Origin of the sequence: Neoalteromonas arenosi (genome assembly GCF_030362855.1) — a bacterium.
Taxonomy (GTDB): Bacteria; Pseudomonadota; Gammaproteobacteria; order Enterobacterales; family Alteromonadaceae; genus Alteromonas_E; species Alteromonas_E arenosi.
On record NZ_JAUCBP010000002.1, the window covers coordinates 1 to 57,671 of the forward strand.

Genomic DNA, 57,671 nt, shown 5'->3' on the forward strand with positions numbered 1-57,671 from the left:
ACAATAGCGACGTGGTACCACCTGACTCCATTCCGAACTCAGAAGTGAAACACGTTAGCGGCGATGGTAGTGTGGGGCTTCCCCATGTGAGAGTAGCACATCGCCAGACTCCCAATTCGAAGAAGGGCTATCCGTTTGGATAGCCCTTTTTTATTGTCTTGAAGAAAGTTCAACAGTTAGCAACTGAGCGTGTACTGCGTGTATTCCTTGCGCATACATGTGTCTGCACAACGACCTCTTAGTAAATGATCATTTCGATTTTTTCTAGTGTATAAACAATACTAGCTGCAATATAACAGCTTGTGATATTGCTTTTTACATCACCTTTTGGGGATTCAGTATGAATGCATCGAGTGATCCAAAGATTCATGGAGAATGGTCAATCCAAGCATTGCCTAGTTGCAATACCATACTGATCAAAGGACGCGGTGGTTGGAACGGCGAAGCAGCTATCGCATATTGTGAAGAATTTAAGGATAAAGTTATTCCGCTGTTTGGCGTGAAGTGGGCCTGTTTGGGCTATGGTATGGATTGGGAATTAGGCACGCCAGATATCGAAGTCGAGATCAGCCGGTTATACGAATGGATGGTAGAGAATGGTTGTGTTCTCCAAGTGACGGTGATGCGCAGCGCGATGTCTGAAGCACAAATATCACGGTTAATGAATGTTTCAGAACCCGGGTATCAAGTGTTTATTGTTGATTCAACAGAAGAGGCCTTACAAATACTGGAACGTAGAGGTTTTGCGGTTCCAGAAGCTCAATTGACTCGCTTTATTGAAGCGCCTTATTGACGAGAGTCACTAAGGCGCAAATAGCTAGCTACTGACCAGACAAACGTTTGCCAAATGAAATCGCATAAGCGGGCGAACGCATTCTCAATACTGGGTCATCACTGGCTTTAAAACCTGATGCCATAACATTGGGATCAAAATTGATCGGCGTACAAGCATCGCCACCAATTTCAGTCAACGTAATTTTGCCCATCTCAATTGTGTCTCGATCCGTTGGCCATGCTTGAGATGGATCGTTAGTCGTATCCCCCTCTTGGCCGATAGTGGCAGTTACGGTGAATGATATGCCGTCTTGATTAAATTGTTCCGTTGTATGGTTATTTAAGAACTCAGCAGGTAAAGCTGCCTTCTCTTCGTTAGTAATTAAACGCTCGCCTGCATCTGGCGTAATATGCCAACGAAACATTGTTTCTGTACCTTGCGCGTTGACAAAATAAAAAGTATGCAAACCGAAAAATTTAGAAGTACCAAAAGAATATGGCGGGTTAGTGGTTTGTTGCCATTGCGCTAACGGCTGGGTACTTGGGTGTGTAGCAATGTACTGACCGACCTTGGCGTAATCTACTTGACCATTCTCACCCGGTAGGAGTGTTTGTAATAAACCGAAGAACACATCGGGGTTTTTCGCGGCAAAAATTGGCGTGCTGTTACCCACAATATTGTGAAGTTCACCATTAGGTCCAGCTAATTGTATCGCCATTCCGCGAGCACCTGACGCGCGTTGATCGGCACTTGGATTACCGCTTCCCATTGAAAATCGAATAGTTGCCGGGACTGTTTCTTGGGTAAATATCGATGCGCTCGAATACTCACTCATCGCTGGATTAGGTACAAAGTTCGCGGTTGCACATAGTCCATTTGCGTGGGCTTTGCGTATACCGGGTTGTTTACCACTTAGCTTTTCGAACAGTTCAACCATTTCCATTGCCGTGGTATTCGACTGCGCTACACTGGGTAATGTCACCGCAGATAAGGCGCTTACAGCGACGCCAATCAGTAATCTTTTCATGTTAATTTTCTCAGTCAACTGGTGCTTAGTGGTCTAGACATTAGCCGTTCAGTTGGTCGACGGCAAGCTATTCTGACTAAATGACGTTCAATATATTTCTCGCCAATAAAGGTAAATAAGTTCTATCAATGGAAGTGCATCAAAGAGTATGAATTGTAGTGTATACATGTTCACGTTTAATCTTGTCACAGGTAAACAACGTACTTATAAGTGTTATGACAATTACTTACACTGAGTTAAAAATTCCCCAACCGGGCGATTGGCAGCAGATTGCCAGTGGGGTGTTTTGGGTACGTATGCCGCTACCGTTCGATCTTGATCATATCAATTTATACTTAATTGCCGATGGCGATAGTTACGTGATGGTCGATACTGGCTTGGGTAGCAAGACGACACAACAACACTGGCAAGCGTTGTTTGATCGATACAATATTCGCTTATCTAAAATCATTGTCACGCATATGCATCCTGACCACATTGGCAATGCGGGCTTTTTTACTGAACAATTCAAAGTGCCTTTATTGATCAGTCACGATGAATACTTTGTTGCGCGTTCAATCCGCGCCGGTTCCCAAGGCGCATCTCAATGGCAAGATCGCGAGTTCTTAAAACGCTGCGGCATGAGTGCTGAATATATTGAACAGGCGTTGAATAATCGCAATAAGATTCAACATGTAATAACACCCATTCCACTGAGTTTTAGTCGTTTAAGTGAAGGGCAACAACTACAGATCGGTGAGCATCAATGGCAAGTTTACATCGGACGGGGGCATTCACCTGAGCATGTCTGTTTGTATTGTGCCGCACTTAATGTATTGATCTCAGGCGACCACGTTTTGCCAATTATTTCGCCTAATATTGGTGTATACAGCACTGAGCCAGAAGCTAATTCTTTACAGCGCTATTTAAGCACTCTGCCGCAATTTTATGATTTGCCTGAACAAACCTTAGTGCTACCAGCGCATAAGTTACCGTTCGTCGGTTTACACTTCCGAGTTCAAGAGCTTATCGACCACCATCATACCCATTTAAACCATCTATTGGAGTTTTGCCGGGAGCCCCGCAAATTGGTCTCGTGTTTACCGGTATTGTTTAAACGTGAATTGTCAGCGCAAGCGATGTTTTTTGCAGTTGCTGAGTGCTTATCTCATTTAAATTACTTAGTTTTCGCTGAGGCATTAAGCCGCACGATTAACGCAGATGGTATATACATTTACCAAACTGTTGACTGTGCGCAGCGCTTTGATACGCATGCGTACTCACTAGATAATTCGATTGATCAACCACTGCAAACCTGAATTGGTAGTTCCGCTAAGTTTAGCTATGCTTTATGTGAACAAAGGATTTGCACAAGGCAGGGCTCATTATGAGCAAACTCATACTATCTCTGGACGGCGGTGGCATTCGTGGTGCCGCAACTACGCAATTTGTGGCGCGCGTTGAATCGACATTATTTGCTCAACACAAACTTACGGTAAGAGATTGTGTCGATTTTTATGCCGGTACAAGTACCGGTAGCATTATTGCTTTAGCATTAGCTACTACGCGATTGTCTATGAACGATATCAATGAGTTGTATAGTTTTGAGAATGCTAAAGCTATTTTTGCCGAGAACCGAGGATTGTTTGAGATTGATGGTTTAAACGCGCCAAAGTATGAAGCTTCAGGTAAGTTAAAAATACTCAATAGAAATTTTGGTGACGCGACCTTGGATAATGTGGGGCAAGACAAGCACGTATTAGCTGTGACCTATGGCATCGAGAAACGTCGTCCGTACGTACTCAAGTCAACCAAAGCCGTGCACCGCTCCTTACGTGCTGCTGATGTCGCTGATGCGTCTAGTGCAGCACCTACCTACTTTCCGACGAAGAGTCTTAAATTTGGTGAGCACTCTTTAGAACACTGGTTAATCGATGGTGGTGTTATTGCCAATAACCCGACACTTTGTGCGGTGGCTGAAGCGCGTCGTTGTTGGCAAGATCAAGCGTTTGATCAATTGCGTGTGATTTCCATTGGTACAGGCTTTCGTACACGTAAACTGAATGGTCCTGAGTCACAGCATTGGGGGGCGTTACAGTGGATGACCAAGGGGTCTATTATCGATATTTTGTCTGACGAATTGGTGGTCGGATACCAAGCGATCACGTTAGTGCCCAATGGCAATTATATTCGTGTAAACTCTAATTTAGAGAAACAGCCCGGTCTACCACTGCCACCTGATGATGCGATGGATGACATAAGTGAGTCAAACATCGATAAACTCAAAGCGCTGGGGGATTTTTGGTTTGAGCGATATGGTGAAGATGTAATTGCTCTGCTGTGCAATAAGTATCAAGGGCCATCATTAGATCGCATTGATCCCACAACTGGGGAGCCAATAAAGTTTGCGTAACCCTATTAGACCAGAACACGGTGACTATAAATCTGGCAGGAATGGACAGGTAATCCTATTTTCAGGTCGCGGGCCATGGAACGATCAGACAATGCGAATAGGTTCGCGGCAGATGAGTCAATTTATTGCTGAACTTGATTATACGCAGCCGTGGGCTCAAATCAGCTGTGTATTTGGCGAAAGCCTTATGCCACCGTCTACCTTTGACGCCTTTGTGAAACACACCAACATCCGCAAACAAATTGGGCTATCAGAATTAGCGATAGTGATCAAAGATACAGATATCCATTTGACGATCGAAGCTCAATTGTCACAAGCGTACACGCAATGTGAAGTTACGCATCGATTTTATGCAACAATCGAAGACGCGATTGACGCCATTCACCCGCATTACAAATGCGACGTAGAAGAGTTACATCAGTTTTTTCAAAACAACAATTTTGCTAGCCAACCAGATAGCTAATTTACTGCTAATCATTGCCATCTCTGTAAATCTCGTTAACGCACTATTCTTCAGTACAGTATTGGTATTGACACTGTTGCACTAGAATTTACTGCATTCGATTACATCCCTTTTGGGTTATGCGAGCTGGTCGTTAATGCAGTTATATTCAGTCAGTGATTCCGCTAGGCTTAACTTGCGCACAATTGCGCAAATGTCCATTTTATTTAAGGAGAAGAAGATGGAGAGATTAACTGTTGCGAAAATTGGGCTAGTGAGTGGTGCAGGGCCTATTTCTTTCATTTCGTCCGCGTTTGGGAGAAGCGGCGAAGTACTTGCGAGTGCAGTCAATGGCGCTGCACCTTCGCCGTTCCCCGGGGGGAGCTTTTTAACCGCTACTGCGAGTGGGCCTACGCCTAATAATGTTGGTGGGCGCTATCCCGTTAGCGCTTTGGGGCAATCGCCAAGTATTAGTAACGTTGGTGGTGGACAACTTGGGCGTTCTGTCGCCGCTGCACTCGTTGGGGATAACAATGAAGAGCAAGTTTTAGCACCCTCTACTGATGATGAGTAGTCATTAAAGCCGGCACATGCCGGCTTCTTAACGGAGTGTGAACATGCCAACTTTACATTTTAAGTTATATGCATTTCTGAGTTGTTGGGTGGGGTTGTTTGGTGGCATTTTTGCCTGTGGATGGCTTTTCTTAGATTCTATAGACGAAGGCGTCACAAATCTAATAGCAGCGGCAGTATTTGTATTGAGTATTGGCTCTCTACTGCTCGGCGTGCGTTTAATCATGCATGACGAGATTCGAGAACACGTAGTTGTGCAGTTCCAGGTGTGTGCAACGTGCGGTTTTCTGCTTTCAATCTTTTGGCTTTGGCTAGGCGGCGAATGGAGTTTTACGTTACTGGCATTTTCAGGGTACTCGGTATTTGTAATCACTAAGTCGCACGCTGACCAATGACTATTCCTTTGCGGAGGTGAAAAAATCAGCTATGTTCAATACGTCATAGTCAAAAAAAGCACTGACCGATGGAATCCAAAAGTAGTGTGTCAAAGCCTGAGTTTGATATTTTTATCAGCTATGCCAAGGCCGATGAGAAAAAAGCGTTAGAAATTTGTAATGCGTTAGAAGCTCAGAGCGTACTGTGTTGGGTTGCAGCACGTAATCTTTCACCTGATAGTAAGCAAAGCGACGAAATCACTCGTGCAATCGAAGACTCAGCGTGCCTAGTTATTATCCTGTCAGGCGCAGCCAATGAGTCACACTTGGTCGAAGCTGATGTCGAACAAGCGGTTAGCTATGGAAAGCCTGTTTTCTCATTTCGAATTGAAGACATCCTTCCGACAGAGAAATTGCAACTGTTTACGTCAAACGCCCATTGGATTGATGCATGGCACGGCAATCTTCGCGAACATATTGATAGAATTACGGACGCATTACAAAGTGTCAGTCAGACACTTAATCACCCAGATGCAAATGATAAACCCAAGCAAAAGCGGACTTGGTTTGGGTTAATGCGCAAACGTTGGTAAATTTTATGCAAACTGTGTGAGTAAGCTCGTGTTCAGTGCAGTTTTAAGTGCGAGTATCAACATCCCAAAACCTATACAGAGTGCAGCAACAAAGCGTTCAAAATTCTCTTCCGACGACAATACTCTTCTGCCAACGAATCCGGGTAAAACAAAAAAACTGAAAGCGACAAACAATCCAGCATAGCTGATTGCATGGACAAAGCCGTAAGGTAGAAAAAAACTTGCCAACGCTGGAGGCGCAAAACACATGAGAGCGGCAACCCCACGTTGTCGCAATGAGTGGCCAAGTGAAAACTTGTCCTGAATGAAGTGTAACAAACCAACGCCAACACTGAGAAAAGACGTTACTATGGCAAGGTGTGAAAAGAGGCTCAATCGAGACGTTATATCAGCGTCAGCGCCATTAGCCGTTAATGCCTCAACTAAATTCGTTAGTGTACTTCCTGAATTCGCAATAACATTAAATTCAGCGCGTGAAACTGTCCCCAACGTGACGACTAACCAATACAAGTAAATCACTAGAGTAATGACTGCTCCCCACAATAAGCTCTGCTTTACTTTGTTGGGCTCAGCTCTATAGTGCTGGACCAAACTGGGTACCAGTCCACCGCACGCAAAAGCTGTTACAAACACGGGGAGGGCTGCTAAGAGGTAAATAGGCTCACTATTGGTAGCGACTAAATCTACAGTCTTGATCTGGGGCAGTAAGCTACTTGTTGCGATAAAAAAGGTTAGACTCATAATCAGCAGTAACAGTAAGAGTAAACGACTTACTGTGCTGACACCAAACCATACCATACAGCCAATGACCAGCGCGAAAAACAGACTCAACCAAGGACGTAGTATTGATGTATTGTTGACGCTGAAAGTCTCGAGTGTATGAGTGAGAATATTACCGCCGGCAGTGATATAGGCATACATCAGAATCATCATTATAAAAGTGATACTGAAGTTGTTAATGAGTGCCCATCTAGGACCCAGAGTAACGGTTACAATAGCATTGAAATTACTTGAGTAATCAATCTGAACTGTACTGTCATGTATCAATTTCCAATGGGATTTGGCCACTGTCATAGCTGCCAAGTATGTCATTGTGCAAACTATCAACATCCCCAGCGCTGACCACCATATCCACGGGCCTGCAGACACCATTGGTAAGGCAAACATGCCGGCGCCGATTGCGCCGCCTATAACTAGAAGTATACCGTGACTAACGGGGCTCGATGACGAAGATGACAAGCTACGGGCTACCCTTGTCGATTTATTGTTTGTTCACCATTGTGAACTAAGCGGGTCGACCAAGGTATGGGGTTACGCAGCGCGTGATGAGCCATACAGGCACCTTCAGCCTCGTTGAGCAAGGCTTGGATTCGTTCAGTCGATTCTGGGCTTTCAATTAACACATGGGTTTCAACCATTTGGCATTCACCTTCAGTAGTGTGGCCCAGTTCACGCATGGTGCCTAAGTTAGTTTGGAATTTGATGCGCTGCTCTAGCTTTAGAGAATCCACTTGGATCTTCCGCGCGTTTAATATATCCGTGAGGTGAGTCATCAAGCAAAATCCAATACCTGCGGCAAAAAACGCGAGTGGTGGTGGGGCGGTATCATCACCCACTGGGGGTTGTTCGTCACAATAAAGCACAACCGGACTGAAACCAGGAATGTTGACCTGCACAGTCCCTGTTTTTTTCTGTTTAGTGCCGGCTTCAGCGATTAAGTTCACTTCAAAATTGAGTGGCTCTGGTGGTCTCGATTTCTTGAACGGAGCGGCTGTGAATTGGGTTGGTTCAGGGATCGTATCGCCCTGCTTGCCGACGTGGTAAGTATTGCTCATTGTTATTTTTCTTTTGATGTTGTTTTTACCACGCTAACACTGAATAAAAAATAGTCAAACCTTCTGAGCCACTAAAGCGCAGGTGCAAACTGTCACAAGTGCGCTCCATGGTCTAGGCTTGAACAGTAACCAAAGCGCGACACGAGAAGGATTACGTGAAGAAGAATGTTCGGATTTTTATTTCATCACCCAACGATGTAGAAATTGAGCGGCAAATAGCGCTGCAAGTTATTCAGCGTTTGGCTAGAAAGTACAACAACAGTATTAACCTCAAAGCCATTTTATGGGAACGCGAACCCCTGCTAGCCAGCGGACATTTCCAAGATGCGCTGGATCCCAGTACTGCCGATATCGCTATTTGTTTATTGTGGTCGCGGTTGGGCTCACCACTACCAGAGCAGTTCAAGTCGATGGATGGGCGAACTGGCATAACGGGCACTGAGTGGGAATTTGAACGAGCACTAGCTGCGTTTGAAGAGCACCAAAAGCCGGATCTGTTGGTCTATCGCAAAACCGCCAAAGTATCCACCGACATTGAAAACCTCGCGCAAGCTAAGAGTTTGTTGGAGCAAAAACAAAAAGTTGAGGATTTCTTTCAGCGTTATTTTCATTACCAAGACGAATTTAGTACTTTCCGACGCGCCTACTTCTCGTTCGATAACGCCGAGGACTTTGAGCTTTTGCTTGAGTCCCATTTGCAACCCTTGATAGAAAAGCACGTTATCGATGCATCTAACACCCAAAATGTCACTTGGTTTGAGGGCTCCCCCTTTGCCGGCTTAGCGGCTTATGAAGAGCATCAACACTCAGTTTTCTTTGGTCGCACTAAAGCCATTGGCGAAGTCATGAGTCGCTACAAGCGTCTAGTCGAACGCGGTAGCGGGTTCATTATGATTTCTGGCATGAGCGGTAGCGGCAAGTCGTCTTTAGTCAACGCTGGTTTACTCCCCCTCATCAGAACGCCGCGAGTCGTGAGTTTTGATGTTGCCTATATTGACGTAACGCGATTTTCACCGCGACAACTTGGGCACAGCAAAGGCCCCTTGTATGCGCTGTGTGAATTGTTTTTAGCCCAAAGCCAAGCAACTGTGTTTGATATTGATGCTGAAACCTTGTTTGAGCAACTCAAAGGCTCACCAAAGAGTTTGGCGTCTACGTTCATGCATGCGACCGATGTCCTTGCGCAGCAACAGACTTTACATCAGAACGTCGCCTGTCGCTTTCAGTTAATCATTGATCAAAGTGAAGAGATCTTTACGCTGGCTGGCGTGGGCAAAGAACAGTTAGTCGAGTTCTGGCAAGGTATAGCGGCACTTGTGAATACCGGATTTGTGTGGGTGTTGGGTTCTATTCGCAGTGATATGGTCGGGCAAGGCCAAAATACGCCACTGTTTGATTTAATGCAGGGCGAGGGCGACTATAAACTAGCCCCTCCCAGTGCCACTGAGATCCGCCAGATCATTGCTGAGCCTGCTGCGGCGGCAGGCGTTTCATTTGAAGTCGATAAAGATGGACGATCATTGGCTGATGTGATTTTTGAAGACAGTCAGGCGCAATTGGGCAGCTTGCCGTTAGTGGCATTTTGTCTAAATGAGTTATTTGAGCTGGCCAAAAATACTGAGAATGCGCCAAACCTATTATCATTTAATGCTTACTACAACAAACTCGGTGGGCTTGCTGGCGCCATCTCGAAGCGAGCAGAAAGCATTGTCCAACAGTTTCAAGCGCAGGGTTATAATCTCGATACTGAATTACCGTACTTTTTCAATGCATTTATTCGCGTATGTGATGTTACTGCCGATGGCAGCGTAACCGCGAGAGTTGTGCCGCCGGCGGCAATCACTCGGCCTGAGCAGCAAGCCTTGATTGAAGCTTTTGTTGATGCACGATTGATTGTGCACACCGAAAGTTATTATCGCTTTGCTCATGAAGCACTAATTTCCAAGTGGCACCGGATCCAAAAATGGATTGGTGAAGATCGCAGTTTCCAAGCATTTAAGGCCCAAATTGAAGAAGATGTAAGCATTTGGCAACGAGAAGGTCAACCGACTGCACGATTATTGAATCGCGGCAAAATGCTTGATGAAGCCGAAACTTGGATGGACCTGCGACGTGATGACTTTCTACCAACAACCATTGATTATTTACAACACAGTATCGATAAATGCAATTTCAGTAAGCGCCGGCGCATAGCCGCAGTCATTGCGGTATTTATAAGCCTTTGTGTATTGACGTTGTACTCTTGGCAACAGCAGCAAAAGGCGCAACAAAATTATGCTCAAGCGCTACAGAATCAGAGCTTGTATTTGGCCGAACAGGCCCGCGATCAATATGAACGCGGTCGCACGGATACTGCTATGTTACTTGCGCTTAATGCATTACCTGGCCTGTACGGTGGCGATCGCCCACACCAGGATCTGGCCGACGTGTGGTTGAGTTTAGCCACGTCAAATAACCGTGTGCTGGCAACTTTCACTCATGAGGGATGGGTGAATGACGTAGCTATCGTCAATGACGGTAAGTACGTTATCTCGGTTGGCGATGATGGTATTGCTTATGTGTGGGATATCGAGCAAAGCACAATAAAATACACCTGGGATCATGGTGTGTTACTCGAGCGCGTAGTAGTCAGTCCAAATCAGGAATGGGTAGTCACCGTAGGGTATGATCACGGCGTGCGTTTGTGGTCCATGCGCAATGGCCTGATGTTGAGTGAATTGATATTTGAGAACTTTGTTGACGACCTCAGCTTTACCGATCAGGCAAACCGTATGTTGGTTCAAACCAGTGCGGGGGAGCTCAGTGTTATCGCGATTGACGCTGATGGTACTATGGCTATTCAACGCTCCATGTTAAACATTTCCGCTCATGCTTCATCTCAGACTGATGGCAAATTTGCGGCACTGCAGGATGATGGGGGAGTCATAATTTCTGCGCTCGAGGCTAGTGGTGGTAATAGGCTTATCAATGTGAACGGCGATGTACACCTGGTCGCTATTGATGCGCAAGCGGCCAAGCTGGCAATAGGTACAGCCGATGGCCAGGTAACTATTTGGACGATTGCGCAAGGTCAACAGCTGCACAGTTTTAGTCACGAATTTGGTCTTGAAACGATAACGTTTTCACCCAACTCGCAAATTCTCTTTACCAGTGATCTGCAAGGCACTGGATTTCTATGGGACCTGTCTTCAGGCAAACTACTAACGACCCTTGGCCATACACGCCAGCTAAATAGTGCGGCATTTAACCGCGATGGGACTCAACTGGTAACTGGATCTCGCGGAAACTCGGTGTCTTTATGGGACGTTGCAACCGGGGAATTGTTACAACGCGGTTGGCACAACAAAGACATTTTTCGTGTTCATTTTGCTGATAATGATCAGCGTTTGGTTTCCGCCTCAGGTGATGGCACTGCAATTTTGTGGCAAATAATTCCAGCTCCTATTAACTTTATGACTCATCAAGACGCGCTCATGGGGGCTGTTATATCCCCTCTAAATCGGTATTTAGGCACCGCATCGGATGATAAGACAGGTGTTCTTTGGGACATCGCCACAGGCCAATCGAAATTTGTTATGCAGCATTCCGACTCGGTTTACATGCTCAGTTTCAGTGCTGATGAAAAACGCGTAGCGTCTTCATCATTGGATGGTTTAGTACGCATTTGGTCGACTGAAACGGGTGAGCTATTAGCTCAAGTTGAATATGCGGGCGGTGTTTGGGAGTCTCATTTTAGCGCTGACGGTAACAGACTTTATGCATTAATTGAGAACAATGTGGCTGAAGTTACAGATATTGCCACTAATGAGACTTTAATTAGCGTAGCTTCGGATATCCCTGTGCACTATATCGCGCTTAACTCGGCGGGTAACTTGCTCGCCATAGGTAACGAAGATGGGGTGATTGAGCTTTGGTCGCTACCTAGCCAAGAAAAAGTGCACCAGTTTAGTCATGAACGGGAGATTTGGAATCTCGCTTTTAGTCCGCGAGATGATGAGCTTGCTAGTGTTGGCGCTGACCATAAACTGATCGTTTGGGATCTTAATACCGGACAAAAGCGTTTTGAGTACTCGCATCGCGATACCATTTGGGACGTGAATTTCAGCCCAGATGGAAGCTTACTACTGACCGGGTCATGGGATAATACCGCCAGCGTGATCGACCGTTTCACCGGCGAAGAGCGCCATGTGTTGCGCCATGCGGATGATGTCAATTGGACGCGCTTTACTCAAGATGGAGAGCACATCGTAACTTATTCCAATGATGGAACGGCAGCTCTTTGGGAGACTGATAGTGGAGAAAGAGTCGGTGTTATCACATACTCAGGTGCACCACAAATGGAAGCCATTGCTTCGGATGGCGAAAAGGTGATCACTATCGCACCCAGTGGGGTTGCAACTGTTCATACATTCTCTGATGTATTTTCTGTTTCTCAAGCAGTTGGGCAGTTACCGATCAATCGAAGGTGTTTATCTGCCGCAGAACGCGAAGATTTCTTCCTACTGCCGCTGACTGCACAAGAACGTGCAGCGCGAAGATGTGAGCCAAACGTCGACTAAAACTACAGGCAGCGTATGATAAGAGAGTGGGCTTTGGGGCTGAATGACTCCATAACAATTTAATTGACATTCAAGGACGTAATTGATGAAAGATATAAACCGCGTGTTCTCAACATACGCTTTTCTAAGCGGCTTTTTACGGCGTGTTTTAATGGCCAGTACCTGTGTTTGCCTGTGTAGCATTTCATTGGCGTCTCCTACTGCGCAGCAATCACTGTCTGATGCCGAATCGGATCCGCGAAAACTTGAACTTATGCAGGGATTTCCACCGCCTGTGGATAAACGAATTACATTGCCTGACTCTGTTTTCTTCAGCTTCCCTAACTTGCGTTGGTCGGTGTGTCATATGCGGGAACTGTTGCCAACGGCCAATATTGAGCGCCACCCAGATGCCTATAATCTGCTTCCGGTAGATTTGGACGATGCTATTGACGATATTGCCTTTACACCTATCGACGCTGAATCATCGATGACTTGGCGAGAATCTTTAGCGCATAATTACACCGATGGCATCCTTATTTTACATCGAGGTAGGATAGTCTATGAACGCTATCGCGGATGTCTAACACCAGATACTCGTCATGCTGCCATGTCTATGACTAAATCATTAACGGGTTTATTGGCAGAAATTTTGATTGCTCAGGATCTGCTAGATGAGAACGCGAAGGTTAGTGCGATCATTCCCGAACTGACTGAATCCGCATTTGGTTCAGCGACTGTGCGGCAAGTCATGAATATGACAACGGCCATACAGTACAGTGAAAACTATGCCGACCCTAATGCGGATATTTGGCAATATGCGTATGCTGCGAACCCTTTGCCTAAGCCAGATGATTACGCTGGTCCAGTGGGATATTTTGAGTACTTACAAACAGTGCAGCAACAAGGTGAGCATGGTCAAGTCTTTGGCTATAAGACGGTAAATAGTGACGTGCTCGGTTGGATCTTGGCGCGCACTTCTGGCAAGTCATACAATCATTTAGCCAGTGAACTGGTATGGGAAAAGATTGGGGCAAAATACAGTGCTGATATCACCGTTGATGGGCTTGGAACACCATTTGCTGGTGGTGGGCTTAGTGCAACCTTACAGGACTTAGCGCGTTTGGGATTCGTGGTACTGAACCGAGGATACAGTAACGGCGTTGAGGTAATACCCTCTGATGCCATCAACAGCATCATGGCTGGTGGCGATAAATCTGCATTCGACAAAGCTGGGTTCAGCACGATGCCGGGCGGCAGCTATCAAAGTATGTGGTGGCACTTTCACAATGCGAATGGCGCTTTTGCCGCAAGAGGAGTACATGGGCAAACCATTTACATTGCTCCTACAGCAGATATGGTGATTGTTAGGCTGGCGTCACATCCGAGTGCAGCAAACTCTGTCATCGATCCAACCTCGCTACCGGCCTATGAGGCTGTGGCGCAGTACTTAATGGCGCTAAATTAGATTGGTTTACGCACTATGCACTGGCGAGCACTTGAGTCGCAGGCATCACCTTATTACGGCCAGAGTTTTTAACCGTGTATAGTGCCTTATCAGCCGCATCGATCATACGGTCTAAATCGTCGGCATCCAGTGGATGACCAAAAAATTGCCCGTCGATAGTACCGCATACGCCGAAACTAGCGGTAAATTCTATTTTATCTTCATCAATATCTATGCGCGCTTGAGCTACTAAGGCGCGCAAATTTTCAGCATGTTTGATCGCTTGTTGCTCATTAGTGTCGGGTAACAGAAGTAAGAATTCTTCACCGCCCCAACGCGCCATAACATCACTGCGTCGCGCACCATGTTGCAGCAACGCTGCAATGCTCTTTAAGACTTCGTCGCCTTGAACATGACCGTATTGGTCGTTAATTTGTTTGAATAAGTCGATATCGAGTATTACCACGGATATATCACGGCCACTGCGCAGTTGCTGGTACCAAACGGGTGTTGCAGCATGTTCAAAACCACGGCGATTGTTTAGGCCAGTCAATGAATCAATACGGGCACTGCGCAATGCCAATTGTTTTTCAACTTCGGCAGTGCGGAAACGTTGTGCCAGCAAAAAGGCTAAACAGATAGCCTCAAATGACATACCCACTTCGATAAGCTTAAATGTCATGTCGTTGTAAGGTAGTAAGCCAGCAACCGCCGCAGTCGATATACAGATACAAACCGCAGCAGTGAGTGAGCACACTAAAAACAACTTCGCCGCAGCAACACCGTTGCGCAATGCGGTATGGCCCAGCGCAATAAATAGCACTGCAAAGCTGGTATTCAGTAAAAACGCTAGTACGAGGGACAATGTCAGGTTGTTAAGTAGCGCACCAATGACCATACCTGCGGGAATAAAAACAGTGACCCCTACCGTAACTTTGTCTAACCAAGGGGCGTGACTCTTGGTATTAAGCAACACTCGGGCAAAGTGTAACCCTGCAATCGAGTAGGTGATCATCAAGAAGATGTTAAGCCAATCTTGAAAGTAGGGGCCCCAATCTGGAGTAAACCAAGTATGTAGTTGACCGGTATAAGACAAGCTATTAATCACAAAGCCGACGAGGTAAACGGCGTACAAAGCGTATTCGCGTTTGCGGATGCTGATATAGATAATCAAGTTGTACATCGCCAACGCCAGCATAATTCCATACAGCAATCCGTATTGATAACCGCTAGAAATGTCTCTCTGCACTGCTAGCCCAGATTCGGCAATCCGCAGCGGAATAGCCATTGGACCGACTGTTTCGACGCGCATATATAACTGAGTAGCACCAGGTGGTAGCTCCGTTTCAAATGCGAAGTAGCGGTATTGCATTGGGCGTTGTTCATAAGGAGTGGCATCACCACCACTTTCAACATGGATGACTTTGCCGTTGTGAATCAGCCAGGCGTCGATAACGTCGAGCCACGGTGTTTCAGTGCTAAAGCGAAACACCGTGGCTTCCGTCGCATCGTTTTGCAGCTCGGTTTTAAGCCACACTGGCGCAACGCTTATACCAATTGAAATTGATTCGCTTATGCCGGTTGGATGGCTTTTAGCCGCAAACTGCTCTATGGCTTCAGACACCTCAAGCCGGCGACCTGATTCTTGAAAGTAACGTGTATACTCGCCCGCGGTTACTGCTGGATTTTGAGAAACATTAAGGATCGGCTCGGCGTGCACAAGGCTGTGTAAACAAGAAAGTGTTATTAATAACCACCACCGCAGTGTGGACGGACTTATATGCATATAAAATTCTCACGCACGCAACCATCCACTGTATTGTGCTTTTTGCTACCTGCAGAAAACACGCTAACTCTCGCAACAAATGCTGCCCTAGCGCTATGCTTAATTGTAACTGAGATTTAATTAAACTCACGCTAAAATTTCTACTTACATCTCAATAGAGTAGTTATGAGACATCTCCGATATTTGGCTTTGGCAGTCATCACTCATAAAATTCTACACAGCGGCTAGAGGTAAAACCCTCTAATTATCAACCACATAAATAGAGTCCGTAAATTTTATTGCAACATGCTGTTTACATTTTGCGCAACCGTTGTTAACGTTTACTTAAACGATTAAGAAGATTTTAGAACAAATACTAACTATAGTCCTAACGTTTCGTGTATTCGGTTGAAACGTATGGATAAGACTCAAGCGTGGAGAAAACTATGTTGGACACTTATAAGATGAAAACCCTCGCAATTGCCGTTGCCTGTGGTCTTGGCACTGCTGCGGTTGCACAAGAGGAAGCTGCTGTTGAAAAACCGGTATATGAACAAATTGTTGTAACTGCATCACCTTCAGGTGCGACAGCTCAAGAGGCGAGTGTATCGGTAAGCTCGCTCGATAACATTGCGATTGAAAAGCTCGCGCCGCGCTCCACTGCTGAAGTCTTTAGATCGTTACCGGGTATTCGCGCAGAATCATCCGGTGGTGGTGGTAACGCCAATATCACTATTCGCGGTATTCCACTTGCGACTGGTGGTTCGAAGTTTATGCAGATTCACGAAGATGGTTTACCCGTATTGGAGTACGGTGATATCAACTTTGGTAATGCGGATAACTTTCTGCGTTATGACTGGTCTGTCGGCACGGTTGAGGCGGTGCGCGGTGGCTCAGCTTCAACCTTTGCCAGTAACTCACCAGGCGGTGTTATCAACTTGATCAGTAACACCGGTGAATACGGTGGTGGGGCAATCGGTACGTCTTTTGGATTGGATTACGATGAATTCCGCTTAGACTTCTCCTATGGCGGTGAAATTAACGATGATTTGTATTTCCACATCGGTGGTTTCGCTCGCGGTGGTGAAGGTACACGTGATACTGGATTCAACGGCGACCAAGGTGGCCAAGTTAAATTCAATATGACGCAGTTGCTCGACAACGGTCATGTGCGTTTCTATTTCAAACATTTAGACGATCGCGTGACAACTTACTTGCCTGCACCTGTTTTAGTTAACAGCAATGGTGACTATGGTCCGGTGCCAAACTTTGATGCCAGCAGCGAGACATTACACTCTGCCTATACCACCAATATCTCTACGTTTGACTCATTTGGGAATCCGCGCAACCGCGACTTGACGGATGGGATTGAGTCACAAGTCACTTCGTTCGGTTTTGAGGTAGATCTTGAAGTTGCGCCGGATACCGTACTACTCAACAAATTTAGAATTTCCGATGTATCGGGCGGCTTTATCTCGCCATTTACCGATACCTTTGGCGCTTACGGTCCACAGAGCGCACAACAAATGGCTGGTGCGATTTGTGATTCAGCACTCGACGGCGATGGCAACCCATTTAACTGCGCCAGCACCTCAGTCACTTTGGCCAATGGTCCCAATGCCGGCAGCGAGTACACAGGCCTAGCCTTCCTAAATCTGTTATTCGATACGTCAATTAACGATTTGGGCAACATGATTAATGACTTAAACGTGCGCAAAGAGTTCGACAATGGCATGTCACTTACGGTTGGTTACTATTACTCAAAGCAAGATATTGCGACTAGCTGGAACAGCTGGAATACCTTCATTCAAACCGTAGACGGTACCGATTCTCAATACTTACACATCACTGATGCTGACGGTAATGCATTAGTTAACAACGGCTTATGGGCACCGAGTTTCTTGTCGTGGGAGTGGGATCTAAACTACACCACTACAGCGCCATATATTAACTTTGGCTTTGAAGTGGGGGATGATTGGTTATTCGATATCAGTGCGCGCCGCGATAGCGTAGATGCTAATGGCGAGCTCATCAGCGCTTGTTGTGGTGGAAATACTGACTTTGACTTAAATGGCAATGGCGTTATTGACGGCAACTCTGAAGATGCGTCGGCATCAAATGGCTTCGGCTTCGGCGGCGGTGTGATCAATCTCAATCGCGCAGGCGCTGGCAGCCAAATCATCAACTACGATGCGAGTAACACCTCTTTCTCCTTGGGTGGCTCGTATCTCTACAGCGATGATATGACATTCTTTGCCCGTTACAGTGAAGGTGGCCGTGCAATTGCTGATCGCTTATTACAAATCGCGGGAACATTAAATGGCGATGGCAGTTTAACCAGTACAACATCAGGTTTTGATGAAACTGACCAATTTGAATTGGGCTTAAAGTACGGTACGCCGGATTTACAGTTCAATGCGACATTCTTCAATACTGTTACTCAAGATACCCAAGCGGAATTAACCAGCGGATTAACCTTTATTCGCGAGTATGAAGCAACTGGTATTGAGCTGGAAGGGCGGTATGACATTGGCAGCGGTTTCTCTGTTACAGGTAACGCAACTTGGACCGATGCAGAGATTAGTGAAGACCGCTTCAACCCAGCCTTGGTAGGTAATACACCACGTCGCCAAGCTGACTTGATCTACACCATCGTACCGCAATTTGATACCGACAACTTCACAGTAGGTGCGGCGTTACAAGGCTCAACTGATTACTACGTGCAAGATAGTAACGAGTTGAAGCAGGATGCCTACATGTTAGTTAATCTATTTGCCACCTATTACATTTCTGATGACTTCTCAGTCAGTCTGAATATCAATAATGCGACTGATGAGTTTGTTATTACCGAATCTGAAGAAGGCAATGCGATGGCGGGCGATATTATCCGCGCCAGACCTTTGAACGGACGCACTAGCTCAATCTCAGTGAAGTACTCGTTCTAATCTCGGCATGGGCAGAGGGGAACCTCTGCCTACATTCTTCAGGTTTAGTTTTTTATGACAACTGCAACTAATACGCAAAATCTGGCGCTGATCCGCTGGTTGACCTATCTGATGTTTATGATGTTTGCGATGACATCAGATTCGGTTGGCGAGATCATCAAAGAAGTCAGAATCGAATTTGGCGTAAACAATACCCAGGCCAGTCTGATGCACTCATTATTCATGGTGGGCATCGCATTTTCAGGCTTGTTCCTAGGCTTTCTAGCCGATCGTTTTGGGCGTAAACCGTCGCTAATTTTGGGGCTTGGCCTATTTGCCGCTTCTTGCTATTTATTTTTAGTCGGCGAAACCTTTGAGTTTATTTTGGGCTTGATCACACTGTCTGGTTTAGCTGTCGGTATCTTTAAAACCGCAGCGCTTGCGCTCATTGGTGATATATCAACTTCGACTAAGCAGCACACCGGGACCATGAATGGTGCCGAGGCATTCTTCGGAGTTGGTGCCATTATTGGGCCGCTACTGGTTGCCTATCTAATTCGCTCTGGTGTGCATTGGATGTGGTTATACGTAATTGCTGGTGGTCTGTGTACGATTTTGATCGTCATGGCACTGTTAGTGAAGTACCCCGAGTATCAAAAGCCTAAAGCGCGTGGGTCGGCCAGCTTGCACGAAAGCTTGAAACTTCTCAAAGATCCTTACGCGATGGGGTTTTCAATCGGTGCGTTCTTGTACGTAGCAGCTGAAAGTGCGATTTATGTATGGATGCCGAGCTATTTAATTTGCAATGCAGGCACACTTGAAGACGTTTTTGCTTGTTATAGCAATGACACCAATAAAGTGCTCGCCATGTATGCGGTGTCGATTTTCTTCTCACTGCGTGCGCTAGGTCGTTTTGTCGGAATCTGGATGATGCAGCGATTTGAGTGGAGTACGGTGCTCGTATTGTTCAGCTTTTGCATTTTGGTCTGTTTTATTGGCGGTTTGTGGGGCGGTAAATCGGTAGCCCTGTATTTATTCCCGCTAAGTGGCATCTTTATGTCGGTGATTTATCCAACGTTCAACTCCAAAGGCATTAGCTGTTTTCCCAAGTATCAGCACGGCGCTGTGGCTGGCGTAATTTTATGCTTTACTGCGGCTGGGGCTGCTGTCGGGCCGCTGGTCATGGGTATTGTCAGTGATATGTACGGTGGCGATGCCAAGTATGGCTTTATCGTTGCCACTGGGTTCGCTGCATTGTTGTTCTTAGGTCTGGTATACAACTACCTAAGACGACCAACAGAAGCCCGTTTGGCACAGGTTGAACAGTCCGAATACAACGTCCCCGGAGAGCCAGCATGACCGAGTATTATGGCGCTATTGAAGCGGGTGGCACAAAGTTTAACTGTGCCATTTGCGATCCCTCGGGCGCAATTGTTGAGCAAACGCGCATTGCAACCACGATTCCCGATGAGACGCTTGAGAGCGTTGTCCAATGGTTTAGCCAGCAGCGTCGGGGCGGCGAACTGAGGGGAGTGGGTGTCGCAAGTTTTGGACCATTAGATCTCAATCCAGATTCTCCGCGATACGGCTGGATCACTAGTACACCTAAGCCCCATTGGTCTGATACACCTTTACTGCCGAGATTGGCATCGGCGTTAAATGTACCTGTGGTTATCGATACTGATGTTAACGGCGCGGCGCTTGCCGAAGCCACCTTGGGAGCTGGACAAGATCAACAAGTCGTTATTTACATTACTGTTGGGACTGGTGTCGGAGGGGGCGTAGTTATCAATGGTGTGCCAATCCACGGTACTGTGCATCCTGAAATTGGCCATATACTAGTGCCCGGCCATCAACAACTGAAAGGGCAATGCCCTTTTCACGCCAACTGTGTAGAAGGTTTTGCCTCGGGTACTGCGATGGGAAAAATTTGGGGACAACCTGCCGAGACTTTACCTGATGATCATATTGCCTGGGAGCTTGAAGCGTTAGTTCTGGCCCAGCTTTGCCACAACTTAATGCTGAGCTTTTCGCCCAATATCATTGTTATCGGAGGCGGGGTGATGGCAAAGCCAGGGTTGTTAGCAAATGTCATCGCTCAAACGCGCATTAGTCTTAATGATTATTTAGTACTACCGAGTAACAAGTCCTTTGAAGACATCATAGTGGCCCCACAATTGGGGCAAAACAGCGGACTACTCGGCGCATTCTTACTCGCTAAACAGAGCGATTGATCGCTCGGTGAGTAACTTAAATTTTTTGGAGAGCTATATGCCAATTAAAAATGGCGTTCAATTAATCACCTACGCAGACCGCTTAGGTAATGGTGCATTGAGTGATTTACAGTCACTGTTAGAGCACGAGCTTGCAGGCGTATTTACCGGTATTCATCTGTTGCCATTTTTCTACCCGTTTGACGGCGAAGACGCGGGCTTCGACCCGATCGATCATACTATCGTCGACCAGCGCTTGGGTAATTGGGATAGCATTAAAATGCTCGGTGAGAGCTTTGATATTATGGCTGACCTCATTGTCAATCACATGTCAGCGCAAAGCGTTGCTTTTAAAGATGTTTTGGAGCATGGCCAAGACTCTCAGTTTTGGCCGCTATTTCTGACGAAACAATCAGTATTTAGCGACGATGATGATGCTGGTATTGCTAAAGTTTTTCGGCCGCGACCAACGCCATTTTTTACCGAATACACCGTGGCCAATAACGGAACGGTGCCATTTTGGACGACCTTTACCGCCAATCAAATCGACATCGATGTGGAGTCCCAGCCCGGTCAGCATTATCTCACTTCGATACTGGATACCTTTGCCGATAACAAAGTTGACCTGATTCGACTTGATGCTGCTGGTTATGCAATCAAACGCGCCGGCACCAATTGTTTTATGCTAGAGGAAACCTTTGCCTTTATCGAGCAACTAAGCCAACGGGCACGCGATTTAAATATGCAGTGCCTGGTCGAAATTCACAGTCATTACCAAACCCAGATCGAGATCGCTAAGCGCTGCGATAGTGTGTATGACTTCGCATTGCCGCCTTTGGTTTTACACACGTTGTTTAGTCGCGATGCCACAGCATTAGCCGCATGGCTGGAGATATCGCCACGTAACTGTTTTACGGTGCTTGATACCCATGATGGTATCGGTATTGTCGATGTGGGTCCTTCGGGTGATAAACCGGGATTGTTGAACGCCACTGAAATAGACAGTTTGGTGGAGACCATTCACAACAATTCAAATGGCCAGTCTCGCCTCGCAACAGGAGCTGCAGCGAGCAACGTTGACCTCTATCAAATCAACTGTACCTTCTACAATGCACTGGGTGGAGATGATGAGGCATATTTGTTAGCTCGTGCGATACAATTTTTCTGTCCTGGGATCCCTCAGGTTTATTATGCGGGGTTACTCGCCGCTGAAAACGATATGGAGCTGTTAGCGCGCACCAACGTTGGGCGCGATATTAATCGTCCTTACTTAGATATTGCGGCAGTTAAAGAGCACCTACAAAAACCTGTGGTTCAAGGTCTGTTGAAGCTTATCGAGTTGCGCAATAACACGCCAGCGTTTAGCGGTGATTTTAGTGCCAGTTATCAGCAACACAGACTTGTATTGACCTGGCTAAATGAAGATTCAAGCGCAGAGTTAGTGATTGAACTGAACTCTTTGCAAGCGGTGATAAATGTTAACTCTGCTACGCAGAGCCAATCCTTTGCGATTAACAGCTTATTAGAATGATTGATATTTTTCCGCCATACGGTAGTGTGGCGGTATGAGCAATACCAAACTAACCATAAAAGAAGTTGCGCGTCGCTTGGATGTTTCTACGGCGACTATCTCCAACGCCTTTAATCGTCCGGATCAACTTTCCGCTAAGAAGCGCGCGGAAGTATTGGCCGCTTGTCAAGAAATGGGCTATGCCGGTCCGAATAAAGCCGCACGTTCATTGCGTCGCGGTAAAACCAATATTATTGGTCTAGTCTTGCCTGATAGCTTGGAATATATGGTGACTGATCCCGTAGCCAGTCAATTAATGCAGGGGGTGGCTAAAGTCACTAAGGACTCTGAGGCCAACTTACTGTTGTTCTCCGGCAGCAATGATTCGGTCAATGAAGTCGTCGACTTTGTCGATGGCTTTATTTGTTATGGTTCACCGCGTAACCAAGCGTTGTTAAAGCAATTAAGTCAAATCAATAAGCGTGTAGTAACGATTGATTTTGATATTGAGAACGTCCCTTCAGTTAACATTGATAATACCGAAGCGGCCTACCAATCGGCGCTATTAGCATTAGATGAAAAAGTTAAAAAACCAGCAATTTTGGGTTTGCGCTTGGTCGATGCTGAGCACACATGTGTGGTTGGCGATAACCCGCTGCTCGACAGTGAATATTCAATTTCACATCGGCGTTTGGACGGTTATTTACAAGCCATTGAGCAGGTGGGCCTAAGCATCAGTAATGAAGCTATTTGGCACATACCTGAAAGTACACATGAATGCGCGATAGTGGCGGTTCAGGAGGTGCTGAACGCTCCACAACGACCCGATGTTTTGCTTTGTATGAGTGACATTATTGCGCTTACCGCTATGCAAGAGGCACTGCGATTAGGCATGCGGATCCCTGAGGATATTCGGGTAGTTGGTTTTGATGGTATCGATATTGCCAAGCGGTATCACCCAACCCTTACAACAGTGCAACAGTTCAGCGCCAATAAAGGTGAAATTGCAACGCGTATGTTTCTCAATGGCGATACGCAAAGTCAAATACTCGACTTTGAGTTGGTGCCGGGCGGCAGCACCCTGTATTCGTAGCTGTACTGCCGTCCTGAATACTCAGCTGAGCAAATCAATGGCCACAGTGTCGGCTAACGCATTTGAATCTATCATCCTTTTAGCAGCTTCTATGTCTGGCGCAAAATAGCGATCTTTAGCGTAAAAACTGACTTTACTGCGCAGCAAACCTTTCACGTTCTCCAATTGTTCGCTAGAGGTTAACGGACAGCGGAAATCAAGGCCTTGTGCCGCAGCCAACCATTCAACGGCCAAAATACCAGAAACGTTATCAAAAATATCGCGCAAGCGGCGCCCGGCGAAAGTCGCCATCGACACATGATCCTCTTGGTTTGCCGAGGTTGGTAGTGAATCAATTGATGCAGGGTGGGCGAGCGTCTTGTTTTCACTGGCCAGTGCCGCACAGGTGACTTGGGCAATCATAAAGCCGGAGTTAACCCCGCCATTGTTAACCAAGAAGGGGGGGAGTCCACTCAAATTGGAGTCGATTAATAAGGCCATACGGCGCTCAGATAACGCGCCAATTTCAGCGAGTGCAATTGCCAGCATATCGGCTGCCATCGCGACTGTTTCGGCGTGGAAGTTACCGCCGGATAAGATATCCGCAGGCGCATCATCGCTGGTAAAAACCAACGGATTATCCGAAACACCGTTAGCTTCAGTGACTAGTATCTCACTGGCAAAACGCATTTGTTGCAGGCATGCACCCATGACTTGTGGTTGGCAGCGCAATGAATAGGGGTCTTGCACTTTTTCGCAGCTGCGATGGGAATCGCCGATTTGCGACTCGCCTAATAAGTCGCGAAAAGCCGCTGCGACATCGGCTTGGGCTTGATGACCACGCACAGCGTGAATACGCGCATCGAAGGGGGTACGCGACCCTAATGCTGCTTCGACGGAAAGCGCACCGATAGCGATACCTGAAGCGAGAGCATTTTCTGCGTAAAACAGACCTTGTAAGGCGAACGCCGTGGAAGCTTGGGTGCCGTTTAACAATGCCAAACCTTCTTTAGGTGCCAGTGTGATAGGTTCAAGTCCGGCGATTTTTAGCCCATCAGTGGCGGCCATGCGCTCGCCATTGTAGATGACTTCGCCTTCACCAAGTAACACCACACTCATGTGCGCGAGTGGCGCTAAATCACCCGATGCGCCTACCGAACCCTTCTCAGGAATAGCCGGGTACACTTGATGATTGTACAGGGTGACCAACGCCTCAATCACCGACATTCGAATACCACTGAAACCACGTGCCAGTGAATTGATTTTTAGTAGCATCAGCAAGCGCACAGTCTCTGGCTGCATAAAGTTACCGACGCCTGCAGCATGAGAAAGGACAATACTACGCTGCAGCGTTTCTAATTCGTCGGTTTCAATTTTGGTGTTGGCCAGCAAGCCAAACCCGGTATTGATACCGTATACGGTGCGACCTTGATTGATTACATCAAGTACCGCTTGCTCAGCGCGATTTACCGCTGCAGAACACTCGTCCGTTAGCCTAATAGGGACAAATTCGCGATGCACACGACGGAGATCGTGCAGGGTTAAATGGCCTGGATTAATAGTTAAAGCCGTCATTGTTTAGTCCTTATCTAGCATCGGTAAGTCAAGCTGGTGCTGCTCGGCGCACTGTTTCGCAATATCGTAGCCAGCATCGGCATGACGCATAACGCCTGTCGCAGGATCATTGTGTAGAACGCGAGCAATTCGCGCCGCGGCTTCATCGGTTCCATCACACAAAATAACAACACCCGAGTGCTGGCTGAAGCCCATGCCTACGCCGCCACCGTGATGCAGACTTACCCAAGTCGCACCGCCAGCCGTGTTTAGCATGGCGTTTAGTAATGGCCAATCAGACACGGCATCTGAGCCATCCTGCATGCTTTCAGTTTCCCGATTAGGTGATGCCACAGAGCCAGAGTCCAAGTGATCACGGCCGATAACCACCGGTGCTGAAAGCTCGCCACTGCGGACCATTTCATTAAAGGCCAATCCGAGTTTTTGTCGCTCACCCAAGCCTACCCAGCAAATACGCGCCGGTAATCCTTGAAATTGGATCCGCTCGCGCGCCATGTCTAGCCAGTTGTGTAAGTGCGGATTATCAGGAATGAGCTCCTTTACTTTGGCATCGGTTTTATAAATGTCTTCGGGATCGCCAGACAAAGCTGCCCATCGGAATGGTCCAATTCCTTGGCAGAATAGCGGACGAATATAGGCTGGCACAAACCCCGGAAAATCAAACGCATCGGTAACACCCTCTTCCAGTGCCATTTGGCGGATGTTGTTGCCGTAGTCGAGTGTCGCAGCGCCCTTTGCCTGTAACGCCAACATCGCGCTGACTTGCACTGCCATAGACTGCTTCGCAGCTTTTACCACGCCAGCTTCATCCACCAAGCGCATCTGTTTAGCCTTGGCCAGTGTCCACCCTTGTGGCAAGTAACCATTGAGCGGATCGTGAGCGCTGGTCTGATCCGTGACAACATCTGGTGTAATACCCATAGTCACGAGTTGCGGAAAAACATCAGCAGCATTGGCCAACAAACCAACCGATACCGGTTTGCCTGTGGCTTTGGCTAGCTCTATAAATTCTAGTGCTTGCTCAATGCTGGTGGCTTTTTTATCCAAGTAACCGGTTTGGATCCGAAAATCGATGCGTGACTCATCCACCTCAACGGCTACCATGCTAAATCCAGCCATAGTCGCGGCAAGCGGTTGTGCGCCACCCATCCCGCCTAAGCCGCCGGTCAAAATCCAGCGGCCTTCAGCAGCTCCGTCGAAGTGAGTTTTAGCTACACTGACAAAGGTTTCGTAGGTACCTTGGACGATCCCTTGTGAGCCTATATAGATCCACGAGCCTGCAGTCATTTGACCGTACATCATCAGGCCTTGTTTATCTAGTTCATTGAAATGCTCCCACGTGGCCCAGTTAGGTACCAGGTTAGAGTTAGCAATCAATACGCGTGGGGCATTCTCATGGGTAGGGAAAACGCCAACAGGCTTGCCACTTTGGACTAACAACGTCTGATCGTTGTCGAGGCGTTTTAACACCTCAACTATCTTGTCAAAGCAGTCCCAATCTCTGGCGGCACGGCCAATCCCACCGTATACCACCAAGTCTTGAGGGTGCTCAGCAACTTCGGGATCTAAATTGTTCATCAGCATGCGCAGTGGCGCTTCGGTTTGCCAGCTCTTTGCATTGAGTTGGGTACCCCGTGGTGCGCGGATCTCGCGCGATGGGTCATGACGGTTCATAGTGTTTCCTCAAAAATCCAGGTGACCACCCAGGCGATAGCGATCGCCCGGATGAATTAATTGGGCATAACTGACGATGCCTTTAGCCGAGTAGGTACGTCGCGTTACTTTTAAACAGGGTTGGGTTGTAGCTATGCTCAACAGATCGCAAACTTCTTGCGGTGCGATTATCGCCTCAACGATATGATCGGCTTCTGTCAGCGGGGCTACCTGAGATAAGTATTCGTTTGCCGTGGTTTGCTGAAAGTCTTGTTGTAAATAGTCTGGAACCTGCATTGGGTTTACCCAACGATTTTCGCATTGCACCGCAATATCATTTTCAAAGTGTACGATTTGACTGAAGTACACGGGTAGGAGGGGTTTTATGCCCAACCACAACGCGACTTGTTCAGTTGCCGTTTGCGTTTCAAGGGTTATTACTTGATTGCGATACTGATGGCCGCGTCGCTCAACTTCATCTTGAATACTACGGATGGCGAGCATTGAACTGGTCGGTCTGAGGTCGGAGACATAGGTGCCCAATCCCTGACTGCGGATCAGTACACCTTCGTCAACTAGCTCTGTTAGTGCACGTCGAGCGGTCATGCGACTGACGCCATGTTGTTCAGACAGCTGATTTTCCGAAGGAACCTTATCGCCCGCACAGATCACGCCATCTTCAATGGCATTGAGGAGCGCGGTTTTTATTTGTTGAAATCGAGGCTGCATGAGCAATTTCCGACTATGGTGTAGTTATCCTTTGTTTTGATATTACTTGTATATACAAGTTTATACAAGTAAGCTTCAGGCAATTAATCCAGTGAACGATGTTTATGACTCAGCACGCAGACACGCTACTTTTCAATGCACAGATAGCTACTGTGCAACCCGATACTAAAGGCTATGGCTTAATTGATAATGGTTGGCTAGCAGTTAACGCGGGTAAGATTGTTGCGCTAGGTCAGGGAAGTGTTACTGATATAAAGGCACAGACCAGCGTCGACCTTCGCGGTCAGCTGCTAACGCCCGGCCTCATAGACTGCCATACTCACCTAGTGTTTGGCGGCGATAGAGCGAATGAATTCGAACAACGCCTAGAAGGGCTGAGTTATGAAGCCATTGCCAAAGCTGGCGGCGGGATAAAATCAACCGTTAAAGCGACGCGAGAGGCAAGTTTTGAGCGTTTGCTACAATTGGCTCAGCTGCGCTTACAGCGCTTGATAAATGATGGTGTGACAAGTGTTGAAATTAAATCGGGCTATGGTCTAGATATAGCAACCGAGCGCAAGATCTTACAAGTCGCGGAGCACTTAAAATCAGACTACCCTGTAACCATTCAGCGAACCTATTTAGGCGCGCATGCACTCCCGCCTGAGTTTGCTAACAGCAGTGATGACTATATTGGTTTTGTGTGTGAGACCGCGATGCCACAGCTTGCCGGCGAAGGATTAATCGATGCCGTCGACGTATTTTGTGAAGGCATTGGCTTTTCACCACAGCAATGCGAGCAGGTATACCAAACGGCGCAGTCTTTGGGACTCCCCATAAAAGCCCATGCTGAGCAACTCTCAGATTTAGGCGGCGCGAAACTGGCAGCACAATATCAAGCATTATCAGTTGATCATCTTGAGTATTTAAACACCGATGATGTCGCGTCGTTAAAACACAGCGGTACGGTAGCCGTTTTACTTCCCGGAGCGTTCTACTTCTTGCGTGAACAGCAACTACCGCCTATTGATGCTTTACGTCAACATGGTGTACCTATGGCTATTGCCAGTGACTTGAACCCGGGGAGTTCGCCGATCAACTCCCTGTTGACTATTATGAATATGGCATGTGTATTATTTCGACTCACACCGGCCGAAGTACTTAGGGGTGTAACACAGCATGCAGCTATGGCTCTGGGGTTAGAGCACAAAGGAGTGATAGCAGTTGGCAAGGATGCGGATTTATGTGTGTGGGACGTTGAACATCCAGCGCAAATCATTGCGGGGATGAACCAACATTCACCCCAACAAGTGTGGATCAGAGGTGAACGTGTCATATCAAAATGATTTTCTCTGGCAAGGACGAGTCGATGCCGAAGACGGACCTAACGGTAAGCGTTGGCATCAAGTCATTAATGCATCAAAGGAATACTGTGACGCTGCGTTGTTGGGATTTGCTTGTGATATTGGCGTTGCTAATAATAAAGGTAGAATCGGTGCGGCAGCAGGGCCTGATACCATACGCCAAGCCTTGACCAACATGGCTTGGCATCATAGAGCACACATTAAAGACGCAGGAACAGTCGTTGCAGATTACGATTTGGTCGCCGCACAGCAAGCGTTCGCCGAGCGAGTTAGCAAACACTTAAGTTGTAATGAGTTTGTTATCGGCATAGGAGGTGGTCACGAAATAGGGTGGGCGAGTTACCTTGGGGTTCATCAGGCGCGTCCCGACAAGCGTATAGGCATTATTAATATCGATGCCCATTTTGATTTGCGACAACCGTCGCCAAATACCAGTTCTGGCACGCCATTTTGGCAAGTTGCGCAGCACTGCCAGCAGCAAAACCAAGGTTTTCACTACGCTTGCTTAGGGATAGCACCAACGGCTAATACGGTTGCCTTGTATAACCGAGCCGCAGAATTAGATGTTGTTCATGTCAGGGACTTAGATTGCAACATGACGAATGTTGTCCCAAGATTAACCGATTTTTTGGCTCAAATTGATGTGTTGTATCTGACTATTTGCTTAGATGCATTTCCAGCCAGCATGGCACCTGGCGTGAGTGCGCCAAGTGTTATCGGTGTTGAACTGAAATTCGTCTTGCAACTGCTCGTGTGGCTAGCTAAGCAGCAACATTATTTTGGCTATGATTGGGCGATTGCAGATATCGCTGAAATGAACCCTACCTATGACATCGACAATCGTACAGCTAAATTGGCCGCACGCTTAATCGATGAAATAATGACGGCTAAATTCAACCATTTTTAACGTTCGGCAAAACTCATTGGCATCGATGCCAAGCGCGACGCGTTGCCATTTATTGCAGTCGATTGCTCTGCAACTGACTGTGAGAGTCGCTGAGTTTCATCGGAGACGTTACTAATGGACTCGACATTCTTGGCAACTTCAGACGCCACCGCACCTTGTTCTTCCGCAGCGGTTGATATTTGGATTGTCAAATCGGCAATCAAAGATACATCAGCATAGATTTTTTCAATCATATGTAACGTGTGATCGGTTTCCTCGGTACACGTATCCGCGCTAGCTTTACTTTTCAGCATGGTTTCAGACCAAGTCACTAGAGTTGATTGAATATCCTTCATTGACGATTGAATTTGTTCAGTCGCCGCATGCGTCCGTGATGACAATGCTCGAACCTCATCTGCCACCACGGCAAAACCACGGCCGTGTTCGCCTGCGCGGCCGCCTCAATGGCTGCATTCAATGCGAGTAGATTTGTCTGATCAGCAATCCCTTGAATTTCTTCGGTGATATTACCGATTTGTTCGGCTTCAACCTTGAGCTCCTGAGCCGTTTTAGAAGCCAAACCCACTTCGTTAGCCAAATTAACGACTGCGCCTTTAGTTTTGTTCATAGACTCCGAGGTTTCTTTACAATCTTTATACACGTCATCTACTTTAGTCGACGCCTCGTTAGTACTTGCAGCTACTTCCTTGATAGTCACTGACATTTGCTCCATCGCGGTGGCTAACTGGTGTAACTCATCCGTTTGTGCTTTTACTCCCGCAAGCGATTTCTTCGATACTTCATCGAGCTCCTGTGCGTAGTTCAACAACGCTTTCGATCCATCGGCAACTCGGCCGAGAATGGTTTTGGCACGTCCCTGATGGATTGACTCGTGAAAATTTACAATGCTCAATGCATCTGACCCCATAAAGACCAGTCGCGACACACTGTCGTAGGTCTCGCGTTTAGTTGCGAATGCCTTGGGTATCGCAATGAGCTCGGCATAGAAAATAGCGACTGCGACAAGTGGAATCACAAAGGCTAAGACAGGTAAAGACAAGGCTGCAATTGCTAGTAGGTAAGAGACCGCTAGGTAACCAGCCCACTTCAAACTCGTTCTTTGCCAGAGTGGTTGTGGCGGTATACCACTTTGTCTAATCTGAGCATACAAATCTTCAGCACGCGTCTTAGTTTCTGGCGCTAAAACTGTGCGCACCGATTGATAACCCTGTAACTCACCCTTTTCAAACACAGGGGTAACAAAGGCATCAACCCAATAATAGCGACCATCTTTGCAGCGGTTTTTCACTGCTCCACGCCAAGATCGACCTGCTTGTAATTTAGACCACATATCGGCAAATGCCTGCTTAGGCATGTCGGGGTGACGAACAATATTGTGATTTTTGCCAATCAATTCTTCTGCCGTGAAACCCGCAACTCGACAAAACTCTGGGTTAGCATATTGAATAACACCGCGCTTGTCGGTTACAGAAACGAGCTCTTCATCGTCGCCGAATAATACTTCTTCATTAACAGTATCCTGGTTTCTTTTCATCCCTTACTCCGTGAAAGGTTGACAAATTACTTCCCATATAGTTGTAATTTTGTCGGGCACTTACGTCTTTCAGCTTAGTCTAATTTTTCTATTCTGCTAATCGATTCATCGCATTTCAACATACTGAAAAACAACATATTCTTGTTAGCCTTGCCAATGAGTCCGGCTGTCTTGAGGTTAGTTGTTTTTTGCCGAAGAGTTAAGGTAAGTTGTACGTTCTCGCAATAAGGATCCAATGAGATGATAAGCACCATCATTAGCACAATGCGGCCAAACTTCTTAATCCTGGCGCCGCTATGTGTGTCGGTAGCTTGGGCTTATGCATTCTCGATAGGGATGGCAGCGCATTGGCTTGATGTTGCGCTTTGTTATGCAGCAGCATTAATGGCACATGCCAGTGTTAATATGCTTAACGAGTATAGCGATCATCACTCTGGACTCGATCATAACACGCAGCGAACTCCCTTCAGTGGTGGAAGTGGAGCATTACAAGTACAGCCAGAAGCCAGTAGTTGGGTTAAATTAATTGCACTTGTGTTACTGGTTGTCGTGGCGTGTATCGGGCTTTATTTTTTTTGGCTCGTAGGGTTAGAGTTAATGGCCATTGGCCTCTTGGCGATAGCTTGTGTAATGTTGTATACGCCAACGCTCAATAAGTCGTCACTTTTGTGTTTTATAGCACCGGGGTTTGGCTTCGCTGTCGCTTTTGGTTATGGCAGTTTTATCGCAATCAGCGGGCGCTACGATATAACAATGCTGTACCTATGCGTGCCAGTGTTTCTACTCGTGAATAACCTGCTCTTATTGAATCAATTCCCTGACCGCGAGGCTGATGCTCAATCTGGGCGAAATCATTTGATCATTAAATACGGTGAGCGAGCGGGGCTTCTAGCTTATATAGCTAATGTATTTACTGCTGGTGTAGCCACCGTATGGCTGGTAAATACTTTTTCTTTAGGGTGGGCCGGTGCACTACTAGCAATTCCGATCGGTGCAGGTCTGTTATCTTGTGTTGGCTTGGTGAACTACATCAAAGACAAAAATACGCCGAGGTTCATGCCTTATATGGCCAGTAATGTTATAGCTGCACTAAGTTATCCGGCACTACTTTGCGTTGTTTTACTTTTGAGCTAAATAAAAAGCCCTCAAAGGCGAACCTGTGAGGGCTTGGTGATAGCTTTTAAGCGTTATTTTGAAATGACACTCGCTCCAGCAGTCCATGGACCGCCGGCATCAATTATGGCGTTTTGCAAGGCCGGCAGCTGTGACTCCTGCACTGCTTTTACGCGCGCAGTCACTTGGGTAATGCCTTCTTCAGCATAACCAAACTGTTCCATGTGTTGGGCCGTTGGACCGTAAGAGGACCACGCGGCTGACATAGAGTAACCCAAACGGCTAGCTATACTGGCAGGTTTGATCCCCATACGATCGCGTGATTTCAGCCCGAACATGGCGTTATAGATACTGTGCAGCTCAGCTTCTATGCGCGCATACTGTGCTTCTAAATCGCTGATATCACCTGGTGTGTTATCAATAGCTACACGCACGGTTTTCATGCTCGCTTGTAATGATTTTAAAACTTCATTGGCCGATGAGAAACGGCGGTCAGCATCCACCAGGCGTTGATTAAAGGCTAATGTGGTCGCCGACGAAGGCCCTTGTAATGCCGGCTCGTAGATCGCTTCAAGTGTCACTGCCACAGGCTCTGCCAATTGCTTAACTATACCATCAACTCGTTCATATAAGGTTGCCGTATAAGTGCCTGGAGGTGCCATCATGCCGCGACCTTGACCGTCCTCTTTTACCTCTGCAATTGCACTGCGCGGCGCGTAGGTCATATCCCAGGTTATACGATGCAGTCCTTTCTGTGTTTTGCCGTCAACGCGATTAACGACCTCACCTTGGACATCGGTGATTTCAACATAAATGGCGGGTTTGGGCTGTTGATTCTCCGCTTCAATGGCTTCCCAAGCGGGGTAGAGAGGATATTCTTCTTCTTTGACCATTTCCTTTTCAGCCTGCTGACGGACTTCTTTATCCGTTAAGCGGCTGTCCTTTAAGTAATAGGTCAAGGTTGCACCGTGCGCAGGATTTTCTGCCGCGTAGCGATCGTTGCCATCCGTGCGTGAATGGTTGCGATCGAGGCTAAACCACTTCGCCGGACGGCTTGGCGCGAATAGCAGCGCCTCTTGTTCGAGTGCTCGCGCATTTAAACTACGCAGTGGACCGTAGTCGTCAAGGATGTAAATACCACGGCCAAAAGTACCCACGACTAAATCGTTTTCGCGGCGCTGAATTTGAACATCTCGGCTTGATATGGTTGGAATACCGCCTTCCAATTCAATCCACTTTTTACCCCCGTCAACAGTAAAGAATACGCCGAATTCTGTGCCGATAAAGAGTAAGTCTTTGTTCACATGGTCTTGCACAACGCGCCATACTAAATGATCGTCCGGTAAGTCCTCGGCCAGTGATGTCCACTTTTTACCCAAATTAGTCGATTTGATCAGGTAGGGTTTAAAGTCACCGTACTTGTGGTTGTCCAGCGCAACATAAACGGTATTCGGGTCGTACAAGTCAGCACGAATATCATTCACATAGGCGGTCGTGGGGATACCGCGGATATCATCTAATTCAATTTTACGCCAGTTCTTACCACCGTCAGTGGTGACTTGAATCAAACCATCGTCGGTGCCAACCCAAAGAATATTTTCATCCACTGGGCTTTCAGCGAAGTTGGCAATGGTATGAAACTCCGACATGGCGTAGATGTCCCAGCCAGCTTCAACTGACCAGGTGCGGCCCATAACAGGTTGATGCATACGATTACCATTTTGCGTCAAGTCGCCAGAGATAGGTGTCCAGCTGTCGCCGCGATCATCTGAGCGCCATACGCGTTGTGAGGCAAAGTAAATGCGCGCCGGATCATGCGCTGATACATTAATGGGTGCATCCCAGTTGAAGCGCTCGGCAGGCTCACCTGGACGAGGTTGAGGTTTGATATAGACATTCTCTTTAGTCTTTAAGTCGCGACGAGCTAAGTTACCTTGTTGCCACTGTGAATACATCACATCGGGATTGCCCGGCTCAATAGCTGGCTGATGGCCATCTCCACCTAAGGTCAAGAACCAGTCTTTGTTTTTGATGCCCTCAGCGCGGTTGGTTCGCGAAGGACCTCCTTGGGTTGAGTTGTCTTGTGTACCGCCGTATACCGTGTAGAAAGGTTCGGCATCATCGACAGCGATTTTGTAGAACTGGGTTAACGGTAGGTTAGCAATAAAGCGCCACGTCGCCATTCTGTCATGCGACATGTAAATACCACCGTCTGAGCCAATCAAGACAAAGTCTGGGTCTGTGGGATGGAATGCCATTGCGTGGTCATCAACGTGTTTGCGTTCAGTACTGATAGGTGTCCATGTTTTGCCGCCATCATCAGAGACTTTACTGTAGTTACTGGCGATGTAGACACGGTCAAATTGGTGTGCATCGACAAAAATTTCTTGGTAGTAGTGGGGGCCAGTACCGCCGCCTACTTCGTCGGACATCTTCACCCAGCTTGCGCCACGGTTTTCTGAGCGGTAGAAACCTCCGCCGCGATTATCAGTTTCGATAGTGGCGTAAATTACATCGGGTTGCATTGGCGAGATAGCCATACCGATCTTACCCATATTCCCCGTTGGCAATCCAGTTTTGAGCTCGGTCCACGTTTCACCACCATCATCTGAGGTGTGAATACCCGCACCCGGGCCAGTACCTACGTAACTTGCAATCAAGCGCTGGCGCGACCAAGTAGCGGCATAGAGTTTATCTGGATTTCTGGGATCGATAAGCAGCGATGTAACCCCGGTCCACTCATCCGCAGGCTCCAATACGAGCGTCCAGGTTTCGCCGCCATCAGTAGTTTTATACAGGCCGCGCTCACCACCCGATGTCCACAGTGGACCTTGTACAGAGACCCAGACAATGTCTGAGTTTTCAGGGTGAATGATGATGTCTGAAATCCGCTCTGACTCTTTAAGCCCCATGTTCTTCCATGTCTGACCACCATCCAGCGATTTATAGACGCCATCGCCAAAACTGATATGGCGACCACCGTTATTCTCACCCGTACCGACCCAAATGATGTTAGAGTTGCTTGGGTCAATGGTGACATCGCCGGTGGAATAAACCGATTGGCTATCAAAAATCGGCGTCCAGGTTGTGCCTGCATTAACGGTTTTCCACACGCCGCCTGAGCCAACGGCCGTATACCAGGTCGACGGATTATTTTGATCGACCGCGATATCTGCAATTCGGCCTGACATGTAGGCTGGACCGATATTGCGTAATTCTAATGATGAGAAGGTTTTACTACTGAACACCGCTTCGTCTTCTGATTTAGCAGAAGCAAAAGCGGATAGACTAGTCGCAGTGAGCGTTGCGGCCAGTACCACTTTATTGAACAAATTCATGTGATCCCCGGTTAGGTGCTTTTTGGTTATTTTTGTATGTAAACCCCAAAACCTAGAGCGAAAAACACAAATCATCAAGTTTGAAGCGTTAGTTTTTGCAAATTGCACGTTAAGTGGTTCAGCAACTTAGAAAAATCCGATTAAACTAAAGCACAGTTTGGATGTGTTTAAGTGACGGTTATTCGATGGTGCCAATGCGGATTTTTGGAACATGTCTGGCGCTTTGGGCCACTGATGTTGTTGCTGAAACTGGTGAGGATTGGATACGCGTTGAAGTCACGGCTACGCCGCCACCCTACGCCAGTGCCGTTGCAAAAATACTACCGAGTGGCGCTGCGCTGGATGAGACTAACACCTCAACGGTTGATCTGGCCACACTACTAGATGATTCGGCAGCAATAACCCTAAACGGTCAAGGCGGACTATTTCAGACTGTCAACATTCGCGGATTTGCGCGCTGGCGGATCAAAACTTTGGTCGAAGGCGTGCCTATTCACACAGAACGGCGCGCGGGTAACACTGCTGAATTTGTCTCACCATCAATGGTCCAACAAGCCTATGTGATTCCGGGAGCAGCGTCTGCACAGTTTGGCTCTGGCGCTATCGGTGGTGGTGTCGATGTGTTTTTAAGAGCGCCACAGCAACACCATCTGCATCTGAGCTATATACCGACAAATGATTATCGAGAAGTCCTTTTTGCAGGAGTCAATAATGACAGGGAGTTCTCATGGATGCTTAACCATCGGCACAGTAACAACAGTAAAGATGGAGCAAAGGCAGCCATTCACGATCAATTTGAGAAGCACAGTCTGGTATTGCGCAAGCACAGTGATAATGGATGGTTGCGCGAAGCGCTAGTGTTACTCTCAGAGGCTAACAATGTCGCCAAAGCAAGTAGTGATGATCCGGGGCAGCGTTTGACCATCTACCCCACCAATAGTCATCAGTGGGGCAAAGCTGTATTTGCTTGGCGCAATGCAACTGTTTATGCACATCGCTCCAACTTATTGACGGATATTACCCGGCCCGGTCAGCGCGTGAATCAACTCACCAGTGAAGCGCTTAACAGTGGTTTTAACATCAGTGACAAGCACCTATTTGAAAAACTGGCTTTGCACTGGCGGGTGGGTGTAGATAGCCGGTTCGGGGTGCGCGTGAATGAACAACAATTCGGCTTGATTGATGGTACCATCTCGGCGCAGCAAAACATCGATGGGCAGCAATGGGAGCTCTATGCTGCAGCAGACATCACACGCGACGTTAATAACGGTTTCTGGGCGTTAGGCGCTCGAATGGCGCACATGGAGCAAGAAAAATCACTTAACTGATAATCAGGTGGAAAGTGATAATATCAGTGTTTTTGCCGGTTATCGGCATGAATTATTAACTGGGCTTTCTCTGTCGGGCTATGTGAGCCGTGGTTATCGAGTACCCAGTTTAACCGAGCGTTTTTATCAGGGCAGCACCCCGAGGGGTGAAACCTTTGGCGACCCGGCATTGCGCGCTGAACAGGCGACTAATGCGGAAATAACTCTGCAATATCAACAACCCACATTGCTGCTCTCAGTCGCACTATTTAACCAGCGTATTAAAGACTACATCGAACGCATTGAGGTTTCTGATACATTGCGCCAATATCGCAACTTATACAGCGCAACTGTACAAGGAATTAACTATCAATTTGGTAAACGTTTTACTATCAACCAATTAGACGCAGAGTTAAAGTTCGGCGGGCAGTGGATCCAAGGTGAGGATGATTTCGGCCAGCGGATTGCTGATATCCCACCACATCAACATCGTATATCACTTGCCTTTCATGCCAACAACAGCCATGCGTTTATCGCCGTTACTCACCGTCAAGCTTCGACAGCTACAGTCGATGGTGAGCTACCTACTGATAGCGCAACGGTATTAGACCTCGGGTTCGAATACGATTTCCAAAATACTTGGCAAGCTGGGGTCCGCGTTACCAATGTTACCGATCAACACTATGTTACTTCGCGTGACGATCTTGCTCCCTATGCGCAGGGTTGCGCGGTGATACTGCAGCTTGATTACAGCTTTTAATCGGTGTTTAACTATCGGTCTAACCAGATAAACGGTATGATCCCAATTGAACTGCATTGAAGGTTTTAAATTTGCAACCCAAGTTGAGACAATTGAGTAGAAAGCTACACCTGTGGCTGGCATTAGCGATATTCCTACCCGCCCTTATCGTATTTGGCAGTGGCATTTTATTACAGGTAAAAAAACAGTCAGATTGGGTTCAACCGCCCACGATTTCCGGTATCGGCAATCAGCCAGAATTATCGTTCCTACGCATTTACACCATCACAGCAGGTATACCAGAGCTTGAGGTGTCTGATTGGCAAGATATTAAACGTATCGATGTTCGACCTGATAAAGGCATGTTGAAAGTCGTTGCCGAGAATCACTGGGAGGCGCAAATCGATACCCAAACGGGCGATATATTACAGGTCGCTTACCGTCGATCAGACATCATTGAGTCCATCCATGACGGCAGTTGGTTTGCTGACTTCGCTAAGCTTTGGGTGTTCCTGCCAGCCGGCATCTTTCTATTCGTTATGTGGGGCAGTGGCTTAGTATTGCTTTACACCACATTGAAAAGTAAACGCAACAAAGTCAGAGTGCGACAACTGCGTGATTAGTTAATCCGCAGTTGCATAGTCTGTGCAGGCTGTTTAATCTTCAGTAAGTCACCGATTTCACTTAAAAAGTCGCACAAATGGAATTTCTGAAAAACCTTGCCGCTAAGGGTCAACTTATTTACGCCAAACTAAACATACCGCAGCGCATCTATGTGGGCGCATTTCTATATCTACTATTGATGTTAATCTTTGGCGATGTTGGGGAGAGTGTGAATACCGTCGGCGTATTGGCGTTTATCGCCTTAGCACTAGAAACATGGCCGTTAATTGTAAAGATTTGGTCGTCTCTGTTAGGCCGAATATTGCTGATTTTGTTTTATATCATCGTAACTAATCTAGCCGTCGCCACTGGGGCTCAAATGCTCAATAAAATTGTAGGTATTGATCCGGCATTTCTGTTTTACTCCAAAGGTTTTGTTACCTTGTTGATTGCGCCGCTTTGGATCTTGAGCTTAACGCTGCTGATCATGTTAGTTTACTTTGTGTTTTTGCAATTAGCGCTTATGTTTAAGTTAGCTCTGCGTCTATTGCGCTTTAAGTTTCACTTAGCTAACCAAAAACTGGCATACCCCACTCGCACTGCAGTGCTTAAGATGTTTCTCATCCCGTTTATGTTTGCGACGTCAGTCAGTTTGATTGAACGTTACGGCAAGTGGTTTGGCGAGGTTGATTTTCAAGTCGTGTCAGTAAGTGATGATTCGACTGACGGCAATATGGCAAAAGATGCAAACGATACAGAGGCAACAGACTTCCCCGACCATGGCTTTAGTACTCAACGGTTGATTGCTGAATTTGTCTATCACTTTGAGGCTTTTGAGTATTCAGAGTGTCAAAAAGACGAAGATCAACGTGCACTTTTTGTTGGTGAGCAACAAGTGCTGTTGATTCGGAAAAACTCCCAGAAGCGCTCTGGGCATGAATTTGTCGTTATGCCTTGCGTACTGACAAGTGCAGTCCACACGTCGCCGTTTGACAAACAATAACGGTTCATGTGAGAACGTAAATGCAGACTTTTTTAAATCAACTTGAACGGGTACTTGGCGGATCTGGCCTGTTAACGGGTGAACAAGTTCGTGGCCGAGCCTCGAGTTGGCTAGATTCATCGCCCAATCAGGCATTAGCAATTATGCGCCCTGAGTCTACTGAAGAATTGTCTGCGGCACTCAAGGTATGCAACCAACACAAGGTCAGTGTAGTGGCTATGGGGGGGCTAACAGGACTGGTTAATGGCGCCATAGCCAGTACCAGTGAGGTTGGCTTATCCCTTGAGCGCATGAATAAAATTGTTGAGCTCGATCCGATACAAAAAACGGCGGTAGTTGAAGCGGGGGTCGCTTTACAAGTATTACATGAAGCCGCTAGCGTTCACGATTGTCACTTTGCCGTGGATCTCGGTGCACGCGGTTCCGCAACTATCGGCGGCATGATTTCAACCAATGCGGGTGGCACTGAAGTACTGCGTTTTGGCATGATGCGTGAGCAAGTGTTGGGCTTAGAAGTTGTGTTGGCTGACGGTCGAGTGATGTCGTCCATGCGCCCATTGTTAAAAAACAACACCGGCTATGACTTAAAGCAGTTGTTTATTGGCGCCGAAGGCACACTCGGGATCGTAACAAAAGCGATGGTGCGTTTGCGGCCGCGACCATTGACCCATTGTTGTGCCTTGCTCGCTGTTGAGAGTTTTGAAGAGGTGCTACAGCTATTGGCCTTCTTGCAGCAGCGCGCTGGATTGTCTCTGGGGACTTTCGAGGTGATGTGGCAAAGCTTCTACGATCACGTGCTAGCTAATAACAAAGCGCATAAGGCGCCTTTCGCGCAAAGCCCTGCGTTTACTGTGATTGTTGAATGTACCGGAACCAATATTGAGGCTGATCAAGACAGCTTTGAAGCCATGCTGGGTGAAGCATTTGAGCAAGGTTTATGCATAGATGCAGTGCTTGCGAGTACCTTAGACCAACAAGGTGCCATTTGGGCTATTCGCGATGATATAGAAACCCTGATGTCTGCATTACCCAACGGGATCATGTTTGATGTAAGTCTGCCGATCAAACACATTGATAGCTATGTTGAACAGCTGAAACAAACATTAGTTGGGCGATGGGATGAAGCCCAAGTCATCACATTTGGTCACGTAGGAGATGGCAACATCCATCTTGCAATCGCTTTAGGCAAGCATCTACCCGCGGCGAGGGATGCGTTGGAGCAATACGTCTACACACCTCTGGAGGGACTTAGCGGTTCAATTTCAGCCGAACACGGTATTGGATTGGATAAGAAGCGCTATCTACCCCTTAATCGCAGCAGCGAAGAGATAGCCCTGATGAAGCAAATAAAAGCTGTGTTAGATCCGAACAATATTCTCAATCCGGGGAAGATTTTTTAACCTTTCGCAACGGCAATTAATAAACCGTATAGCACGTTATGATATGGGTTGGCTGACCGACACAATATTCGTGCAAGTCGGCAAAAAAGGCTTGGGCTTGGTCATTGTTAAAGCCACTGATGGTTTGCTCTGGATGTGTTCTGAGTACATGGACGATGTGTACCAATTGACGCGCCACATCAGATGCTAATACTTTGTGGAAATAAGTCCCCTCCGGATTGAAATCATGACTATAGAAAAAAGGGGCTTCGATATTGTACCGTTCGCAGAATGCTAGGGTATCGCGCAATAGACCTGCACCACTGTCGTAGAGCTCTTCCTCAGTTGTTAGGTCTTTAATAACAAAGTACATGCCCATATGACGGATACTTCCTTTTCTGAAGATGAGTTTGACAACCATACAAGCGTTGTAACAAGTAGTCGATAGTGATAGCGTTTTGGCGACTATGATTGAAAGGAAATAGAGCGTTACCATGACAGCAGTTGATGGACGAAAAAGTGAGTCGGTGATCGAGAAAATTTCGCTATTCGGCGAGTTGTTTACGTTTGTAAAGGAATCTACAGGCATTGCCATCACTTGTGCCTACATAATGTTGTTGCTTACCAGTATGGGGTATATCTATTTTCTGTATGCAGAGTTTGATATCCAAATCATTAAGTATGTGACCTTTGAAGATATTCTCGCAACACCGATTAAAAACCCGAATATTATTTTTACCTTCTCGTGTTTGCTGCTCTTGCTGTATTTGACGGATGTAGGCGCTAACTTTCGTGCCAAACAGTTTGCCAAGTACCCGAATGGCAAACGGCCCTTCTATATCAGCTTGTTAATGCAAATTCTTTGGACGCCGAAAGACCAGCAGCTCAATCGCCGCATAGCGACTGTTACTATTGGGCTCTCGTTAGTCGCTTACACATTTTTCTTTGCTAAGATCGAAGCGACCGATTTAAAAGAAGAGCGCGAAGAAATGGTTGAGATTGTCTTAGTTGACAGCGAAGAACCCTTGCAGGTTTTGCTCATCGGTACTTCGCTTAACTACGTGTTCGCGTATGATTTTACCACTCAGAAATCAATGGTTTATTACGTTGAGTCAATTCAATCGATTACTAATTTAACGTTAGAGCTGGATGAGCCAGACGATGCTCCCACAGAGTCCATTGAACAAACCAGTGAAAGCACAAGTAGCGCGTAGTCAGAGCCTTCATAAAAAAATAATTTAAAAGCCAATATCCAATCGCTTTAATCGATGAGGGCGAGTGGTTTAATGAATTACCTTTGTACTGAGTCACCCCTTAAAATAACGCCATCGTTTCACATTAAACATTTTAAATCATAGAGTTATAAACAAAGGGGAAAGTATGCAAAATATTGATATCGGAATTAGTAAAGACGCACGAATTGCAGTGGCTGAAGGGCTCAAGCGCCTATTGGCAGATTCTTACACTTTATATCTGCAAACGCATAATTTTCATTGGAATGTGACAGGCCCGCGGTTTCGCGATCTGCACGCATTCTTTGAAGAGCAATACACAGAGCTTGCTCAAGCGGTGGATGAAATTGCTGAGCGGATCAGAACGCTTGGTGTCCTAGCACCGGGTACATACAAAGCTTTTGCTGAATTGAGCACAGTTAAGGAAGTTGAGGAGACACCGGATGCTGAAGAGATGGTGCGTATTTTAACCGTTGCTCACGAAAGTGTGGTTAAAACGTGTCGCTCAGTCTTAAAAGTCGCACAGGAAGCTGACGATGAATCATCACTAGCCTTGATCTCGGATCGCATGAGTATTCACGAAAAAGCTGCTTGGATGCTTCGTTCGTTGAACTAATAGATCGCTATTGTTCGATAATATAAAGGGTGAAACATGGTTTTCACCCTTCTTCATAGATAATTGCAATAAATCTTAGGACGCTTTGCGCTGAGGAAGAAATACCGATGGCCCGCATAGAGCTGCAATGGTAAACAAACCAATCAGCAAGCCAGCCCAAGGCTCAAATAAGCTAAATGCCATTGCGGTGATAACCATTGCGCCGCGTTCGGTCGCATCATCAACTAACGACAATGCCAAAGTGGCACAAGCAAACGCTGTGAGTATGAGCGTAACTGCCAACGCGACGGGTAACAGAGGCTCTACTAGCGTGACCAGTGGTAACAATATAAATAATACCGGTAGACCAAGAATGTAGAAGCTACCGATACTGTCGAACAATGATGTTTGGGTGTCCTTGGCTTGTGTCCAACGCTTTAATAAGACAACTTGAATACCTGTCCACAGCACGCCTTGAGTACTGAAAAATGGTGCGGTGAAACCCATTAATGCATTGCGTAAACCAGTTGCTAAATGAGCGCGACTTGTGTTCACATCGAGCTTTTCGTCAGTTCTTACTTTTTGCGCTTGCTCAATCATTTCATTTCCGGTGACGACATCACCAAAAAAGAGAATGTAGGTGATCAAGGCCAGTGGAAAAGACGCAATAAATACATCCATTGGCGGCCAGCCGATAGCGAAAGGTGATGCTTTCGCCCAGAGGCCTGAGGCGGCAGCACCAACGTCCAGTATTTCCCAGCGAATATTAAAGTCGAGTTCACCAGTAAAAAAGCCGACGATACCGGCAATTAAAAAACCGGGCAGCAAACCTAAGCTGAGTAACGTTGCAAGGCCTTTGTACCGCATGGCAACAGCAGTTAGTGGTTTAGAGAACGCAAATAGTAAACAAACGGTAACTCCGAGCGTTCCAGCGATAGGGGCCGATTGGAATACATTCGCTGCATCACCGTCTTTGGTAACGCGCATGAATGCAGCGATTGCGGCACCTAAAATAATTCCCCCTTTGAGTACATTAGGTACCGACTTTATCAGTTTGGCGCCCAAGCCTGTGAGTCCGAGAACTATCAGTATCAGCGCAAAATTGAGTGATAGTGCCGTCATTGCTTGGAACTGAGCAACGTGATCGCCCACAAACGCTGGTGCAGTGATAAACGCCACCACAAATGGAATAGCAGGTGTTAACCAGCCGGGGGCATAGGGGTCGCCAAATAGCATCCAGGAAAAGGCAATCAAGGTGCTGTGGATTAAGGCCATGACGACCGCTTCTTCAAACGAAAGCCCCAGTAGCATGGTGAAGTAAGGCACCAATGCCAAACCGGTGGCGCCTGATACAGCAAAGCCTTGCAACAAATCAGTCAGCGATAAACGCAAATGAATAAATGGAATTCGAGCGGTAAAAGGGCCCCACTTAAATCCTGGTTGGATTTCGCCTGGTTGTCTGTCTTTTATCATTGTTATCAAAATGTTAATTATGTCACATTTGTTTTACTTTGTTACGGTCAGAAAAGTCCAATTAACTTTATAAATAGATATTAATTTGTGGCTGGAATTATTAGCCGGTTATTACTTAGCTGGGTCATTTTCGCGCGGGTAGGGTAAAGTCGGTAAGCAGCGAAGTACTGCATCGCTAGGCGTAACAAGGGGGATGGCAATAGCAAAAAAAAGGTGGGCTTAGCCCACCTTTTTTAAAAGCATAATTGACACAATTATTTCAAATCAAAACGATCCGCTTGCATCACTTTAACCCATGCGCTGACAAAGTCGTCAACAAAGCGCTGTTTTGAGTTATCAAACGCATAGACTTCGGCAACGGCACGCAGCTCAGAGTTAGAGCCGAAGATTAAATCAACAGGAGTAGCTGTGTATTTAACCGCTCCAGTTTTGCGATCAACCCCTTCATACAAACCGTCACTGCCAGCTTTACGCCACTGAGTTGACATATCTAGCAAGTTGACGAAAAAGTCATTGTTTAAGGTGCCCGGGTTATCCGTAAACACACCGTGGTTACTGCCATCAGTATTGGTACCCAATGCGCGCATACCGCCAATGAGTACTGTCATTTCAGGTACGGTTAAAGCGAGCTGATCAGCCTTGTCGATCAAAGCCTCCGTTGGTGACTTGTAGTATCCCTTTGAGTAGTAGTTTCTAAACGCATCGGCTTCAGGCTTCAAAAGCTCAAACGAATCTACGTCAGTTTGCGCTTGGGTTGCATCACCACGACCGGGAACGAACGGCACTGTAACTTTAAAACCCGCATCGGCAGCGGCTTTTTCGATCGCTGCTGCGCCGCCCAATACAATCAAATCGGCTAATGACACCTTCTTGCGTGAACCGTCAAAGTCTTGCTTAATGCCTTTAAGCACTTCCAACACTTTCGCCACTTGCGCAGGGTTATTCACTGGCCAATCTTTTTGTGGCGCCAGCGCAATACGGGCACCGTTAGCTCCGCCGCGCATATCTGAATCGCGATAAGACGAAGCAGATGCCCACGCGGTAGCGACCAATTCAGCAACACTCAAACCAGACTCGAGAATCTCTTCTTTGAGTTTTCTGATATCGCGAGCCGACACTAGTTTATAGTCCGGCTTGCCAATCGGGTCTTGCCAAATGAGTTCCTCCTGCGGGAAGCCATCACCTAGGTAATTATCTCGTGGCCCCATGTCTCGGTGGGTGAGCTTGTACCATGCTTTGGCAAATGCTAACCGATACTCTTCTGGATTAGCTAAGAAGCGTTCTGCAATCGCGCGATACGCTGGGTCTTCTCGAAACGCTAGGTCAGCAGTAGTCATTACCGGCGGATTAAACTTGCCTTCAATATGTGCATCGGGAACCACTGCATGTAATGATTCGTCAGTGGGGATCCACTGTTTGGCACCTGCCGGGCTGGTTGTCAATTGCCACTCGAAATTGAGCAAATTCGCCAGATATAGGTTTGTCCACTGCGTAGGCGCTTGTGTCCACGCACCTTCTAAGCCACTGGTGACTGTATCTTCAGAGTGGCCCTTACCACATTTGTTTTTCCACCCGAATCCTTGCTCCTCAATCGGGGCTGCACCTGGCTCAGGTCCGACACAGTCTTTGGGTTTGTGCGCACCGTGCATCTTACCGAAGGTGTGACCGCCTGCCACTAGCGCAAGTGTTTCTTCGTCGTTCATGGCCATGCGGCCGAAGGATTCACGAATATTGGCTGCTGAAGCAATTGGGTCTGGTACACCGCCGGGCCCTTCAGGATTGACATAAATTAATCCCATGTGCACAGCGGCCAATGGACGCTGCAATTTACCGTCTGAATCACGGCGATCACTGGCTAGCATCTCGACCTCAGGGCCCCAATATACCATATCGGGCTCCCAGTCGTCGTCACGGCCCGCAGCAAAGCCATAGGTTTGGAATCCCATATTTTCAAGAGCGACATTCCCCGCCAGAACGATTAAGTCACCCCATGAAATCAATTCACCGTACTTTTGTTTAACCGGCCACAATAAACGACGCGCTTTATCGAGATTCCCGTTGTCTGGCCAACTGTTTTGTGGGTCAAAGCGCTGTTGACCGCCGCCGGCACCACCACGACCGTCAAGCGTTCGGTAGGTACCCGCCGCATGCCAAGTCATCCGAATAAAGAATGGACCATAATTGCCCCAGTCGGCTGGCCACCAATCTTGCGAATCGGTTAATATAAAATCGATATCCTTTTTTAGGGCGTCCATATCGAGTTGTTTAAACGCATCGCGATAGTCAAAGTCTGCACCGAGCGGATTCGAACGTGCGTCATGGTCGCGCAGAGGCGAAAGATCGAGTTGGTCAGGCCACCAAAATAGGTTCGATTTTGGCTGACCAGCGGTAGTTGCGCCCGTTCCGACAGTACCACCAGGCTTGGTCATTTCGGCAGCGAGCGTAGGATTTCCCAGAGATAAAACAACCACCGTGGCAAGCGCGGATGCTTTGAAACGTTTAAATGTTGTCATTAGTGTTTCCTCATTGATCAAAAAGAATCGATAAACTCAATCCCAATGCTTTACTTGTTCGTTTTTAATTTACAAAGCTGCAAACGAATTGATAACAAACAGCGTTGTTGTAAAGATAGGAAACAGTTGAGCAAATGTAGAGACGGTTATTTCAATCACGTCGATAGGTTTTTTCGATTGAGTGAAATGACGGTACCTGGTTTATGAATTCACCATGTTTTCTGGTGCTAGTGCATCATCGAGGGCGACCTTAGACATTAACTCTTTCTCCAGTACTAAATCATACACACTGCGGTTATTCTCCAGAGCCTCTTTGGCCAACATGGTGCAGATTTCATAGCCAAGGTATGGATTGAGCGCAGTAACAATGCCGATTGAGTTTTTCACATAAGACTCACATACCTCTTCATTTACCGTTATACCTTCAACACAACGTTCGGCCAGCGACTGCATCCCGTTTTTAAGGATTTCAAGCGATTCAAACACACTCTCAATCATGACGGGCTCCATCACGTTGAGCTCAAGCTGACCGGCTTCTGCAGCATGGGTGATGGTGAGGTCGTTACCTATCACTTTGTAAGCGATTTGATTTACCACTTCTGGGATCACTGGATTGACTTTGCCGGGCATAATTGACGATCCGGGCTGCATTGGCGGCAGGTTGATCTCATTTAAACCGGCGCGCGGGCCTGAAGATAACAGGCGTAAATCATTACAGATTTTCGAGAGCTTAACGGCTAACTGTTTAAGCGCCGAAGAATACATAACAAATGCACCGGTATCGTGTGTCGCTTCGATTAAGTCCTCTGCCAGAGTGATCTCACGACCAGTTACGCGGCTCAAATGTTGAATGACACGTTCGCGATACTTGGCGTTGGCGTTGAGGCCGGTGCCAATTGCCGTGCCACCCATATTAACTTTGTGAAATGACAATGCACTGATTTTTAATCGCTCGACTTCATTGCGCAAACTCGAAGCGAAGGCCTTGAAGCTCTGGCCCATGGTCATTGGCACAGCGTCTTGTAGTTGGGTTCGGCCCATTTTTAAAATATCAGCAAAAGCGTGTGCTTTATCATCAAAGGCAACGATAAGCTGCTGTACCACTTGGATGAGTTCATCATTAGCATCGAGCAGTGCAACTTTCATAGCCGTTGGATAAGCATCATTAGTGGATTGCGAGCAATTCACGTGATTATTGGGATGGCAATAAGCGTACTCGCCGCGCTGATAGCCCATGATCTCCAAGGCGCGATTGGCTATTACCTCATTAGCATTCATATTGGTTGAAGTGCCCGCGCCGCCTTGGATCATATCCACAATAAAGTGGTTGTGAAGCATTCCCATGGTAATTTCATCACAGGCCTGACAAATACTCGCGCAAACGTTGTCGGGGATATTTTGTAGATCGTTATTGGCCAGCGCTGCGGCTTTTTTCACTTTGGCAAATCCGCGAATAACGTCAGGGTAGAAGTTAAGGGTGATACCGCTGATATCAAAGTTCTCAAGTGCTCTTAAGGTTTGGATACCATAGTAAGCGGTATGCGGCACCTGTTTCTCACCCAGTAAATCTTTCTCGGTGCGGTCCCCACTGGATTGATACAGCTTCGCGACGTTCTCATAGCGATGGCTGGCGTGATCCATACGGCGAATAATGATTTGGGAAATCGTTGCAGCGATGGTCAGTGCTAGATCTCCTCGGGACTTGACTAATGTCAAAAGCAGCCCACGGTCGAGTTGCCAAACTTGCGTTTCTGTATAAGCTCGCGCCGAATAGGATTGATTGTGGCTGGGGGTAACAAATAGCATCTCACCGATAAATTCGCGCTTAGAAAATATAGTCAGGCTATGCTCGCGATTTTCATCTGAATCGATTAACTGGATGCTACCTGACTCAATCACATATAAAGCATCGGTGGGCTGACCGGCGTGAAATAAGAAGTCTCCTTCGTTGAGCATAAGCGGCTCAGCGAAATCAGCAAATAACCCGATATCGGCGTTATTCATACCGTTAAATAGTTCTACCTGACGAAGGCAGTTGACAGCAGCAGATTTATCCATGCACCTTTCTCGCTAAAGCGGTTAATCCCAACAGGCTCTAACGTTAGCGGCTTTTACGCAAAGGTACAATCGTCAATCATGGCAACACAAGCATCAACGGCGGTAACAGGCAGCATATGGCCTCGGTCGGGCATAACGGTAATGCGCGCATGAGGAATGGCGTCGGCAATGACTTCAGTGTGGGGGCGGTACGGTAAAATACGGTCGCCTTCGCCAAACAAAACACTGACTGGACATTTAATCTCTCGGTAGCGCGGAATTTGCTCGAGTAAACTTTGTTGAGCACCGGATAGATCATGGCTTGCTGCTAGAAATGCACTAGATAGCATGGATAGCGCACCGCCGTAGCGATGCGCAAAGTCAGCGCTTGGTGTCTCCGGCTTAAAAATCGCATTAACTTGGCGCCGCCCGATACGGCGTTGAATTAATGGTGAAAAGCCTTTCGAAACGGCAATTCGAAGCGCTTTACTGCGCAAATACCAGCTCGTAAACTGGGTTGATTGGATGTCTAGTGGCGCGGTCAGCGGGCATATGAGTGCCAGACCTTGGACTCTTTCCGGTGCATGAATGGCTAAATTTAGCGAAATGCCGCCGCCCATTGAATGGCCGACAAATATCGCGCGATCAATCGCCTCCATTGCCATCCACTGGGCAATCATATTGGCTTGTTCTGTGAAGCTTGGATCGGTTTTACCGAATCGCTTTGAGTGACCACTGCCCGGGCGATCTAAACAGAACACCTTATACTTCTTCGCCAAGGCATCTTCTAAGTCACTAAAATTGTGCAAATTACCGGCTAATCCGTGCACTAGCACCACCGCTTGACCTTCGCCTTTTACTGTCCAATGAATAGTACCGCCAGACACCTGAGTAAATTGTCCTTGAGCAGGAAAGCGTGCACGGATCGCGTTATCGCGCAGCGCCGTGCAGGTCACAAAGCCCAACAGTGCGAGCACAACAGTTGCGATTAAAATAATGAGAACTGTCATATAAATCCTTTTACCCTAAGGCCATTAACTAGCGACCTAAAATACCTCTGGCGATTACTTCTTTCATGATCTCAGAGCTGCCCGCATAAATAGTCTGAACCCGTGCATCACGGTAAAAACGCGAGATCGGATATTCATCCGTGTAGCCATAACCGCCAAAAAGTTGTAAGCATTCATTGACCATTTTTAGCTGCATCTCAGTGGCAGCAAGTTTCAACATGGCCGCGTCTATAACCGTCATTTCATCACGGGCAAATTTTTCCATGTGCTTTTCAAAAAGCGCGCGGCACATTTCTAATTCGGTTTGACACTCCGCCAGCTTGAAGCGGGTGTTTTGGAACTGCCCGATGCGTTGGCCAAAAGCTTTGCGATCAGTTACGTATTCTACGGTTAAATCGAGAGCGCCTTGCGCATGACCGATGGCTTGAATAGCACAACCGAGTCGTTCGCGTGGCAGCTCTTGCATCAAATACACAAAGCCTTGGCCTTCAGCACCTAAAAGGGCATCTGTAGGGATGCGCATATCTTCAAAAAACAGCTCCGCGGTATCGCTACTGTGTTGGCCAATCTTATGGATAGGGTTGCCGGTCGAAAACCCCGGTAGCGAGGTATCGACAAGGAATAATGAGATGCCTTTCGCTCCCGCGGTGCTGTCGGTTTTGGCGGTAACAATGATCATGTCTGCCATATTGCCGTTAGTGATGAAGGTTTTAGAGCCATTGAGGATGTAATTATCACCATCGCGCTCAGCAGTTGTGCGCATTGCCGCAACATCACTGCCTGCTCCAGGCTCAGTCATCGCAAGCGCTGTAAGTACATCACCGCTGGCCATTTTCGGTAGCCAGTATTGTTTTTGTTCATCGGTGCCGATGTTTAGTATGTAAGGCGCGACAATATTGGCGTGTATGTTGTAACCGGTAGCGAGAGCATGCAGACCTAGGCGACACATCTCTTCTTGGATCATTTGCGCTACGCTAAAATTTGCGCCCGCGGTGCCGTACTCCTCAGGTAAATCAACCAACAATAAACCCGCTTGCCCCATGGTCTTCCAGACCTCTCTGGGGGTGTGATGATTGGCTTCCCAATCGTCATAATGAGGGATGATTTCTTGTTCAAGAAAGCGCAACACCATATCGCGGAACAATTGGATTTCGTCGTTATCACTCATGCAAATCTACTCATACAAAACGGCCTACTGTAATCATACTGCGCTGCGAAAAAAGAGGGTTATTGTTCTTTTGAATACATCCAAATTAGTACGGATAATTGGCAAGGAGCTCATGGAATGAGCTGGTTAAATATTGATCAGTTACATACTTTCGGTGAAAAAGCTATAATTAAACAGCGACAAATGTCCGCAAACAGGGCATGACCAACTGGGTAAAGTATCGGAATATGAAAATTGCTCGTGACATACAGCTACTGCGCCTGATCAAAATCATACCTCCTTTGCTTGTTACCGCCTTCGCCATCATGGCCATCCTTATTGTTATCAATAACAATCAAATTAAACTCGAGAGTGATCTGCAAGCGCTGCGGCAGGACTTCACCGAGTCGCGTAAAGGCATGATCAAAGCTCAGGTAGAGCAATTGGTTCAGCAAATTAATTACGAGAAGAGTCGCACGGAAAGCGTCCTTAAAGAGGATATCAAGCAACAGATATACATGGCGCATACTATTGCCACCAATATCTATCGCGCCAATGCAGACAAATCAGAGGCTGAGGTCACACAACTAATTACGAGCGCGTTAAGAGATATTCGATTTAACAATGGGCGCGGTTATTTCTTTATTTACAAGACTACTGGCGAAAGCGTAATGCATCCGATTGTTCCGAGTATGGAAGGGACGCAACAGATCGAATTGCAGGACATTCGCGGAAGTTACATCGTTCGCGATATGGGGGTATTGGCCAAGGAGCAGGGTGAAACATTTTATAACTGGTGGTTTGTAAAACCCGAAAATACCCAACAAGAATTTCAGAAGATTGGGTTTGGCAAGCATTTCGCTCCTTATGATTGGTTCATCGGTACGGGGGAGTATGTGGTTGATGTTGAGAATGACATCAAGCGCACGTTAATGGATGAGATTGCCAGTATTCGCTATGGCGAAAACGGTTATGCGATTTTGTTGGATTACGATGGGCAGGTACTTGTCCACTACGACCAAGAATTTGCTGGGACTAACTTCTACCAGCACCCGAACAACTCGGTAGTCAATATCGGCAAAAAGATCGTTCGTACAGCCCAACAGAATGCGGGGTTTATCGAATATATCAGTTCCTTCATGCCTTCAACTGGCGAAGCTGAAGCCAAAACGAGTTACGTCCAAGGCATTCCAGAATGGCGATGGGCGTTGGTAATGGGGTTTTATCAAAGTGAAATTGATGCCCAATTAAGTGTTCGGGAACAAGAGATTTCTGTGCAGAATGAGCGTCAATTGTATGAATTACTGGGTTTGAGTGTAGTTGTCACCTTATTCTTTATCGTTCTTTCATTTATTTTGACTAAACAATTATCGACCCGTTTTACCTTATATGAAGCGCGAATTAATAAGGACTTTTCCGAGCTCAATCGCGTTAAGTTGGAGTCACAATATCAGGCGTTGCACGATGCGTTGACCGAGTTGCCCAACCGTGTCCTGCTAGAGGAACACATCGCCCAAGCTATCGCATTGTCGAAAGCAAATAATAAACTATTAGCCGTTATTTTTGTGGACCTAGACGACTTTAAGAAGATTAACGACACCCATGGCCATTCGGTAGGTGATGAATTTTTGAAGCATCTTGGGCAATTGTTTAAGCGAGTTATAACCAGTGGTGACAGCGTTGCTCGCTTTGGTGGCGATGAATTTATTTTTTGTTTTCCCGAACTCGATGACATTTCACAGGCCGAAGATAACGTGAGGGATATCGCGTCAATCTTCAAACAGCGTTTTGAGGTGGCGGGTAAATCTATTTACTCGAATTGCAGTATGGGTGTCGCAATGTTTCCGAATGACGGCGACAATGTTGAACAACTGATCAGCAAAGCTGACACAGCACTGTATAAATCTAAAGCAGTTAAGAAAGGCTCGGCATTATTTTTCAACAGTCAAATTGATGAGCAGGTAAAGCGCGACTTTGCCATAGAAACCGAATTGCGAACGGCCATTGCTCGTAGCGAAATTAGTTTAGTCTATCAGCCACAAATCGACGTTCAAACAGGGCAAATTGTTGGCGTTGAGGCGCTGTGTCGATGGCATAATGCAACCTTGGGGCACGTACCGCCGGATGAATTTATATCGGTTGCAGAAAACTCTGGGACTATTGGCGATTTAGGGGCATTCGTATTTTATCAGGCAATGCGTGATATACGCCTATTAAATTGCACGATTGGTTCACCGATCAGCTTGTCGATTAACATTTCTCCCAAGCAACTTCTTGAACCCAACTTTGTCAATGAGGTGACCGCGGCAGCTGATGAGCTTCTATTTGACCCGCAAATGATAACGTTAGAAATCACTGAAAATGTACTGATTAGCGATTTGTCGGTTGTTCAACCGGTGCTTACTGCGTTGCGCGATCACGGTTTCAAATTGTCACTTGACGACTTTGGTACAGGTTACTCATCGCTGAGTTATTTGAGTAATTTACCCATGAATGAAATAAAGATTGACCGCTCGTTCATTGATAAGTTCTTAACCAATAGCCATAGTGAATCGATGGTGAAAACTATTATCGCGATAGGTGAATTTTGCGAATTGAAGGTAGTAGCCGAAGGCGTTGAAAATCAAGAGCAATACGATCGATTAGCCGCTTTTCATTGTGACCTAATTCAGGGCTATTATTTATCTAAGCCTCTACCTTACGACGAGTTGGTGGCTAAGTACTATTCGCTGTCGCTCGATATCCAATCTATTGGCTAAGTTGAATATTCGTTGCTATAACCATTGTATGTAGCATCAGATGAAATACTGCACTTGAAATACTCAAACGCGTCTTGGCTTTTGCCAGTTATCTCTTTTGGTTGTCTACCCTGTGTGGTAATTGCGCAGGATGGTATTTCGAAAATCGAAGTGGTTGAAGTTACCGCGCAAAAACGCAGTCAGTCAATCACTGATATACCCATGGCAATCTCTACTTTTGACAATCAGCAACTAGAGTCGTTGGGTGTTCAAGACACGACCGATTTGGCCAAGGTTGTGCCGGGGTTAAATTTTAGTAACACCGCGTTTGGACCACCGGTCTATACTCTGCGCGGTGTAGGGTTCAATGAATCTAGTGCCCAGGCGACCTCCACCGTAGGCATCTATATTGACGAGATCAGCTTACCTTTTCCGATTATGACACAAGCCGCTAACTTAGATTTAGCGCGTGTGGAAATCATGAAGGGACCCCAAGGCACATTATTTGGACAAAATGCAACGGCTGGGGCAATCAACTATATTGCGGCAAAACCGGCAGCCAATTATGAGGCGGGTATTGTCGCAACGGTCGGCAATTTTGAGACAGTCAGCATGGAAGGCTTTATAACAGGCCCTATAAACTCGGTTGTTAACGCAAGAGCTGCGCTACGAACTATCTATGCAGGACGGGGTTGGCAACAGAGCGTTTCACGCGATGATGAATTAGGTCAGCAGGACCGTTTAGCTGCTCGCGTTAGCTTCGACTGGCAGGCCAGCGATGTAACGGATGTGCTATTTAGTATGAATTACCACCGAGACGATTCCGACACCCTTGCACCACAAGCTATCGACTACATTGCGGCACGTGCTGGTAATGCAATAAATGGCTCTTTTGACGTATTTGGACCGATTCTGGATGCCCGCGTAAATCCACAGTTTTTCCCCGGCAACAGTGATGATATTCGAGCTGCAGATTGGACTGCAGATAGAGAGCCTGCATTAGCGCATCGTATGTATTCACTAACAGTCAATGCGCAACACCGCTATTCGGATGAGGTAACGCTGGTTGCTCTAACAGGCATGCATCGATTTGAGGACAATGGTTCAGAGTATGAACGCGGCGGAGCAGCTGGAGTTACAGCGGGGTTTATCCGCAATTTGACTGGAGGCTCCCTCGATACTGTATTTGACGGTTTGTATCGCGATTTTTACGAGGGGCACCTGCACGGCGATTATGCCACTGTTCCAGATAGTGAGTATGTCACCTCCGATTATGTATTTCAGCACGGCGAAATTAAGTCTTTTTCGCAGGAACTGCGATTAACCAAAGTGACCGACGAAGTCGTGTGGATCGCAGGGCTCTTCTATAGTGATAGCACAGTCGACTACCGAACAACACAAGATTGGGGCTTAGCAACTAACGTCAATATTCTACCGACTTCAGGGTTTGGCTTTAACCAATTACGCAATGTGATTGTACAGGACACTACAACTAAGGCAGTGTTCGCTAATATAGATTGGTCATTTAGTGAGACGTTAAGCTATTCTTTGGGTTTACGCTATTCCAAGGATGAGGCAAAGTACGACGGTTGTACTGAAGACATAGACGGAGCCGGCTTGGCCTTGTTTAATCAGTTCTTTTTTTCCGGTAATGACTCAGGAGGCGTCACCAATGGCTGTGTCACAGTGATTGATTTTGGTGAGCCTACTCAATCGGTTGGCAATATTGAAGATACGCTAAAGGACAATTCACTGTCTTGGCGACTTGCGGCAAATTATCAATCCAGCCCAAATTCAATGATGTATGCCTCGTATAGCCGTGGCTTTAAAGCTGGCAGTTATCCGTCGTTGGCGGCAATTGTGGCGAACCAACTTGACCCAGTTGTGCAAGAGCAGTTAGATGCCTATGAAATAGGCTTGAAAACAAGCATCGCTGACAACACAGCACAATTGAACGTTAGTGCATTCTATTACGATTATAAAGATAAACAGCTACTCACTAAAAAAGTGATCCCAGTGTTTCGCACGGCTTTTACATTGGGCAACATCGACGAGTCTAAAGTTCGTGGAATAGAGTTCGATTTACAGTGGTACCCCAGCGATAATCTATTTGTAAAAGCTGCCGCAAGTTTTCTCGATTCTGAAGTCACGCGTGGCGACGGGTTTAACCAGCTAGGGCAATCGCTGAATTTAGCTGGTTCTCCTCTGCCTTTTACATCTGATTATCAACTGAATACTCTGCTTAGGTACAACTGGAATATAAATTCTGAACTTGGCGCGTATGTGTCGGTAGATGGCGCATTTAGCTCGGAGTTTAGCGCAGATTTTCGTTCTAATGCGACGATGACAAATCAGGTCGCTGATTTTATTGGCAGCCCAGTAGAGGTGATCATCCCCCCAGAGCCTTATGAATACGATCAGCGTTTTACTCAACCCGACTATTTTATTGCCAATGCAAGACTCGGAATTGAAGATCTCAATCGCGGCTGGCATGTGTTTTTGTGGGCACGCAATCTAACGGATGAATACTACTTCAGTTCAGTTGTGAAGAATAACGAGATGGTAGCCGCCTACCCGGGTATGACCCGAACATTTGGCGTGACCTTCGTAATGACTTTTGATTGACCAATCTTCAATCATAAATTTTGTTGTTTGATGCTTCAGACTTAAATTTAAGTTGGTAAGTTAAGACATAATTTCAATCATCTTTGTGCCGCTTTCGCTAGAGGTTGTAACGACTGTTCTATGTTGTCTGCTGCTGCTTTTGAAAGATCTTGTTTGACAGGCTGAGGCTTGCCAAATAAATAACCTTGCAGATAGTCAGCATTGGCGTTGTGTAACCATTCTGCTTCCTCTGCTGTTTCTACACCTTCAGCAATGACTTTAATCGCAGTGTTTTTAGCTATCCGTATAAGGCTGTTGACGATGTTTTGTTTAAAGTCATCACGATGAATATCCCTGACTAAGTCCATGTCGATTTTTACATAGTCAGGTCGAAGTCGTTGTAACAAATTTAGTCCGGACCATCCGGAACCAATGTCATCCAGTGCTACTTGAAACCCCGCTGAACGATAGAACGCAAGAATCCCCTTAAGATGATTCAAATCGCTTGCTTTGTGCGTTTCAGTAACTTCAAAAACAATATCCTCGGGTTTCATACCTAAGGTATGAATGGCGGCAGCCGTCGCACGCAAACAATAGGCAGGATCATATATACTAGAGGGATTAAAATTAATAAAAAGCTTGCCTGGTAGTTTAGATTTCGCTGCGTTTTCCACCGCAGAGCGCCGCGCTACTAGATCTAACGAAAACAATAGATCGGAACTTTCGGCTAGTTGGAATGCGAGTTGCGGGGGCACAATTGAGCCTGTCTCATCTCTGATCCGGAATAACCCCTCATGCGCAAAAATAGTTGGCTGTTCGGCCGACGATTGCGCGCAAACGATCGGTTGATACCAGGTTTCGTAGCGCTCTTTATCAACGCTGTCGATCAACCACTTAGCTTTATATCGATTAACCAAAACATCCAAGGTTGTCATTCTAGCCATTTGTTCTAAGTTTGGAGGCTGCGGCTGCTCTGTTGTCGTCACCTTTGCTCCAGCGAGCTCAGCCATCTCGAGTGCGCCCATGATTGAAGTTAAAAAATGCGATATTTTCGGTTTTTTAATGTGACACGAGATGCAATGACTCGTTTCTTGCTTAGCTTCTAAGCCTAAAGAGCCACACAAACTGGCAATTTTGCCGAATGATTCGACGGTCGGAACAAAAACCCAAAAGTAGGTATCCTCAAAGAAGTAGTCGTCAATAGATTCACAATCTGCACAATACATAATCAAGATCTTCGTAACTTTAAGTAACAATTGATACGCAAAAAAAAGCTGATTGGTTTTTGTACCCAATTAGTCCATGACTATCGAGTTACTCGCCTACACGCATTTTTCTACAAGCAGGGTCACGAACAAACAGGCTCAATCATTAGCGCTGCACTCGACTCACAGTATTGCGATCAGTCACACTTTATTCGCGACTTCAAAGCATTCACCGGCAAAACACCAAAGGCATTTTTGAATTCACCACCGGAGATTTATGAATCGTTATTGGAGTCGTTAATGGATAGATATATTCAGTCGTTGCTTTATTGGGGTCGTAAATAAAGGCTTTTATCGACTTGTCTTACATAATGGTGTCAAAGGACAGGCTTTTTCAGACTCGCTAACCTTCAC

Annotated in this window: 42 protein-coding genes, 1 rRNA gene and 1 pseudogene; 28 read left to right on the plus strand and 16 right to left on the minus strand. The window is 46.7% G+C overall.

The features are described 5' to 3' along the window. Both rrf and QTP81_RS01980 read left to right on the plus strand, forming a co-directional pair. Nucleotides 1–109, plus strand: a 5S ribosomal RNA gene (gene rrf / locus QTP81_RS01975); the annotation flags it as partial. Nucleotides 110–340: 231 nt separating this feature from the next. Beyond that, nucleotides 341–793, plus strand: coding sequence for an ACT domain-containing protein (locus tag QTP81_RS01980; RefSeq protein WP_289363385.1), 453 nt, complete (start codon nt 341–343; stop codon nt 791–793). Nucleotides 794–821: 28 nt separating this feature from the next. On the opposite strand, the gene QTP81_RS01985 is transcribed toward QTP81_RS01980, so the two are convergent. Further along, nucleotides 822–1,802: a catalase family peroxidase gene (locus tag QTP81_RS01985; protein WP_289363386.1), complete on the minus strand. Its 981-nt coding sequence runs from the start codon at nt 1,800–1,802 to the stop codon at nt 822–824. 215 nt (nt 1,803–2,017) lie between these two features. Here QTP81_RS01985 and QTP81_RS01990 point away from each other — a divergent pair, with 215 nt between their 5' ends. The 6 genes from QTP81_RS01990 to QTP81_RS02015 all read left to right on the plus strand — a co-directional run bounded on the left by QTP81_RS01990 (nt 2,018) and on the right by QTP81_RS02015 (nt 6,176). Beyond that, nucleotides 2,018–3,100: an MBL fold metallo-hydrolase gene (locus QTP81_RS01990; protein ID WP_289363387.1), complete on the plus strand. Its 1,083-nt coding sequence runs from the start codon at nt 2,018–2,020 to the stop codon at nt 3,098–3,100. 68 nt (nt 3,101–3,168) lie between these two features. After that, a complete protein-coding gene (locus QTP81_RS01995; protein ID WP_289363389.1) occupies nt 3,169–4,194 on the plus strand; it encodes a patatin-like phospholipase family protein in 1,026 nt (341 codons plus the stop codon). 112 nt (nt 4,195–4,306) lie between these two features. Continuing rightward, nucleotides 4,307–4,657, plus strand: a complete 351-nt coding sequence (locus QTP81_RS02000) for a hypothetical protein (protein WP_289363391.1) — start codon at nt 4,307–4,309, stop codon at nt 4,655–4,657. A 220-nt stretch (nt 4,658–4,877) separates the two neighbouring features. Further along, complete coding sequence (locus QTP81_RS02005) at nt 4,878–5,210, plus strand: hypothetical protein (protein ID WP_289363392.1); 333 nt, start codon at nt 4,878–4,880, stop codon at nt 5,208–5,210. Nucleotides 5,211–5,253: 43 nt separating this feature from the next. After that, the gene (locus QTP81_RS02010) at nt 5,254–5,604 is read left to right on the plus strand and encodes a hypothetical protein (protein WP_289363394.1); all 351 of its coding nucleotides are present in this window, start codon (nt 5,254–5,256) and stop codon (nt 5,602–5,604) included. A gap of 68 nt (nt 5,605–5,672) precedes the next feature. Further along, nucleotides 5,673–6,176, plus strand: coding sequence for a toll/interleukin-1 receptor domain-containing protein (locus QTP81_RS02015; protein ID WP_289363395.1), 504 nt, complete (start codon nt 5,673–5,675; stop codon nt 6,174–6,176). A gap of 3 nt (nt 6,177–6,179) precedes the next feature. Here QTP81_RS02015 and QTP81_RS02020 read toward each other — a convergent pair whose 3' ends face one another. Both QTP81_RS02020 and QTP81_RS02025 read right to left on the minus strand, forming a co-directional pair. Beyond that, complete coding sequence (locus QTP81_RS02020) at nt 6,180–7,415, minus strand: amino acid permease (RefSeq protein WP_289363396.1); 1,236 nt, start codon at nt 7,413–7,415, stop codon at nt 6,180–6,182. 8 nt (nt 7,416–7,423) lie between these two features. Further along, nucleotides 7,424–8,011, minus strand: coding sequence for an OsmC family protein (locus QTP81_RS02025; protein ID WP_289363397.1), 588 nt, complete (start codon nt 8,009–8,011; stop codon nt 7,424–7,426). A gap of 155 nt (nt 8,012–8,166) precedes the next feature. On the opposite strand from QTP81_RS02025, the gene QTP81_RS02030 reads away from it, so the two are divergent. Together QTP81_RS02030 and QTP81_RS02035 are read left to right on the plus strand one after the other, a co-directional pair. Then, a complete protein-coding gene (locus QTP81_RS02030) occupies nt 8,167–12,570 on the plus strand; it encodes a WD40 repeat domain-containing protein (RefSeq protein WP_289363398.1) in 4,404 nt (1,467 codons plus the stop codon). An 85-nt stretch (nt 12,571–12,655) separates the two neighbouring features. Further along, nucleotides 12,656–14,017 carry a serine hydrolase domain-containing protein gene (locus QTP81_RS02035; RefSeq protein ID WP_289363399.1) on the plus strand — a complete coding sequence of 454 codons (1,362 nt, stop codon included), beginning with the start codon at nt 12,656–12,658 and terminating at the stop codon, nt 14,015–14,017. A 13-nt stretch (nt 14,018–14,030) separates the two neighbouring features. On the opposite strand, the gene QTP81_RS02040 is transcribed toward QTP81_RS02035, so the two are convergent. Next, entirely contained in the window at nt 14,031–15,782 is a 1,752-nt protein-coding gene (locus QTP81_RS02040; protein WP_289363400.1) for a sensor domain-containing diguanylate cyclase, read from the minus strand. Between the two features lie 425 nt (nt 15,783–16,207). On the opposite strand from QTP81_RS02040, the gene QTP81_RS02045 reads away from it, so the two are divergent. The 5 genes from QTP81_RS02045 (at nt 16,208) to QTP81_RS02065 (ending at nt 23,501) form a co-directional block, all read left to right on the plus strand. Beyond that, nucleotides 16,208–18,706, plus strand: coding sequence for a TonB-dependent receptor (locus QTP81_RS02045; protein WP_289363401.1), 2,499 nt, complete (start codon nt 16,208–16,210; stop codon nt 18,704–18,706). 111 nt (nt 18,707–18,817) lie between these two features. Further along, the gene (locus tag QTP81_RS02050; RefSeq protein WP_289363910.1) at nt 18,818–20,044 is read left to right on the plus strand and encodes an MFS transporter; all 1,227 of its coding nucleotides are present in this window, start codon (nt 18,818–18,820) and stop codon (nt 20,042–20,044) included. After that, nucleotides 20,041–20,919 carry an ROK family protein gene (locus QTP81_RS02055; protein ID WP_289363402.1) on the plus strand — a complete coding sequence of 293 codons (879 nt, stop codon included), beginning with the start codon at nt 20,041–20,043 and terminating at the stop codon, nt 20,917–20,919. Before QTP81_RS02050 ends, QTP81_RS02055 begins: the two co-directional genes overlap by 4 nt. 37 nt (nt 20,920–20,956) lie before the next feature. Beyond that, nucleotides 20,957–22,429 carry a sucrose phosphorylase gene (gene gtfA, locus QTP81_RS02060; protein WP_289363404.1) on the plus strand — a complete coding sequence of 491 codons (1,473 nt, stop codon included), beginning with the start codon at nt 20,957–20,959 and terminating at the stop codon, nt 22,427–22,429. A 34-nt stretch (nt 22,430–22,463) separates the two neighbouring features. Next, nucleotides 22,464–23,501 carry a LacI family DNA-binding transcriptional regulator gene (locus QTP81_RS02065; RefSeq protein ID WP_289363406.1) on the plus strand — a complete coding sequence of 346 codons (1,038 nt, stop codon included), beginning with the start codon at nt 22,464–22,466 and terminating at the stop codon, nt 23,499–23,501. Between the two features lie 21 nt (nt 23,502–23,522). Here the strand turns inward: QTP81_RS02065 and hutH are convergent, their stop codons facing one another. Genes hutH through hutC form a run of 3 tightly spaced genes read right to left on the minus strand, consistent with a single transcriptional unit; the run spans nt 23,523 to nt 27,437 of the window. Further along, nucleotides 23,523–25,055, minus strand: coding sequence for a histidine ammonia-lyase (hutH, locus tag QTP81_RS02070; RefSeq protein WP_289363407.1), 1,533 nt, complete (start codon nt 25,053–25,055; stop codon nt 23,523–23,525). Between the two features lie 3 nt (nt 25,056–25,058). Beyond that, nucleotides 25,059–26,729, minus strand: a complete 1,671-nt coding sequence (gene hutU / locus QTP81_RS02075) for a urocanate hydratase (RefSeq protein WP_289363408.1) — start codon at nt 26,727–26,729, stop codon at nt 25,059–25,061. Nucleotides 26,730–26,738: 9 nt separating this feature from the next. Further along, nucleotides 26,739–27,437 carry a histidine utilization transcriptional repressor HutC gene (gene hutC, locus QTP81_RS02080; protein ID WP_289363409.1) on the minus strand — a complete coding sequence of 233 codons (699 nt, stop codon included), beginning with the start codon at nt 27,435–27,437 and terminating at the stop codon, nt 26,739–26,741. Nucleotides 27,438–27,541: 104 nt separating this feature from the next. Here hutC and hutI point away from each other — a divergent pair, with 104 nt between their 5' ends. Next, nucleotides 27,542–28,762: an imidazolonepropionase gene (hutI, locus tag QTP81_RS02085; RefSeq protein ID WP_289363410.1), complete on the plus strand. Its 1,221-nt coding sequence runs from the start codon at nt 27,542–27,544 to the stop codon at nt 28,760–28,762. Next, nucleotides 28,746–29,687, plus strand: a complete 942-nt coding sequence (gene hutG / locus QTP81_RS02090) for a formimidoylglutamase (protein WP_289363411.1) — start codon at nt 28,746–28,748, stop codon at nt 29,685–29,687. The genes hutI and hutG overlap by 17 nt, the downstream gene beginning before the upstream one ends. Here hutG and QTP81_RS02095 read toward each other — a convergent pair. After that, nucleotides 29,684–31,221 (minus strand): annotated as a pseudogene (locus tag QTP81_RS02095) (methyl-accepting chemotaxis protein). The gene hutG and the pseudogene QTP81_RS02095 sit on opposite strands and share 4 nt — an antisense overlap. A 240-nt stretch (nt 31,222–31,461) precedes the next feature. On the opposite strand from QTP81_RS02095, the gene QTP81_RS02100 reads away from it, so the two are divergent. Further along, entirely contained in the window at nt 31,462–32,355 is an 894-nt protein-coding gene (locus QTP81_RS02100) for a prenyltransferase (protein ID WP_289363412.1), read from the plus strand. 53 nt (nt 32,356–32,408) lie between these two features. Here QTP81_RS02100 and QTP81_RS02105 read toward each other — a convergent pair whose 3' ends face one another. Further along, nucleotides 32,409–35,672 carry a VPS10 domain-containing protein gene (locus QTP81_RS02105; RefSeq protein ID WP_289363414.1) on the minus strand — a complete coding sequence of 1,088 codons (3,264 nt, stop codon included), beginning with the start codon at nt 35,670–35,672 and terminating at the stop codon, nt 32,409–32,411. Between the two features lie 194 nt (nt 35,673–35,866). On the opposite strand from QTP81_RS02105, the gene QTP81_RS02110 reads away from it, so the two are divergent. The 5 genes from QTP81_RS02110 to QTP81_RS02130 all read left to right on the plus strand — a co-directional run bounded on the left by QTP81_RS02110 (nt 35,867) and on the right by QTP81_RS02130 (nt 40,724). Next, on the plus strand, nt 35,867–37,000 hold the full coding sequence (locus QTP81_RS02110; RefSeq protein WP_289363415.1) for a TonB-dependent receptor plug domain-containing protein: 1,134 nt from the start codon (nt 35,867–35,869) through the stop codon (nt 36,998–37,000). A gap of 7 nt (nt 37,001–37,007) precedes the next feature. After that, nucleotides 37,008–37,739, plus strand: coding sequence for a TonB-dependent receptor domain-containing protein (locus QTP81_RS02115; protein ID WP_289363416.1), 732 nt, complete (start codon nt 37,008–37,010; stop codon nt 37,737–37,739). 92 nt (nt 37,740–37,831) lie between these two features. Further along, nucleotides 37,832–38,341: a PepSY domain-containing protein gene (locus QTP81_RS02120; protein ID WP_289363417.1), complete on the plus strand. Its 510-nt coding sequence runs from the start codon at nt 37,832–37,834 to the stop codon at nt 38,339–38,341. Between the two features lie 77 nt (nt 38,342–38,418). After that, nucleotides 38,419–39,324, plus strand: a complete 906-nt coding sequence (locus tag QTP81_RS02125; RefSeq protein ID WP_289363418.1) for a hypothetical protein — start codon at nt 38,419–38,421, stop codon at nt 39,322–39,324. 20 nt (nt 39,325–39,344) lie between these two features. Continuing rightward, complete coding sequence (locus tag QTP81_RS02130) at nt 39,345–40,724, plus strand: FAD-binding oxidoreductase (protein WP_289363419.1); 1,380 nt, start codon at nt 39,345–39,347, stop codon at nt 40,722–40,724. Nucleotides 40,725–40,740: 16 nt separating this feature from the next. On the opposite strand, the gene QTP81_RS02135 is transcribed toward QTP81_RS02130, so the two are convergent. Further along, nucleotides 40,741–41,082: a hypothetical protein gene (locus tag QTP81_RS02135; protein WP_289363420.1), complete on the minus strand. Its 342-nt coding sequence runs from the start codon at nt 41,080–41,082 to the stop codon at nt 40,741–40,743. A gap of 115 nt (nt 41,083–41,197) precedes the next feature. On the opposite strand from QTP81_RS02135, the gene QTP81_RS02140 reads away from it, so the two are divergent. Both QTP81_RS02140 and QTP81_RS02145 read left to right on the plus strand, forming a co-directional pair. After that, nucleotides 41,198–41,917 (plus strand): hypothetical protein, encoded by a 720-nt coding sequence (locus QTP81_RS02140; RefSeq protein ID WP_289363422.1) that lies wholly within the window; start codon nt 41,198–41,200, stop codon nt 41,915–41,917. 166 nt (nt 41,918–42,083) lie between these two features. Next, a complete protein-coding gene (locus QTP81_RS02145) occupies nt 42,084–42,551 on the plus strand; it encodes a Dps family protein (protein ID WP_289363423.1) in 468 nt (155 codons plus the stop codon). Between the two features lie 75 nt (nt 42,552–42,626). On the opposite strand, the gene QTP81_RS02150 is transcribed toward QTP81_RS02145, so the two are convergent. The 5 genes from QTP81_RS02150 to QTP81_RS02175 all read right to left on the minus strand — a co-directional run bounded on the left by QTP81_RS02150 (nt 42,627) and on the right by QTP81_RS02175 (nt 50,731). Continuing rightward, nucleotides 42,627–44,003 (minus strand): xanthine permease, encoded by a 1,377-nt coding sequence (locus tag QTP81_RS02150; RefSeq protein ID WP_289363424.1) that lies wholly within the window; start codon nt 44,001–44,003, stop codon nt 42,627–42,629. Nucleotides 44,004–44,257: 254 nt separating this feature from the next. Beyond that, on the minus strand, nt 44,258–46,516 hold the full coding sequence (gene katG / locus QTP81_RS02155; RefSeq protein ID WP_289363425.1) for a catalase/peroxidase HPI: 2,259 nt from the start codon (nt 46,514–46,516) through the stop codon (nt 44,258–44,260). A gap of 201 nt (nt 46,517–46,717) precedes the next feature. Continuing rightward, nucleotides 46,718–48,574, minus strand: coding sequence for an aspartate ammonia-lyase (gene aspA / locus QTP81_RS02160; protein ID WP_434532961.1), 1,857 nt, complete (start codon nt 48,572–48,574; stop codon nt 46,718–46,720). A gap of 53 nt (nt 48,575–48,627) precedes the next feature. Then, nucleotides 48,628–49,563, minus strand: a complete 936-nt coding sequence (locus QTP81_RS02170) for an alpha/beta fold hydrolase (RefSeq protein ID WP_289363426.1) — start codon at nt 49,561–49,563, stop codon at nt 48,628–48,630. A 28-nt stretch (nt 49,564–49,591) separates the two neighbouring features. Further along, on the minus strand, nt 49,592–50,731 hold the full coding sequence (locus tag QTP81_RS02175; RefSeq protein WP_289363427.1) for an acyl-CoA dehydrogenase family protein: 1,140 nt from the start codon (nt 50,729–50,731) through the stop codon (nt 49,592–49,594). Between the two features lie 227 nt (nt 50,732–50,958). On the opposite strand from QTP81_RS02175, the gene QTP81_RS02180 reads away from it, so the two are divergent. Together QTP81_RS02180 and QTP81_RS02185 are read left to right on the plus strand one after the other, a co-directional pair. Continuing rightward, nucleotides 50,959–53,469 (plus strand): bifunctional diguanylate cyclase/phosphodiesterase, encoded by a 2,511-nt coding sequence (locus QTP81_RS02180; RefSeq protein ID WP_289363428.1) that lies wholly within the window; start codon nt 50,959–50,961, stop codon nt 53,467–53,469. Between the two features lie 54 nt (nt 53,470–53,523). Then, a complete protein-coding gene (locus QTP81_RS02185) occupies nt 53,524–56,073 on the plus strand; it encodes a TonB-dependent receptor (RefSeq protein ID WP_289363429.1) in 2,550 nt (849 codons plus the stop codon). A gap of 77 nt (nt 56,074–56,150) precedes the next feature. Here the strand turns inward: QTP81_RS02185 and QTP81_RS02190 are convergent, their stop codons facing one another. After that, a complete protein-coding gene (locus tag QTP81_RS02190; RefSeq protein ID WP_289363430.1) occupies nt 56,151–57,278 on the minus strand; it encodes an EAL domain-containing protein in 1,128 nt (375 codons plus the stop codon). Nucleotides 57,279–57,308: 30 nt separating this feature from the next. Between QTP81_RS02190 and QTP81_RS02195 the strand changes: the two genes are divergently transcribed. Further along, nucleotides 57,309–57,602 carry an AraC family transcriptional regulator gene (locus tag QTP81_RS02195; RefSeq protein WP_289363431.1) on the plus strand — a complete coding sequence of 98 codons (294 nt, stop codon included), beginning with the start codon at nt 57,309–57,311 and terminating at the stop codon, nt 57,600–57,602. The last annotated feature ends 69 nt before the right edge of the window (nt 57,603–57,671 follow it).

What these genes read in the sequence shown, in the direction of transcription:
- QTP81_RS02055 (WP_289363402.1), top strand. Translation starts at nt 20,041, where the DNA reads ATGACCGAGTATTATGGCGCTATTGAAGCGGGTGGCACAAAGTTTAAC.
- QTP81_RS01985 (WP_289363386.1), bottom strand. Translation starts at nt 1,802, where the DNA reads ATGAAAAGATTACTGATTGGCGTCGCTGTAAGCGCCTTATCTGCGGTG.
- QTP81_RS02110 (WP_289363415.1), top strand. Translation starts at nt 35,867, where the DNA reads ATGCGGATTTTTGGAACATGTCTGGCGCTTTGGGCCACTGATGTTGTT.
- QTP81_RS02045 (WP_289363401.1), top strand. Translation starts at nt 16,208, where the DNA reads ATGTTGGACACTTATAAGATGAAAACCCTCGCAATTGCCGTTGCCTGT.
- QTP81_RS02190 (WP_289363430.1), bottom strand. Translation starts at nt 57,278, where the DNA reads ATGTATTGTGCAGATTGTGAATCTATTGACGACTACTTCTTTGAGGAT.
- gtfA (WP_289363404.1), top strand. Translation starts at nt 20,957, where the DNA reads ATGCCAATTAAAAATGGCGTTCAATTAATCACCTACGCAGACCGCTTA.
- aspA (WP_434532961.1), bottom strand. Translation starts at nt 48,574, where the DNA reads ATGGATAAATCTGCTGCTGTCAACTGCCTTCGTCAGGTAGAACTATTT.
- QTP81_RS01995 (WP_289363389.1), top strand. Translation starts at nt 3,169, where the DNA reads ATGAGCAAACTCATACTATCTCTGGACGGCGGTGGCATTCGTGGTGCC.
- katG (WP_289363425.1), bottom strand. Translation starts at nt 46,516, where the DNA reads ATGACAACATTTAAACGTTTCAAAGCATCCGCGCTTGCCACGGTGGTT.
- QTP81_RS02025 (WP_289363397.1), bottom strand. Translation starts at nt 8,011, where the DNA reads ATGAGCAATACTTACCACGTCGGCAAGCAGGGCGATACGATCCCTGAA.
- QTP81_RS01990 (WP_289363387.1), top strand. Translation starts at nt 2,018, where the DNA reads ATGACAATTACTTACACTGAGTTAAAAATTCCCCAACCGGGCGATTGG.
- QTP81_RS02175 (WP_289363427.1), bottom strand. Translation starts at nt 50,731, where the DNA reads ATGAGTGATAACGACGAAATCCAATTGTTCCGCGATATGGTGTTGCGC.
- QTP81_RS02130 (WP_289363419.1), top strand. Translation starts at nt 39,345, where the DNA reads ATGCAGACTTTTTTAAATCAACTTGAACGGGTACTTGGCGGATCTGGC.
- hutI (WP_289363410.1), top strand. Translation starts at nt 27,542, where the DNA reads ATGACTCAGCACGCAGACACGCTACTTTTCAATGCACAGATAGCTACT.
- QTP81_RS02015 (WP_289363395.1), top strand. Translation starts at nt 5,673, where the DNA reads ATGGAATCCAAAAGTAGTGTGTCAAAGCCTGAGTTTGATATTTTTATC.
- hutC (WP_289363409.1), bottom strand. Translation starts at nt 27,437, where the DNA reads ATGCAGCCTCGATTTCAACAAATAAAAACCGCGCTCCTCAATGCCATT.
- hutH (WP_289363407.1), bottom strand. Translation starts at nt 25,055, where the DNA reads ATGACGGCTTTAACTATTAATCCAGGCCATTTAACCCTGCACGATCTC.
- QTP81_RS02140 (WP_289363422.1), top strand. Translation starts at nt 41,198, where the DNA reads ATGACAGCAGTTGATGGACGAAAAAGTGAGTCGGTGATCGAGAAAATT.
- QTP81_RS02150 (WP_289363424.1), bottom strand. Translation starts at nt 44,003, where the DNA reads ATGATAAAAGACAGACAACCAGGCGAAATCCAACCAGGATTTAAGTGG.
- hutU (WP_289363408.1), bottom strand. Translation starts at nt 26,729, where the DNA reads ATGAACCGTCATGACCCATCGCGCGAGATCCGCGCACCACGGGGTACC.
- QTP81_RS02125 (WP_289363418.1), top strand. Translation starts at nt 38,419, where the DNA reads ATGGAATTTCTGAAAAACCTTGCCGCTAAGGGTCAACTTATTTACGCC.
- QTP81_RS02050 (WP_289363910.1), top strand. Translation starts at nt 18,818, where the DNA reads ATGTTTATGATGTTTGCGATGACATCAGATTCGGTTGGCGAGATCATC.
- QTP81_RS02170 (WP_289363426.1), bottom strand. Translation starts at nt 49,563, where the DNA reads ATGACAGTTCTCATTATTTTAATCGCAACTGTTGTGCTCGCACTGTTG.
- QTP81_RS02135 (WP_289363420.1), bottom strand. Translation starts at nt 41,082, where the DNA reads ATGGGCATGTACTTTGTTATTAAAGACCTAACAACTGAGGAAGAGCTC.
- QTP81_RS02040 (WP_289363400.1), bottom strand. Translation starts at nt 15,782, where the DNA reads ATGCATATAAGTCCGTCCACACTGCGGTGGTGGTTATTAATAACACTT.
- QTP81_RS02100 (WP_289363412.1), top strand. Translation starts at nt 31,462, where the DNA reads ATGATAAGCACCATCATTAGCACAATGCGGCCAAACTTCTTAATCCTG.
- QTP81_RS02180 (WP_289363428.1), top strand. Translation starts at nt 50,959, where the DNA reads ATGAAAATTGCTCGTGACATACAGCTACTGCGCCTGATCAAAATCATA.
- QTP81_RS02005 (WP_289363392.1), top strand. Translation starts at nt 4,878, where the DNA reads ATGGAGAGATTAACTGTTGCGAAAATTGGGCTAGTGAGTGGTGCAGGG.
- QTP81_RS02145 (WP_289363423.1), top strand. Translation starts at nt 42,084, where the DNA reads ATGCAAAATATTGATATCGGAATTAGTAAAGACGCACGAATTGCAGTG.
- QTP81_RS02035 (WP_289363399.1), top strand. Translation starts at nt 12,656, where the DNA reads ATGAAAGATATAAACCGCGTGTTCTCAACATACGCTTTTCTAAGCGGC.
- QTP81_RS01980 (WP_289363385.1), top strand. Translation starts at nt 341, where the DNA reads ATGAATGCATCGAGTGATCCAAAGATTCATGGAGAATGGTCAATCCAA.
- QTP81_RS02010 (WP_289363394.1), top strand. Translation starts at nt 5,254, where the DNA reads ATGCCAACTTTACATTTTAAGTTATATGCATTTCTGAGTTGTTGGGTG.
- QTP81_RS02105 (WP_289363414.1), bottom strand. Translation starts at nt 35,672, where the DNA reads ATGAATTTGTTCAATAAAGTGGTACTGGCCGCAACGCTCACTGCGACT.
- QTP81_RS02000 (WP_289363391.1), top strand. Translation starts at nt 4,307, where the DNA reads ATGAGTCAATTTATTGCTGAACTTGATTATACGCAGCCGTGGGCTCAA.
- QTP81_RS02065 (WP_289363406.1), top strand. Translation starts at nt 22,464, where the DNA reads ATGAGCAATACCAAACTAACCATAAAAGAAGTTGCGCGTCGCTTGGAT.